General features: G+C 51.8%; 48 protein-coding genes and 3 pseudogenes. 21 read left to right on the top strand and 30 right to left on the bottom strand.

Annotation, left to right across the window (positions count from 1 at the left end; all coding sequences use genetic code 11):
- Window positions 1–59 precede the first annotated feature (59 nt).
- Window positions 60–1613 (top strand): annotated as a pseudogene (gene guaA, locus ACP5SG_RS00560) (glutamine-hydrolyzing GMP synthase).
- Between the two features lie 37 nt (window positions 1614–1650).
- Here the strand turns inward: guaA and ACP5SG_RS00555 are convergent.
- Window positions 1651–4014: a PAS domain-containing protein gene (locus ACP5SG_RS00555; RefSeq protein ID WP_428120984.1), complete on the bottom strand. Its 2364-nt coding sequence runs from the start codon at window positions 4012–4014 to the stop codon at window positions 1651–1653.
- A gap of 267 nt (window positions 4015–4281) precedes the next feature.
- On the opposite strand from ACP5SG_RS00555, the gene ACP5SG_RS00550 reads away from it, so the two are divergent.
- On the top strand, window positions 4282–4554 hold the full coding sequence (locus ACP5SG_RS00550; protein WP_237889108.1) for a PxxKW family cysteine-rich protein: 273 nt from the start codon (window positions 4282–4284) through the stop codon (window positions 4552–4554).
- 94 nt (window positions 4555–4648) lie between these two features.
- On the opposite strand, the gene ACP5SG_RS00545 is transcribed toward ACP5SG_RS00550, so the two are convergent.
- The 5 genes from ACP5SG_RS00545 to rplM form a co-directional block, all read right to left on the bottom strand.
- Window positions 4649–5857 carry a pyridoxal phosphate-dependent aminotransferase gene (locus ACP5SG_RS00545; RefSeq protein ID WP_237889109.1) on the bottom strand — a complete coding sequence of 403 codons (1209 nt, stop codon included), beginning with the start codon at window positions 5855–5857 and terminating at the stop codon, window positions 4649–4651.
- Window positions 5858–5919: 62 nt separating this feature from the next.
- Entirely contained in the window at window positions 5920–6678 is a 759-nt protein-coding gene (truA, locus tag ACP5SG_RS00540) for a tRNA pseudouridine(38-40) synthase TruA (RefSeq protein ID WP_424661774.1), read from the bottom strand.
- A gap of 27 nt (window positions 6679–6705) precedes the next feature.
- Complete coding sequence (gene argC, locus ACP5SG_RS00535) at window positions 6706–7746, bottom strand: N-acetyl-gamma-glutamyl-phosphate reductase (RefSeq protein WP_424661773.1); 1041 nt, start codon at window positions 7744–7746, stop codon at window positions 6706–6708.
- Window positions 7747–7836: 90 nt separating this feature from the next.
- The gene (rpsI, locus tag ACP5SG_RS00530; protein WP_237889112.1) at window positions 7837–8229 is read right to left on the bottom strand and encodes a 30S ribosomal protein S9; all 393 of its coding nucleotides are present in this window, start codon (window positions 8227–8229) and stop codon (window positions 7837–7839) included.
- Window positions 8230–8256: 27 nt separating this feature from the next.
- Entirely contained in the window at window positions 8257–8694 is a 438-nt protein-coding gene (gene rplM, locus ACP5SG_RS00525) for a 50S ribosomal protein L13 (RefSeq protein ID WP_237889113.1), read from the bottom strand.
- Between the two features lie 390 nt (window positions 8695–9084).
- Between rplM and ACP5SG_RS00520 the strand changes: the two genes are divergently transcribed.
- The 7 genes and pseudogenes from ACP5SG_RS00520 (at window position 9085) to glnA (ending at window position 15831) form a co-directional block, all read left to right on the top strand.
- Window positions 9085–9453, top strand: coding sequence for a hypothetical protein (locus ACP5SG_RS00520; RefSeq protein ID WP_428120976.1), 369 nt, complete (start codon window positions 9085–9087; stop codon window positions 9451–9453).
- Window positions 9454–9485: 32 nt separating this feature from the next.
- Window positions 9486–9932 (top strand): hypothetical protein, encoded by a 447-nt coding sequence (locus tag ACP5SG_RS00515; RefSeq protein ID WP_428120973.1) that lies wholly within the window; start codon window positions 9486–9488, stop codon window positions 9930–9932.
- Window positions 9933–9960: 28 nt separating this feature from the next.
- Window positions 9961–11618 (top strand): annotated as a pseudogene (locus tag ACP5SG_RS00510) (ammonium transporter).
- A 15-nt stretch (window positions 11619–11633) separates the two neighbouring features.
- The gene (locus ACP5SG_RS00505) at window positions 11634–11972 is read left to right on the top strand and encodes a P-II family nitrogen regulator (protein WP_428120970.1); all 339 of its coding nucleotides are present in this window, start codon (window positions 11634–11636) and stop codon (window positions 11970–11972) included.
- 61 nt (window positions 11973–12033) lie between these two features.
- Entirely contained in the window at window positions 12034–13083 is a 1050-nt protein-coding gene (locus ACP5SG_RS00500; protein WP_424661770.1) for a DUF1646 family protein, read from the top strand.
- 153 nt (window positions 13084–13236) lie between these two features.
- A pseudogene (locus ACP5SG_RS00495) lies at window positions 13237–14453 on the top strand (ammonium transporter).
- 49 nt (window positions 14454–14502) lie between these two features.
- Window positions 14503–15831 carry a type I glutamate--ammonia ligase gene (gene glnA / locus ACP5SG_RS00490; RefSeq protein ID WP_237889118.1) on the top strand — a complete coding sequence of 443 codons (1329 nt, stop codon included), beginning with the start codon at window positions 14503–14505 and terminating at the stop codon, window positions 15829–15831.
- A 199-nt stretch (window positions 15832–16030) separates the two neighbouring features.
- Here the strand turns inward: glnA and ACP5SG_RS00485 are convergent, their stop codons facing one another.
- From ACP5SG_RS00485 to ACP5SG_RS00465, 5 genes are all read right to left on the bottom strand, one after another.
- A complete protein-coding gene (locus ACP5SG_RS00485) occupies window positions 16031–18691 on the bottom strand; it encodes a CBS domain-containing protein (RefSeq protein ID WP_428120964.1) in 2661 nt (886 codons plus the stop codon).
- Entirely contained in the window at window positions 18688–18810 is a 123-nt protein-coding gene (locus tag ACP5SG_RS00480; protein ID WP_428120959.1) for a hypothetical protein, read from the bottom strand. Before ACP5SG_RS00480 ends, ACP5SG_RS00485 begins: the two co-directional genes overlap by 4 nt.
- A gap of 4 nt (window positions 18811–18814) precedes the next feature.
- Entirely contained in the window at window positions 18815–19270 is a 456-nt protein-coding gene (locus ACP5SG_RS00475; RefSeq protein ID WP_428120956.1) for a universal stress protein, read from the bottom strand.
- 177 nt (window positions 19271–19447) lie between these two features.
- Window positions 19448–20467 carry a putative Ig domain-containing protein gene (locus tag ACP5SG_RS00470; RefSeq protein ID WP_428120953.1) on the bottom strand — a complete coding sequence of 340 codons (1020 nt, stop codon included), beginning with the start codon at window positions 20465–20467 and terminating at the stop codon, window positions 19448–19450.
- A gap of 75 nt (window positions 20468–20542) precedes the next feature.
- A complete protein-coding gene (locus ACP5SG_RS00465) occupies window positions 20543–20896 on the bottom strand; it encodes a DUF488 domain-containing protein (RefSeq protein WP_237889122.1) in 354 nt (117 codons plus the stop codon).
- 120 nt (window positions 20897–21016) lie between these two features.
- On the opposite strand from ACP5SG_RS00465, the gene aroA reads away from it, so the two are divergent.
- From aroA to ACP5SG_RS00440, 5 genes are read left to right on the top strand one after another with little or no spacing between them, the layout of a single operon-like run.
- Window positions 21017–22291 (top strand): 3-phosphoshikimate 1-carboxyvinyltransferase, encoded by a 1275-nt coding sequence (aroA, locus tag ACP5SG_RS00460; RefSeq protein WP_237889123.1) that lies wholly within the window; start codon window positions 21017–21019, stop codon window positions 22289–22291.
- Window positions 22292–22294: 3 nt separating this feature from the next.
- A complete protein-coding gene (locus ACP5SG_RS00455) occupies window positions 22295–22825 on the top strand; it encodes a shikimate kinase (protein ID WP_237889124.1) in 531 nt (176 codons plus the stop codon).
- A 4-nt stretch (window positions 22826–22829) separates the two neighbouring features.
- Window positions 22830–23888: a chorismate synthase gene (gene aroC / locus ACP5SG_RS00450; RefSeq protein WP_237889125.1), complete on the top strand. Its 1059-nt coding sequence runs from the start codon at window positions 22830–22832 to the stop codon at window positions 23886–23888.
- Complete coding sequence (locus tag ACP5SG_RS00445) at window positions 23885–24706, top strand: prephenate dehydrogenase/arogenate dehydrogenase family protein (RefSeq protein WP_237889126.1); 822 nt, start codon at window positions 23885–23887, stop codon at window positions 24704–24706. Before aroC ends, ACP5SG_RS00445 begins: the two co-directional genes overlap by 4 nt.
- The gene (locus ACP5SG_RS00440; RefSeq protein WP_237889127.1) at window positions 24706–25005 is read left to right on the top strand and encodes a DUF167 domain-containing protein; all 300 of its coding nucleotides are present in this window, start codon (window positions 24706–24708) and stop codon (window positions 25003–25005) included. The genes ACP5SG_RS00445 and ACP5SG_RS00440 overlap by 1 nt, the downstream gene beginning before the upstream one ends.
- A 13-nt stretch (window positions 25006–25018) precedes the next feature.
- Here the strand turns inward: ACP5SG_RS00440 and ACP5SG_RS00435 are convergent, their stop codons facing one another.
- Complete coding sequence (locus tag ACP5SG_RS00435) at window positions 25019–25180, bottom strand: hypothetical protein (RefSeq protein WP_428120945.1); 162 nt, start codon at window positions 25178–25180, stop codon at window positions 25019–25021.
- A 7-nt stretch (window positions 25181–25187) separates the two neighbouring features.
- Window positions 25188–26210, bottom strand: a complete 1023-nt coding sequence (locus tag ACP5SG_RS00430) for a hypothetical protein (RefSeq protein ID WP_237889128.1) — start codon at window positions 26208–26210, stop codon at window positions 25188–25190.
- Between the two features lie 176 nt (window positions 26211–26386).
- On the opposite strand from ACP5SG_RS00430, the gene ACP5SG_RS00425 reads away from it, so the two are divergent.
- Window positions 26387–26884, top strand: a complete 498-nt coding sequence (locus ACP5SG_RS00425; RefSeq protein ID WP_424661229.1) for an HAD family hydrolase — start codon at window positions 26387–26389, stop codon at window positions 26882–26884.
- 16 nt (window positions 26885–26900) lie between these two features.
- Window positions 26901–27950: a selenide, water dikinase SelD gene (selD, locus tag ACP5SG_RS00420; protein ID WP_424661228.1), complete on the top strand. Its 1050-nt coding sequence runs from the start codon at window positions 26901–26903 to the stop codon at window positions 27948–27950.
- A gap of 67 nt (window positions 27951–28017) precedes the next feature.
- Here the strand turns inward: selD and ACP5SG_RS00415 are convergent, their stop codons facing one another.
- The 9 genes from ACP5SG_RS00415 to alr all read right to left on the bottom strand — a co-directional run bounded on the left by ACP5SG_RS00415 (window position 28018) and on the right by alr (window position 35983).
- On the bottom strand, window positions 28018–28524 hold the full coding sequence (locus tag ACP5SG_RS00415) for a TlpA disulfide reductase family protein (protein WP_424661227.1): 507 nt from the start codon (window positions 28522–28524) through the stop codon (window positions 28018–28020).
- Window positions 28505–29287: a creatininase family protein gene (locus tag ACP5SG_RS00410; RefSeq protein WP_330873319.1), complete on the bottom strand. Its 783-nt coding sequence runs from the start codon at window positions 29285–29287 to the stop codon at window positions 28505–28507. The genes ACP5SG_RS00415 and ACP5SG_RS00410 overlap by 20 nt, the downstream gene beginning before the upstream one ends.
- The gene (gene cysS, locus ACP5SG_RS00405; RefSeq protein WP_424661226.1) at window positions 29284–30771 is read right to left on the bottom strand and encodes a cysteine--tRNA ligase; all 1488 of its coding nucleotides are present in this window, start codon (window positions 30769–30771) and stop codon (window positions 29284–29286) included. Before cysS ends, ACP5SG_RS00410 begins: the two co-directional genes overlap by 4 nt.
- Window positions 30772–30840: 69 nt before the next feature.
- The gene (hemA, locus tag ACP5SG_RS00400; RefSeq protein WP_237889133.1) at window positions 30841–32148 is read right to left on the bottom strand and encodes a glutamyl-tRNA reductase; all 1308 of its coding nucleotides are present in this window, start codon (window positions 32146–32148) and stop codon (window positions 30841–30843) included.
- Window positions 32129–32959 carry a c-type cytochrome biogenesis protein CcsB gene (gene ccsB / locus ACP5SG_RS00395; protein WP_424661225.1) on the bottom strand — a complete coding sequence of 277 codons (831 nt, stop codon included), beginning with the start codon at window positions 32957–32959 and terminating at the stop codon, window positions 32129–32131. Before ccsB ends, hemA begins: the two co-directional genes overlap by 20 nt.
- Before the next feature lie 7 nt (window positions 32960–32966).
- Complete coding sequence (locus ACP5SG_RS00390; protein WP_237889135.1) at window positions 32967–33665, bottom strand: precorrin-2 dehydrogenase/sirohydrochlorin ferrochelatase family protein; 699 nt, start codon at window positions 33663–33665, stop codon at window positions 32967–32969.
- Between the two features lie 59 nt (window positions 33666–33724).
- Entirely contained in the window at window positions 33725–34444 is a 720-nt protein-coding gene (gene tatC, locus ACP5SG_RS00385; RefSeq protein ID WP_237889136.1) for a twin-arginine translocase subunit TatC, read from the bottom strand.
- A complete protein-coding gene (gene tatB, locus ACP5SG_RS00380) occupies window positions 34434–34853 on the bottom strand; it encodes a Sec-independent protein translocase protein TatB (protein ID WP_237889137.1) in 420 nt (139 codons plus the stop codon). The genes tatC and tatB overlap by 11 nt, the downstream gene beginning before the upstream one ends.
- A 2-nt stretch (window positions 34854–34855) precedes the next feature.
- Complete coding sequence (gene alr / locus ACP5SG_RS00375; RefSeq protein ID WP_237889138.1) at window positions 34856–35983, bottom strand: alanine racemase; 1128 nt, start codon at window positions 35981–35983, stop codon at window positions 34856–34858.
- Between the two features lie 120 nt (window positions 35984–36103).
- On the opposite strand from alr, the gene ACP5SG_RS00370 reads away from it, so the two are divergent.
- Both ACP5SG_RS00370 and ACP5SG_RS00365 read left to right on the top strand, forming a co-directional pair.
- Complete coding sequence (locus tag ACP5SG_RS00370; RefSeq protein ID WP_428120931.1) at window positions 36104–37543, top strand: ATP-binding protein; 1440 nt, start codon at window positions 36104–36106, stop codon at window positions 37541–37543.
- Window positions 37543–38367, top strand: a complete 825-nt coding sequence (locus tag ACP5SG_RS00365; RefSeq protein ID WP_237889140.1) for a TatD family hydrolase — start codon at window positions 37543–37545, stop codon at window positions 38365–38367. The genes ACP5SG_RS00370 and ACP5SG_RS00365 overlap by 1 nt, the downstream gene beginning before the upstream one ends.
- 36 nt (window positions 38368–38403) lie before the next feature.
- Here ACP5SG_RS00365 and ACP5SG_RS00360 read toward each other — a convergent pair whose 3' ends face one another.
- The 8 genes from ACP5SG_RS00360 to xerA are packed head-to-tail and all read right to left on the bottom strand — an operon-like array spanning window position 38404 to window position 47193.
- The gene (locus ACP5SG_RS00360) at window positions 38404–39966 is read right to left on the bottom strand and encodes an ASKHA domain-containing protein (protein ID WP_237889141.1); all 1563 of its coding nucleotides are present in this window, start codon (window positions 39964–39966) and stop codon (window positions 38404–38406) included.
- Window positions 39967–39969: 3 nt separating this feature from the next.
- Complete coding sequence (locus tag ACP5SG_RS00355; protein WP_237889142.1) at window positions 39970–41202, bottom strand: argininosuccinate synthase; 1233 nt, start codon at window positions 41200–41202, stop codon at window positions 39970–39972.
- 54 nt (window positions 41203–41256) lie between these two features.
- Window positions 41257–42222 carry an ornithine carbamoyltransferase gene (gene argF / locus ACP5SG_RS00350; protein WP_237889143.1) on the bottom strand — a complete coding sequence of 322 codons (966 nt, stop codon included), beginning with the start codon at window positions 42220–42222 and terminating at the stop codon, window positions 41257–41259.
- A 31-nt stretch (window positions 42223–42253) separates the two neighbouring features.
- Window positions 42254–43426 carry an aspartate aminotransferase family protein gene (locus ACP5SG_RS00345; protein WP_237889144.1) on the bottom strand — a complete coding sequence of 391 codons (1173 nt, stop codon included), beginning with the start codon at window positions 43424–43426 and terminating at the stop codon, window positions 42254–42256.
- The gene (gene argB / locus ACP5SG_RS00340) at window positions 43423–44328 is read right to left on the bottom strand and encodes an acetylglutamate kinase (protein WP_237889145.1); all 906 of its coding nucleotides are present in this window, start codon (window positions 44326–44328) and stop codon (window positions 43423–43425) included. The genes ACP5SG_RS00345 and argB overlap by 4 nt, the downstream gene beginning before the upstream one ends.
- Before the next feature lie 17 nt (window positions 44329–44345).
- On the bottom strand, window positions 44346–45671 hold the full coding sequence (gene hslU / locus ACP5SG_RS00335) for an ATP-dependent protease ATPase subunit HslU (RefSeq protein ID WP_237889827.1): 1326 nt from the start codon (window positions 45669–45671) through the stop codon (window positions 44346–44348).
- 30 nt (window positions 45672–45701) lie between these two features.
- On the bottom strand, window positions 45702–46262 hold the full coding sequence (gene hslV / locus ACP5SG_RS00330) for an ATP-dependent protease subunit HslV (protein WP_237889828.1): 561 nt from the start codon (window positions 46260–46262) through the stop codon (window positions 45702–45704).
- Window positions 46255–47193 (bottom strand): site-specific tyrosine recombinase/integron integrase, encoded by a 939-nt coding sequence (gene xerA, locus ACP5SG_RS00325; RefSeq protein ID WP_428120922.1) that lies wholly within the window; start codon window positions 47191–47193, stop codon window positions 46255–46257. Before xerA ends, hslV begins: the two co-directional genes overlap by 8 nt.
- 226 nt (window positions 47194–47419) lie before the next feature.
- On the opposite strand from xerA, the gene ACP5SG_RS00320 reads away from it, so the two are divergent.
- The 3 genes from ACP5SG_RS00320 to ACP5SG_RS00310 all read left to right on the top strand — a co-directional run.
- Window positions 47420–47680 (top strand): hypothetical protein, encoded by a 261-nt coding sequence (locus tag ACP5SG_RS00320; RefSeq protein ID WP_424661222.1) that lies wholly within the window; start codon window positions 47420–47422, stop codon window positions 47678–47680.
- Entirely contained in the window at window positions 47637–47912 is a 276-nt protein-coding gene (locus tag ACP5SG_RS00315; RefSeq protein ID WP_424661221.1) for a DUF2784 domain-containing protein, read from the top strand. The genes ACP5SG_RS00320 and ACP5SG_RS00315 overlap by 44 nt, the downstream gene beginning before the upstream one ends.
- A gap of 70 nt (window positions 47913–47982) precedes the next feature.
- Window positions 47983–48802, top strand: an 820-nt coding sequence (locus tag ACP5SG_RS00310) for a 2-oxoacid:acceptor oxidoreductase family protein (protein WP_428120918.1), incomplete at its 3' end; no start/stop codon positions are given.

The following is a 48802-nucleotide window of genomic DNA, read 5'->3' as shown; positions in this document are numbered from 1 at the left end:
AAAAAGAGGCGCTTATAAGGTGACCTCTAAAGTTCACAACCTACGGTCTGGAGGCCCAGATGAAAGATATACACAGCGAGCGGATACTCATACTTGATTTCGGTTCACAGACCACCCAGCTCATCGCAAGGCGCGTGCGCGAGGCCAAGGTCTATTGCGAGATGCACCCATTCAGCCTGGGTCTTGAAAAGATAAGGAAGATGGCGCCAAAGGGGATTATTCTCTCAGGCGGGCCGGCAAGCGTCTATGACTCTGGGTCGCCCAAGGTATCGCCAGGACTCTTTGAGCTTGGGATCCCTGTTCTTGGTATCTGTTACGGCATGCAGCTTATGGCGCACCTTCTGGGCGGGCGTGTCGAAAAGAACGATCACAGGGAATTCGGGCCCGCAAGGCTTACCATAGAAGAACATGGCGAGATATTCCAGGGACTGGCCCAGGCCCCTGCCACACACAAGGTCTAGATGAGCCACGGAGACAGGGTCGAGGCCATGCCAGATGGCTTTGTCAGCATCGCAGGGAGCGAGTCCTCCCCGGTCGCCGCGATGCGGCACGAAAAACTTCCTATATTCGGCGTCCAGTTTCACCCGGAGGTGGTCCACTCCGAGATAGGCGAGGACGTCATCCGCAACTTCCTCTTTCGGGTCTGCGGCTGCAAACCTATCTGGGATATGGGGTCCTTTGTGGCCGTCACGGTCGAGGAGATCAGGGCGAGGGTTGGCAGGGAAGAGGTTATCTGCGCACTCTCAGGCGGGGTGGATTCCACTGTCACGGCCCTCATCGTCAACAGGGCCATAGGAGAAAAACTGACCAGCATATTTGTAAACAACGGACTTTTAAGAAAGGGCGAGGCGGAAGCGGTTCTTGCCTTTCTAAAAGACCTGGGGCTTAAGGTCCATTATGTGGATGCGGAAAAGAGGTTTCTCGAAGGGCTTAAAGGTGTTACAGAGCCTGAAAAGAAACGGAAGATCATAGGTGAGGAGTTTATCCGCATATTTGAAGAAGAGGCGGGCCGCATCGGCCATGTGAGGTTCCTGGCCCAGGGGACCCTGTATCCTGACGTAATAGAGAGTGTGTCGTTTAAAGGGCCGTCCGCGGTAATCAAGAGCCATCACAACGTGGGCGGGCTACCTGAGGTGATGAGGCTAGAGTTGATTGAACCGCTGAGAGAACTCTTTAAGGATGAGGTGAGAAAGGTGGCTCATGAACTCAAGATGCCGGATGAGCTCATATATAGACACCCGTTTCCCGGCCCCGGCCTTGCGATAAGGATACTCGGGGATGTTACTGAAGAGCGGCTTTCGATCCTCCGTGAAGCGGACGCGATAGTCATGGAGGAGATAAAGACCTCAGGTTGGTACCGCAAGGTCTGGCAGGCATTCGCGGTACTTCTTCCTATCAGGACGGTAGGCGTGATGGGGGATGAGCGGACATATGAACACGTGGTCGCAATAAGGGCGGTTGACAGCCTAGACGCCATGACTGCGGATTGGACCCGGCTCCCCTATAATGTCCTTGCGCGTCTTTCAAACCGGATCATAAACGAGGTGCGCGGGGTGAACAGGGTCTGCTTCGATATAAGTTCCAAGCCCCCGGCGACCATAGAGTGGGAGTGATTAGCCTAAGGGCGTCTCTCACGATGCGATCCATAATTTAATCTATTCGGGATGCCCTATTCACTGCATCGAGAAGCTCTTTTATGCCGAATGGTTTTTGCAGGAAGACGGCCTCTTGGTCGGGGCCATCGGCAGTGTCTTGTGCATAGCCTGACATATAGATCGCCTTAAGGCAGGGATATAGCCCTTTAAGCCTCTTAAAGACCTCCTTTCCGTTCATGCCGGGCATCATTAGATCGGTGATCAGCAGCTCGAGCGCCGGTCTGTCCTGTTCCGCCGCCTTCAGGAGTTGTTCCGGCTTCGTGAAGGTCAAGACCTTGTGACCCTCTGTCTTCAGTACCGATGAAATGAGGTCGCAAATCATCTCATCATCGTCCACCACTGCTATATAAAGTTCTTTTTGCGGTTTGGTTGGCTGGTCAAGATCCCATCCTTGGAGCGATCCTGTTTCTTCGATCTCCGTCTTTGGTGCTGTGGGGAAGTAGATCTTAAAAGTTGAGCCCTTGTCTGGTTCGCTGAAGACCTCTATTCTACCCCCTAGGCGGCTGACGATGCCGTAGACCATAGACAGACCGAGACCAGTGCCTTTGTCCAGAGGTTTGGTGGTAAAAAATGGCTCGAATATCTTATGCTTGATCTCATCTGTCATGCCGCAGCCCGTATCGGCAACAGACAGCAATACATATTCGTCTATCTGTCCGTTAAAGCCCTTGTTGGCCTTGGCGGTCTCTATAGTGATGGTCCCACCATCCGGCATGGCGTCTCTAGCATTTATGACCAGATTCATTATCACCTGTTCTATGTGTGAGTCGTCGGCCATGATACGCGGCAGATCGACGCAGAGATTCAGTTTTACTTCTATGTTTTCACCCAGCGATTTAAAGAGCGAGCCCTTGAGATCGCTCAACAGGCTGTTGAGATCAATGGGCTTTTGGGTGAAGGGTTGTTTTTTCGCGAAGGCGAGTATCTGTCTGACTGTTTTAGCCGCCCGCTCGGCGCCCCTTTTGATCTCGGCTATGTATTGATGCATTACATCGCCAGGCCTTACAAGCCTTGCGGCCATCTCCGAATAGCCGAGTACGGGCATAAGGAAATTGTTGAGATCGTGCGCGATGCCGCCCGCCAGCCTCCCAATTGCCTCCAGCTTTTGGGACTGTCGAAGCTGTTTTTCCATCTCCTCCTTTTCCATCTCCAAGGCCTTTTCTCTGGTCACATTCCTGCCGGCGCCTACCGTCCCTATAATCTTTCCATTTTCATCGAAAAAAGGCGCCTTGTATACATCCAGGAACAGGAATTTGCCCCTTACGTTTCCATATTCGTCGAAGTGCTGTTTGCGTTTGTTTCGCATAACCACTTCATCGGAATTTTGGCATATCTCGCCGAATGTATGCCAGTCTGGCCGGTCAGGCCTCTGGGCGCGGGATCTCTCGGCGAAAAACACATCATCCTTCCCGATAGGTTCATCAGGGTCGTTTGCACCCAGGAAGTCGCAGGTCGCCTTGTTTGCAAAGATATAGCGTTTTTGCATGTCTTTTGCCCAGATCATATCAGGGATGTTGTCTATTGTGAGTCGAAAGAAACGGTATGCCTCGGTTATCTCCCGTTCCTTTTCCTCAAGTTTGTGTAGGAGTTCATAGTGCTGCGTCACATCCTCATGGATGCCCATGATCTTTAGGGCCCTTCCGTCACTGTCTCTTCCCATGGCCTTTCCGCGGGAGTGTATCCATATCCATCGGCCGTTTTTGGCCCTTATGCGATATACTGCGTCATATACCTCCGTCCGCCCTGTAATGTGACCTTCCAGGGTGTCAAGGGTCTTTTTCTTGTCTTCCGGATGGAGTAATTCCGTCCAAAAGTCGAGGGATGGCCTTACCTCTTCGGGCAGAAAGCCCTTCATCTTGGCCCACATGCTGTCAACCACATACCTTCGCGAAGACACGTCGAGTTCCCAAGTGCCCAGATTTGCCGCTTCAAGGACGAATTTGAGCCTTTGGTTGCCTCTCTCGATCTCGGCCTCTTTGTTTATCATATCAGTCACGTCTATGATGTAACCGATGTAGTTGATGATACGATCCGATTCGTCCCGAACAATGGTGGTGAAATCCAGTATATGGATGATCCCTCCTTCCCTTGTGATGAGCCTGTAGGGATTTTGTCTAAAGTGGTTGGCTCCAGAGGCTGAACAGCGTGCCGTCTCGATCTTGACCCTCTCCAGGTCTTCGGGATGGATGATCTGGGTATAGCGGATCAGGCCCTTTTCAAACTCTTCTATGGAATAACCAAGGACATCTTTGACGTTTCCTGTTGCAAATACTACGGGCCAGCCCTCTTCATTTTTTCTGTCTAGTATGACGACAGGCCCTTGCAAAAAGGCGGAGCAGTACTTTTGGGGGTTTTCCATATCGTTTACCTTATTACCCGAGGGTGTTTTTTGATCAGGTTTAAAATAAATTAAAAGATCTCGATGTCAAATGGACTTTATGAAAAATGTTTTCGCCATGTCTTATCAAGATCGCCCGGCAGGCCAGTGTCCATTTACCGATTTGATGCGTTTCGCCATGGGTTGTCTATGACCCGCTGGCCCATAACTTGACATATATAGGGGCATATATTAAAAATTATTCCTTAATTCTAACTTAAGGATGTAACCTCTTATAGGAGCGATGATATGGAACATGTAACTACCACGGGTGCTTCAACAGGGACGATGATGTTCAAGGGCATCCTTTGTGAGGAGATAATAGATAAATGCAAGGGATGCGCAAGGATAATGTCCTGGGAGGGCAAGGAATATTGCTCGGTTTATTCGCAGCCTGCCATGAAATGGCGGAAGGGCATCTGTAATTTTGCTACCCATGTAAAGGTGGAGGTGGCAAAGGACGAATCCGGCAAGAAGATAAACCCGCTGAAGGCTGCAAAACGTGCAGCAAGAGGCCGTTAATCTTTCTCAATCCATCCGGCGGTCTGGCGTAAGGCCGGGCTGCAGGAAATTGTTTGATGTTTAAACCCATTTTACATCAGGAGGGCGTTTCGTTTCAGGGCTTGAGTGCTGAAAGCGCCCTTTCCAGTCTGTCCATGCCCTCTTTCAGGGTTGCAATGTCGGCCGCGTAAGAAAATCGTACAAACCGGTCGTCCCCAAAGGCGATACCTGGAACGACTGCAAGTCTTGCCATATCTAGGAGGTAGTCGGCAAGGTCGAGCGATCCCTCTATAGTCTTTCCAGAGGTCCGTGTGCCATAGTAAGGCGATAGATCCGGGAAGACATAAAACGCACCGCTGGGCTCCACACAGCTTACCCCTGGTATGGCGTTCAATCTCTCCATGACGAGATCCCTGCGCTCTTTAAAGGCGGCACACATCTTTTTTACGCAGTCTTGAGGGCCTGTAAGGGCAGCCAGCGCTGCCTTTTGGGCAATTGAATTGGGGTTGGAGGTGCTCTGGCTTTGTATCTTGGTTGCGGCCTTTACAACGGCCTCCGGTCCCGCAAGATAACCTATACGCCAGCCCGTCATGGCATAGGTCTTGGAGACGCCGTTTACGATCAAGGTATTCGTCTTTGCCTCTGGTACAAGGGACGCCACATTTTCGGGTCCTTTGCCGTCGAAACGTATGGCATCATATATGTCATCGGTAATGATCATGAAGTTCCGTTCCATAGCGAGTTCGGCTATGGCCTTCAATTCGTCGCTTCCATACACAGCGCCGGTCGGATTTGAGGGGCTGTTTAAGATGATGGCCTTTGTGCGGTTCGTGATCATCGTCCCGATCGCGCCGATGTCAAGCGCAAAACCCCTTTGAGGGTCTGTGGGCAGGTATTTTACTACACCACCCGCCAGCTCCACTATGGCCGGATATGAGACCCAATAGGGTACTGGCAATATGACCTCATCCCCCGGGTCAAGAATGGCCTGGGCGATGTTGTATAAGACCTGCTTGCCGCCAGTTGAGACCATCACCTCTTCAGGGCGGTAAGCAAGTCCGTAATCCCTTTGAAATTTCTGTATGATGGCCTGTTTCAGCTCCATGATGCCGCCAACTGCCGTGTATCTGGTAAAGCCGTCTTTTATGGCCTTTATTGCCACCTCTTTTATATGTTCAGGCGTGTCGAAATCGGGTTCGCCGACCGAGAGATTTATGATGTCGGCCCCTTCGGCCTTTAACGCCTTTGCCTTTGCATCTATGGCAAGGGTAGGCGATGGCTTCAGGTTTCTGACGCGTTCGGCAAGGGGAGGGGTAAAAATCATTATCATCTCCTTTAAGTAGTCATTTCGGCCGCTGTCGTTTCAGTTTGCAATCCTCGGCGACCTCAATAAGTCACCTCTTCCAGATAAAGGCCCTGGGGCGGCGCGGTCGGTCCGGCCATGGACCTGTCTTTGGATGAGATGATCCTTTTCATTTCATCTGGCCTGATCTTGCCTGTCCCTATCATGACCAAGACGCCGACGATATTTCTTACCATATAACGGAGGAAGCCGCTTGCGGCAATAGTGAAGATATAATGAATGCCGCCGGCAGGCGGAAATTCAATGGATATCTGTTTGAAATCAACGGAGAATATCCTGCGGATCGATGTCTTCGCTGAGCAGCCGCTCGCCTTGAATGCAGAAAAATCGTGCTCACCGGTAAGGAAGGCCAAGGCCTGCCTGACAGCGTCTGCATCAATCGGCTGGTTTATCACCCACGCCCGACCTTCCCAAAGGGGAAGCCTGACTGGCGATGAGACAATGTGATATGAATAACGCTTGCAGACCGCATCTTTTAATGCATGGAAGTCATCGTCTATCTCTTCGGCCGCGATGACGGCAATATCATCGGGGAGCATGCTGTTTATGCCCTTTTGGATACCGCTTAGAGGGATATTGCTCATGGTGTGAAAATTCGCCGTCTGTGCCGCCGCATGCACCCCGGCATCCGTGCGGCCTGAGCCGATAAGCCTTATCATCTCGCCGGTCATCCTCTTGAGTACATCCTCGAGAAGCCCTTGGATGGTGGGGTTGTCTTTTTGTTTCTGCCAGCCGTGATAGCGTGATCCATCATATTGAATGGTAAGCTTGATGTTCCTCATGACAGGCAAGAAAGGTTTTTGGTGTCTTCAGGGAAATAGGGGGGCCGCATCAAGGCCTGCGGCTTCAGGGATCCCGTGCATGATATTCATGTTCTGGATTGCCTGGCCAGATGCCCCTTTTACAAGGTTGTCTATGGCGGATATGATGATAAGTCTGTTTGTCCGGCCCTCGATCTTGAGCCCTATGTCGCAGAAATTACTGCCTCTTACGGAAGAGACGTCCGGGAAGAGGCCTTGAGGCAGTATACGGACAAATGGTCTGTCTTGATAAAATACCCTCAGGGCCTCAATCAACTCCGATGTAGAGGCGGCCTTGGCTGGTTTTGCATATATCGTCGTCAGGATTCCCCTTGACATTGGTACAAGGTGCGGGGTGAAGTTTACGACGACATCCGTCCCGGCCGCCAGAGAGAGCTCTTGTTCGATTTCGGGGGTATGGCGATGCTCCCCGATCTTGTATGCCTTGAACGCCTCATTGACCTCGCAGAAAAGGGTACCGATCGATGGATTCCGTCCGGCCCCGCTGGCCCCTGACTTGGAGTCTATGACTATATCCTTGGGGTCTACAAGCCCGGCCCTTAGGAGCGGGATTAAGGGCAGAAGGGCGCTTGTGGGGTAGCAGCCAGGATTTGCGACGAGCCTAGCCGCAGTTATCTTCGCCCTGTAGATCTCCGTCAGTCCGTAGACCGCATGGGAAAGAAGATGCGGGGCGCTGTGCGGTTCATACCACGCCTCATATGTTTTTTGATCGCGGAGGCGGAAGTCAGCAGAAAGATCTATCACCCTTAGCCCAGCTTCAAGGAGTTCGGACACTATCGCCATAGCCGCTTTGTGCGGTACGGCGGTGAAGGCCACGTCTATATCTCCGGCCAGCGATCCGATATCTGGTTCTGAAAAGGCAAGGCCATCATAGAGGCCGTAGAGCGAAGGAAATACATCTGCCAGCAATTTGCCCGCAAATCTCCTGGAGGTGACGGCAACGACCCTGGCCTTAGGGTGGCCCCTTAGCAGGCGCAACAGCTCGATCCCAGTATATCCGGATCCGCCGATTATCGCAATTCGCAGCATCGTTCGTTAGGAATGGATTAAATTGAACAAAAAGGAAGGGGGCATTCCTTCCTTTTCAGGTTTGGGCATCCCTCTTATCAAAAAAGCGTCTTAACGCTTAGAGTACTGATAACGTTTTCTTGCCGCAGCCAAGCCGTATTTCTTGCGCTCTTTCAATCTTGAATCACGCGTCAGGAGCCCGGCCTTTTTGAGCGGCAACCTGTAGTCCGGGTTTATTTGTAGGAGGGCCTTGGCAATCCCGTGACGAATGGCCTCGACCTGGGCTGCGAGTCCGCCCCCGCCTACATTAACGGTTACATCAAATTTGTCATGAGTTTCAGTTATTGCAAACGGTTTTTCTGCTATCACTCTTGCCACATCAGACTTGAAATAATCATCAAATGTCTTGCCATTTACCGATATGTTTCCGCTCCCGATTTTTAACCATACCCTGGCGGTGGCGGTCTTTCTCTTTCCAGTGGCGTAATATTTATCTTGTGCCATCTTTAAAGTCTTCCTTTTTTTATTTCTCTATTTATTAAGGAGCTTGATCGCCTCAGGTGATTGGGCCTGATGAGGGTGTTCGTGGCCTTTGTATACCTTGAGCTTTTTAAGTTGGCTGTTTCCAAGTCTTGTCTTCGGCAGCATCCGCTTTACGGCGAGGCGTATGACCTCTTCTGGTTTTTTGTCGATCATCTGGCGAGCGGTGATCTCTTTGAGGCCGCCCATATATCCTGAGTGCCTGACATATATCTTTTTGTCCATTTTTTTGCCAGTGAGTTTGACCTTTGCGGCGTTTATAACAATGACAAAGTCGCCTGTGTCGAGATGTGGGGTAAATGTGGCTTTGTGTTTCCCCCTCAGCCGCATGGCTATCTGGGAGGCAAGACGTCCAAGGGGCTGGCCACCTGCATCGACTACATACCATTTTCGTTCAATCTCATCCACCTTTGGCAGGGGTGTTTTCATCTGCAATCTCCGGAAACTAGATCTTTAAGAATTCTTTAAGACTTAAAAACTAGAACAATACTACCTCTTCTTTAGTTTCAAAGAGTATCACGACTTCTAAAAGAAAAATGTGCAAATGTCAAGAGGTAGGGATGTAAGCTATACAAGCGCGGGCCTGAGGCATATTTGAACGTACATATCGAAATGTGGAGTACACCTCATTCCTCAGGATCTGCGTGCCTTACATTTGACGACAAATTTGTATTCAAAAAAATTCAAAATTGTAAATAAAATTTTAAATAGTTCATATCCGATTGTTTTTTAAGGCGATTTCTATATCAGGATCTCAGGCACATTTTTTGAATAATAAATAGTTTGAATAGACAAACATTATAAAAAGGAGGGGATGTTATGTGGAAATTCGAGTGGAAAAAGATGATGGCTGGTGTGTTCGGGCTATTTTTTCTCATGTGCGCGCTTGCCGCAGGCGCCGAAGAAGGCGGCCCTGCGGCCACGCAGGCCGGACAGTCAGGACAGGTTGAAGAGAGGCCCACGGTGAATTTAAGCGTGGCCCTTATGAGCCAGTATATATGGCGTGGACAGGAGCTGAGTCATGACTCCATGGTCATCGAGCCGTCCATGACGATAGGCTACAAGGGATTTACCTATAACATGTGGGGCAATATGGATACAGACCGGCACGCAGACAGCTCAAAACTAAATGGACAGAGACCGACACGACCATTTCGTATGGCGCCTCGGCTGGTCCGGTCAAGCTAAATGGCGGCTATATCTATTATGCCCTTGATTCCGTGGATGATTCCCAGGAGATATTCCTGAGCGCAGGGCTTGATACATTTCTTTCCCCGACTATTACAGTTTACAGGGAATTCGCCCACTATCCAAGCTGGTACATCACAGCGGCCATTTCCCATTCCATTCCTGTGTACCGCGAGATCACATTGAACCTTGGCGCCCAGGCAAGCTATCTCATATCTGAGGATGCTGGCGCCTACCCGAAGGTGGATTCACGATGCCGCCGGAACGGGATTTGCACTGATAAATACAATAACTTCCATGATGGCCTAGTTTCTGCGGCGCTTGATATACCTCTCGCCAAATATTTAACCGTTACCCCTAGCATTAATTGGTCCTTCCCACTCTCAGGCGATGCATCAAACGACATGAAGTGGAGGAGCCATAACCAAAAAGATGATAGCTTCGTCTATGGCGGCGTTTCGGCAAGCTTAAGTTTCTAAACAAATTCATTAAATCTGGAGAATATAAATGAAACGATTATCAGGTATATTAATTTTGGCGATTTTTTTGGTATGTGTGGCAGGTATATCCTCTGCCGATGAAGGCATTCAACAGCCCGGCCCTGCCCCATCCAGCCTGCCTGAACCATCGCAACTGGCTCAACCAGCAGCGGCATCTCCTGCCGCTCCCGTGGCCAAGGCCGATCCGTCTGGCGCCAGCATCGGCGGGGCATCGGATGTGATCGGTGCAAGTTCAGGCGCCCCGACTGCGGATGATCTCAAGACCCTTGGGCCGAAGGAGCCCCTTGCGGCAAAACTGGCGGACGTGACCGGGCACAACAGGATCGCGATAAATTTTGTCTGGACCCTGATCTGCGGCTTTCTGGTCATGTTCATGCAGGCAGGTTTTGCGATGGCCGAGACGGGCTTCACGCAGGCCAAAAATGCAGGGCACACCATGGCGATGAATTTCATGATTTACGTCATAGGGATGCTCGGCTACTGGTTATGCGGTTTTGCGCTCCAGATGGGTGGTGTGGGGGCGTTGCCACACTGGGCGGCGCAGGGACATTAAACGGCGAGTTTGTAGTCCATCTTTTTGGCAAAGACTTCGGACTATTCGGGACAAAGGGGTTTTTCCTCTCTGGAGATACCTATGACGCCGCTGTCTTTACTTTATTTCTTTTTCAGATGGTCTTTATGGATACGACAGCGACCATACCCACAGGCGCAATGGCCGAGCGGTGGACATTTAAATCGTTCGTTGTCTATGGTTTTTTTATCGCTATGTTTGTCTATCCGCTTTATGCCAACTGGGTGTGGGGCGGCGGCTGGCTGTCCCAACTTGGCAAAAATTTCGGCCTAGGCCATGGTACGCTCGACTTTGCCGGTTCATCGGTTGTCCATATGACAGGTGGTATGGCGGCGCTTGCAGGCGCAATCGTTCTGGGCCCCAGACTCGGCAAATTCAGGGCTGATGGAAGGCCGAACGCCATCCCTGGCCATCATATTCCGATGGCGATAGTCGGGTGTTTTATCCTCGCCTTCGGGTGGTTTGGATTCAATGCAGGCTCTTCGCTCGCAGGTGGAGACCTGAGAATCGGTGTAATAGCTGTAAATACCATGCTGGCGTCGGCGGCAGGGGCGTTTTCCTCAATGCTGTACATGTGGATATTCTATGGAAAGCCTGACATATCCATGTCGGCAAACGGGTTGCTTGCAGCACTGGTCGCGATTACAGCGCCCTGCGCCTTTGTAAATTCTGTTTCAGCGGTGATTATAGGGGCGATCGCAGGGGTGCTTCTCTGTATAAGCGTATTCTTTGTAGAACGTGTCATGAAGGTTGATGACCCGGTGGGGGCCATATCTGTACACGGGGTCAATGGCGCATGGGGACTTCTGTCCCTGGGTCTGTTCGCTGACGGCACCTATGGCGACGGGCTTAATGGCATAACCGGCGCTGTAAAAGGTCTTTTTTATGGGGATGCATTGCAGTTTGTCGCGCAGGTCGCGGGTGTTATCACAAATGCGGTGTTTGTATTCGTTATGATGTTTGTATTCTTTAAATTGCTTGACAAGATAATCCCCCTGAGGGTCTCTCGGGAGCTGGAGATTGAAGGTCTCGACCAGGCCGAGGTGGCTGTCAGGGCCTATCCTGACTTTGCGATCCGTGAAACCAACAGGTAATTGAGGAGACAGTCCATGAAAAAGGTAGAAGCGATAATAAAACCGTTCAAGCTTGATGAGGTCAAGGATGCCCTTAATGGCATAGGGATTCAGGGCATGACAGTGACCGAGGTCAAGGGTTTTGGCAGGCAAAAAGGCCACATGGAGCTTTACAGGGGGGCGGAATATGATATTTCCTTTTTCCCGAAGATAAAAATAGAGGTGGTTATTCCGGATAGTATGCTGGACAAGGTGCTCTCTGCGATTGAAAGGTCCGCAAAGACCGACCAGATCGGAGACGGCAAGATTTTTGTCTATTCACTTGATAATGTTATAAGGATACGTACAGGCGAGATCGGAGAGACGGCGATCTGACGGCTTAATCTCAATTTTTTGAGGGTGGGGGTGATCCCTGCCCTCAAAAATAAGGATACACATGATCAATTATATTCTTCTGGCCTGTTTTTCCATCATCCTTTTTTTGCCCCTCCTGGTCAAAAGGATCGAACACAATATCGAGCTTTTCCTCTTTGTCATGGCGGTCGCCGCTGTCACCTCTTCACATCTTGTTGGCCCTGAGCCTGCCTGGAGCCTTAAGCTCCTTGAGTTATCCCTTACGGAGCCCATAAAGATCTCTCTGGCGACGCTTGCCTTCGGTTTCCTTTTCAGGGTGTTTCAGGAGACCATTAAAAAAAGAATAGCATATCTCGAAGAGCGGATGGGCCCCAGGTTTTTTGCATTTATAACTATATTTTCTCTGGGGATGATATCGAGCGTCATCACCGCGATAATCGCCGCACTGATACTCTGTGAGATAGTAAGCGCACTGAACCTTGATAAAAAATACGAGACAATCTTTACAATCCTTGCCTGTTTCTCAATAGGCATGGGTGCGGTGCTTACCCCCATAGGAGAGCCGCTTTCCACAATAGCGATGGCAAAACTCCATGGCGGGGCGTATGACGTGGGGTTTTTGTTTCTTTTAAGACTTATCGGGGCATATATCATCCCAGGGATGCTTTTTATCGCCCTTCTCGGTGGGCTTCTTCGGGGTAAAGAGGTCGAACGGCCCGAGAGCCTGTCGGAGTTTTACGCAGAATCTTACAGGATTATCGCGTTAAGGGCGGCAAAGGTCTATCTCTTTGTCATGTCATTGATACTGCTGGGCGCTGGATTCAAACCCCTTATCGATGCCTATATCACCAAAATGCCGGGACGAGTGCTCTATTGGGTCAACATGTCTTCCGCCGTCCTTGATAACGCCACGCTTGCAGCCGCGGAACTAAGCCCTCATATGGACATCGGACAGATAAAAGGGGTCATGATGGGCCTGATAATATCAGGCGGTATGCTGATACCAGGCAATATCCCAAACATTATCTCCGCGTCAAAGCTTGGGATATCGAGCAGGGCATGGGCGGTTATAGGCGTCCCGATAGGCCTGTTCATGATGGGGGCCTATTATCTGGTCCTTTATTTTAGTTGATCAAGATTAAAAATTTACAATTTTGTATTTTATACAATACAAAATTGTAATTAATTTATATCTTTTGCTTTTTTATTTTTAAAAAACAGTTAATTAAACATCGGCATAGCGCTTGCATCATCATAACAACAACAAAAATAAGGAGGATTTTTTGTGAATTCAGGTGATACGGCGTTTATGTTGATTGCATCTGCCCTTGTCATGTTTATGACCCCGGGGCTTGCCATGTTTTATGGCGGGCTCGTACGTTCCAAAAACGTACTGGGGACCATCATGCAAAGTTTTATAAGCCTGGGGATAGTCTCTATTATATGGGTCCTTTACGGCTATTCGCTTGCGTTCGGCCCGGATGTATCCGGTCTTATAGGAAACTTTGACCTTGCGTTTCTAAACGGTGTGGGGCTTAAACCCGGGCCATATGCAGCAACCATCCCGGGTCTCCTCTACTGTGCATTCCAGCTCATGTTCGCGATCATCACCCCTGCGCTTATAACCGGGGCCTTTGCGGAGCGGATGAAGTTTTCAGCCTTTGTCGCCTTTACCATCCTTTGGACTACATTTGTATATCTGCCCGTGTGTCACTGGGTCTGGGGTTCGGGTGGATGGCTTAAGTCGATGGGCGTTTTGGATTTTGCAGGTGGGCTTGTGGTGCATTTGAGTTCAGGGGCCGCCGCCCTTGCCGCAACCATTGCAATAGGAAAACGCAGGGGCTATGGGACACAGGCGTTTATGCCCCACAACCTGCCCATGACGTTCATGGGAACCGGTCTTTTATGGTTTGGCTGGTTCGGTTTCAACGCAGGGAGCGCCTTTGCGGCAAACGGCGTGGCGGCATCCGCCTTTGTAGCGACACATCTTGCAGGGATGGCCGGTATGGCCATGTGGGTGGCGGTGGAATGGCGGCATCGCGGCAAGCCCACCACCCTGGGCGCGGCGTCAGGGGCCGTGGCGGGTCTTGCCACAGTGACGCCCGCAGCTGGTTTTGTCAGTCCTGGGTCCGCCGTGCTTATCGGCCTTGCCGCCGGTGTATGCTGTTATTTTGCCGTGGCGCTCAAGCCGAGGTTTGGTTTTATGATGACAGCCTTGATGTGGTCGGGATACACGGGCTTGGGGGCGTAATCGGCACCCTTTGCGTCGGGTTGTTTGCATCAAAGGCCGTAAATCCGGCCGGGGCGGACGGCCTGTTCGCCGGCAATGCCGGATTCCTTGCAATACAGATAGCCGCCATAGCCGTGGTTGCATTTTATGCCTTTACAGTGAGCCTGATATTGTTTAAGGCTATAGACGGTATTATGGGTCTAAGATTGGCCGATTCTGCCGAGATAGAGGGGCTCGACCTGAGCGAGCACAGTGAGACGGCCTATAGCTAAAGATTTTCTATTAAGTTTAGATAATACAAAAAACCTAAGGAGCAGGAAAATGACCAGAGACGAGATAATGAAATTGGTGGAAGAGGAAAACGTTCATTTCTTCAGGTTGCAGTTCTGTGACATCTTCGGTTTTATGAAAAATGTCGCCATTCCCAGGAGCCAGATCGGAAAGGCCCTGGATGGGGACATCATGTTTGACGGCTCATCCATTGATGGTTTTGTCAGGATCCAGGAATCAGACATGTATCTCAAACCTGATTACGATACGTTTCGTATCCTGCCCTGGCGTACAAAGGACGGGGTGGCCGCCGCAAGGATCATCTGCGATGTATATAAATCTGACGGGACCCCGTTTGAAGGCTGCCCCCGTGTAAACTTGAAGAGGGTCATGGAAGGCGCCAAGAAGGCGGGCTACACGCTTAATGTCGGGACGGAACTGGAGTTTTTCTTCTTTAATCTGGACGATTGTGGCAACCCGACCATAGAGACCCAGGATGTGGCGAACTACTTCAGCGTTGATCCCGAGGACTATGGCAGCGACTGCCGCAGGGAGATCATACATACCCTTGAAAGCATGGGTTTTGAGATAGAGGCCTCTCACCACGAGGTGGCTGAGGGTCAGCATGAGATAAACTTCAAATATGCGGACGCCCTGACCTGTGCGGACAATACCGTGACCTTCAAATGGGTCGTAAAGAACATCGCGAGAAGACATGGGCTTCATGCCACCTTCATGCCGAAGCCTGTATTCGGCATAAACGGATCTGGTATGCACACCAATCAGTCGTTGTTCAATCTGGATGGGACCAATGCCTTTTTTGACCCGAAGGCGCCGCTTCAATTGAGCGAGACGGCCAGGCATTACATCGCGGGCCTCATGAAGAACGCAAGGGGTTTTGCAGCCATCACAAATCCGCTTGTGAATTCATACAAGAGGCTTGTCCCTGGTTATGAGGCGCCGGTCTATGTGGCGTGGTCAGCGGCCAACAGGAGCGCCCTTATCCGGATTCCGGCTGCCCGCGGCCTTTCCACAAGGTGCGAGCTCAGGTGTCCTGATCCGACCTGCAACCCGTATCTCGCCTTTGCCATGATGCTCAATTCCGGACTTGACGGCGTTAAAAACAAGCTCACACCGCCTGATTCCGTCGATGTAAACATCTTCAAGATGACCGATCAAGAGAAAGAGGCCGCAAAGATCGTGAGCATGCCGAGCTCGCTCAAAGAGGCGTTGGAGGAGCTTAAGGCCAATCCCATCGCCAAGGCAACGTTAGGCGACCACATCTATGAAAAATACATAGAGGCCAAGGAAAAAGAGTGGGATAGCTTCAGGATAGCCGTCACGGATTGGGAGCATAAAAATTATCTGAGCATCTACTAAAAATCTTGCCGTTTGGCTGCCTCGTTGCCGTCATCATCGGACGCCTTCTCGGGATCCGGCATGGGAAACACATAAAGTCTTCGGAATGACAACCTCCGCGAGGCAGTCAAGAGATACGGTTGGGCCAACGTTAACAATAAATGGCGCGGATGACCGCGCCATTTATTGTTAATTTCATTGAGCCATCTATCTCCTGAAGTCATGGGGCATAGCCATCTATCTCGCCTTTTGTAGTTTTGCCCATCGGGCAGGCAAACTCCTTCGCTACAAATTCCATCTCATCTTCTTTAGTCTCCACCTTGCCATCCAGCCTTGCCATCAGCAACCTATTTAAGATCTCCTTGAACGCCGGGCCCGGGACAAGGCCCATTGCCTTGAGGTCGTCCCCCTTAAGTATCGGGGTTTTATCCATGAGCGAGGTTATAAAGTGCGAGATGTATTCTTTTATAGCATCATCTTTGGCCCTCGCCATCATGTAGATCAGGTGTTCAAGATCCAGCGGCTTTAAGATCGAATAGATAAGGCTCGGCCTCGGCTCGGATATCTCAGCGAGGCGCCATGCCGCGTTTCTCACAGCTGCAAATCCGTTGGTAAGGAGCGCCCTTTCCCGGCCGGCAAGCCCGAGCCTGTCTGCGACCTGTGCAACCTCCTCCAGTTTAAGACCTTCACACAAAGAAAGCATATAGACAATCCATTTCCTCGGTTTTTCGGGTTTAAACAAGAGGTCATACCATGCCAGGACCTCGTAAAGCCTAACAAGTAGGCCAAGGATGGGCCCCGTCAGTCTGAGGCCAGGGTGTATGACGCCTAGGAGCCCTAACTCCTGGGCCCTTTGCAGCGCCGGTCTAGGGTCAGCCTCATTTAGGATGAGCTTGAGCTCGTTTGAGATGCGCTTGCCGGACAGTTCTTTAAAGATATTCAGGCGGACGGCGTTTTCGATAAGTTTCAGCGTATGCCTTCCTATTTTGAATCCATACCGCTGTTCAAATCTTATGGCCCTAAAGACCCTTGTAGGGTCTTCTACGAGGCTCAGGCTGTGCAGGACCCTTATGGTCTTTTCTTTCAGGTCCCTCTGTCCCCCGAAGAAGTCTATGAGCATGCCGAATTCCTTTGGGTTCAACTTTATCGCCATGGCATTTATCGTAAAATCACGCCGATAGAGGTCGAGTTTTATTGAAGACAGCTCTACGGTCGGCAGGGCGGCCGGGTATTCGTAGTATTCCCAGCGGGCAGTCGCCACATCTACCTTGAAGCCGTCCGGGAATATGATCACTGCGGTCTGAAACTTTTCGTGGGCCCGTACCCTTGCCGAAAATCGTTCTGCAAGGCGTTTGGCGAATGCTATGCCGTTTCCTTCCACCACGAGATCTACATCCGTATTTGGGAGGCGCAGGAGCAGATCTCTTACAAAGCCGCCTGCAACATAGACCTGGAAGCCCTCCCTTTCAGCCGTCTCCCCGGCGGCCATGAGGATGTCCAGTATATTTTTGCTGCATTCGCCGTGTAGAAGCGATGAGACGTTTCTGTCCTGCCATCTCTCTTCGATGAGCGGTTCAGGCCTTCGAGAGGGATCACCGCTCAATATCTGCAGGAGATCCGTCCTGGTTATCACGCCCGTTATCTTTTTATCCTGAACCACGGGTAGAAATCTTTGGCGTTTTTCTACTATCAGCTCTTTGACACGGCCGAGGGTTTCATTGGGACCTATCGTCTCGAAGTCGGTGGTCATGTATTCCTTGGCTGGTTGGGCTGCAAGACCGTGATAAATGGCCTTTTCGACCGTCCTTCGCGAGATGAGGCCCAGCACTTTGTCCTCTTGAACTACAGGAACCACGCTTATGCCATAGCGTGTAAGGGTGTCGTGGATGTCATAGATAGGCGTCTCGGGCGTTACAGAAAGCGCCGGACAGGACATTATGTCCCTTACCAATGGCTCAGCGCCGAGCTGTCTGTATATCTCCGAGATAAGCCGTTCCTCTGTCTCTGTTAGTGTCGCGCCTTTGACTGAGGCGGATGCGGCCATCGGGTGCCCGCCGCCTCGGAGCGGCTTCAATATCTCGCCTACATTGACCTTTGGGTCGCGGCTCCTGCCGACGATAAGGGCATGATCCTCCATGAGCGCCATCAGGAAGAGGACATTGAGGCCCTTCATGTCCATAAGTTCATGCGCAAGGACAGATAGGTCTTCAATATATCGCGGCGCAGTCGCCTTTGCGATGGTTATCGGGATGCCGGCTATTGTGTAGTTGACGGCGGTGGTCAATAGTTCATCCATCAAGGCTATATGTTCCGGGGTGAGCTTGTGGGCCAAGGTCTCTCTGACCACGTTCAGATCGGCGCCCATTTCAAGGAGCCAGGAGGCGGCTTTCAGGTCGTCTTGTGTGGTGGATTGGAAGGTGAAAGACCCTGTGTCTTCATAGATACCAAGTGCCAGGAATGTGGCCTCGCAAGGTGTGATCCTGATCCTGTGCCTCCTGAGAAGCGTGGCCATTAAGGTGGTGTTCGCCCCAACAGGCTTAAAATACGTCTTATCCGCCGCTATGTCGTCCCTGGAGTGTGGATGATGGTCATAGGTGTGTATCGTTACATCGGATCTGTCCAAGAGGTTTGAAAATACGCCGATTCTGGCCCTCTGCCGTGTGTCCACCACGACAAGGAGCTCTATTTTATTGAGATCTATGTCTTTCAAGGCGGTTGTGTCAGGAAAGCATCCGCCTGATTTGAGCAAAACCTCCCTGAGTCCCCGTTCCTGTGAACCGGGGAACACGATTCTGGCCCCTGGATAGAGCTTGCTTGCGGCCAGACAGGATGCCGCGGCGTCAAAATCAGCGTTGATATGGGTGGTGATGACCGTGGTCACATGTCTATGGACCGATTCGCAACAGGGGGCATGTGGGTTTGGGCTGCAGCGGCCGGCTCGCGTGATGATGGAGACGGGTTGGCGTTTTCTTGCAAGCCCGTCTCCAGGCCAGCCGGCATCCGGTTAGGATTTGATCTTGAATGGATTTATTGTAAGGACAGGGCAGGCTGCATATTTGACCACGCCCTCGGCTACACTCCCAAATACAGCCTTTTCGAGGCCCTTTCTCCCATGGGTCCCCATGATAATCAGGTCCACCCCTTTTTCGACCGCAAATTTATTGATCTCTTCGATTATATCACCCATCAGTATCATGTAATCGATGTCTTTGTAATCTTGTAAGTTTTCGGTCATGAAGTGCTCCATAGCCGCCCGCGACCCCTCCATGACCTCCTTTTCAAAGGAACTCCACCATGCAGATCCGAGCTCGAAGCCGCTGAATTCATCAGGGCCCCTGACTACATGAATAAGGGTGATGTGTGCGGCGAATGCCCTTGCAAAGTGTTTTACATAAGGCAAGACCTTTTTTGAATTCTCCGTAAAGTCAACCGGGAAAAGTATCTTCTTGACCTCTACCATCGGACGCCTCCTTAGTATTTTCTATAGATTCAGATCCTCTTTATTGTTTTTACAGGTATACCGGCGGTCATGTCAAGCTTGTTATTCTCCAATGGGATGTTGAAGAGGACGGGCGAGATCCGCGGAAATAGCGTCTGTGGTCTTTTATGCGCGGATATTTCAACCGCAAAAATTTGCCTAAAAACTACATTGCCAGCACTTTATGCTTCCACAGGAGCTTTGGCGACAAAAAAGACAGTTTTTTTTACATTGCCCATAATTGTCATAATAGTTGGGGCCGCAATCGCTACAGCTAGTGGGCCCCCCACCACCACCGGAAGGATTGATTGTAATTGACAGTGTCGTTGTAGCATATCTATATTGGTTGGCTGTCGGCTGGACACATGGGATATGCTGTTGCCCATCGTCGCTGTCGCAGGCCTGGACCGTTACTGGATAGCTGCCTGGTTGTGTCGGCGTGCCTGAAATAACGCCGGTTTTCTGGTCCAGTCTCAAACCCGCCGGCAATACCGGACAAGTCCATGTAAATGGAGGTGTTCCATTCGCAGCCGTCAGTGTTACGTTTTGATATGGTTGGTTCACAGTCCCCATGGGGAGAGACCAGGTTGTAATAGTGAAGGGCTGGCATATCTGCCCCCTGATTGTGTCGATATCTGCATACATGACTATGTCGTCGTAGTCACCTCCGGCGGGGCACGCAGGCACGGACGGGAATCCTGGATATGAAACCGCCCCTGAATCGCCCTGTTGGTATATGTAAAACGGCGATGCTGCGCCCGTTTGGTTACACCTGTTTTCACCGTTGGCAATCAGGATGAAGGCCACCTTGTCTTTTGTGATCGCCGTGCCATTGGAGGCGTCGTTGACCGTGAGATATGTGCCGGTGGACGTGCAGAGGTCTGTACCTGTCCATATATAGTAATTCAAGGGGTTGCCGTAACTGTCGGAGGTCTTGACCCCGAGCTGGGTGAATTGTGTTGTAGTGGGCAGCCTCTTGTTCTGCGCCGCATAGCCCATGACGGCCTCGTAGGCGGTCTTGACCGTCTCCCTGGTCTCCATGAGCTTCGCCCTCTTGGTGAGCGGTCCTATCATGCTTGACCCTATACCTATGAGCAGCCCTATGATCACAAGGACGACGGCCATCTCGATAAGTGTAAAGCCCCTGCAAAGACTGCCGCGATTAATGGTCAATGACATCGCAACCCCCGAGCCTTTAGGCCTTTTTGTTTTTTATCGGCATTCCGCTTGGTTAACTTTAGTTAACATCCCTTCTTATGCCTGCATCTGCCCGATGAGTTCCATGAGCACAGCAGCGTTGTTGTGTTTCGTGTCTTTTGCTGCAAATATAAGGGTTATTCCCTCTTTATTCGCATCCATCCTAAGCCTTTTGAGCACATCCCGTTTCTGCTTGAGTTCCTCGATATATCTCTCTTTAAATTCAGCCCATCTGGAGGGGTCATGGGAAAACCATTTTCTCAGTTCATTGCTGGGAGCGATGTCTTTCAGCCACTCGTCAATCGCTGCACTGTATTTTTTTATGCCGCGCGGCCATAGCCTGTCTACAAGGATCCTCTTGCCGTCATCCGCTGAGACAGGGTCGTACACCCTCTTAATCTTTATCTTCATTTAAGCCTCCTTGTTTTCCCCGGTCGGCCGCGTGTGTCAGGCGGAGAAATTGAAACTTGCGCCTTGCAAGCACCAACAATTATAGTTTAATCTTAAAAAAAATAAAAATAAAGGCAAGCAATGGCAGGACATATCGAAATTACGCCTGTTTCATCGTCTTTTTCGTCAGAGGTCAGGGTGCCGGGCTCGAAGAGCATCACGCAGCGGGCCCTCATAGCCGCCGCCTTGGCCAAGGGCCGCAGCAGGCTTGCTGATCCGCTTGACAGCGAAGACACGCGGCTTTTGAGAGAGGCCTTGAGGGCGCTCGGGGTAAGGATAAAAGAGGTTGGAGAGGTCTGGGTTGTAGACGGGACCGGCGGAGAGGTTGTGCCTTGCGCCAATGAACTCTATCTCGGCAACAATGGAACTGGCATACGTTTTTTGGCCTCGTTCGCGGCGCTTGGTAAGGGCGTCTACAGGCTTACTGGCTCAAGGCGCATGGAAGAACGCCCGATAGGACCCCTGCTCGACGCCCTGAACGTCTGGGGCGCTGAGGCGCGGAGCATAAACGGCACAGGTTGTCCGCCGGTGGAGATAAGGGCGAAAGGCCTAGAAGGCGGTGCAGTCAGGCTCTCTGCCGCCAAGAGCAGTCAGTTTCTCTCATCCCTGCTGCTGATCGGACCGTATGCTCGGACGCCGGCCGTAATCGAGCTTGCAGGCCCTTTGGTCTCAAGGCCGTATGTGGACATGACCATTGCCGTGATGTCCTCATTCGGCGTGGATGTCTTGGAGACGGATGGGCGTTTTTTAATCCCGCAAGGGGGTTATCGCGCAGCTGATTATCAGGTCGAAGGGGACGCGTCGAGTGCATCCTATTTTTGGGCTGCAGCGGCCGTTACGGGCGGGCGGGTAAGGGTCTTGAATATCCATGAGCATTCATTGCAGGGGGACGCCTGGTTTGCAGACGTCCTTGGCAGGATGGGCTGCAGGGTGGAGAAGGGCTCTAATGGTGTGACTGTCGAGGGTCCGGCTGACGGCGCGCTGCTGCCGGTTGAGATAGACATGGTGAAGATGCCCGACGTGGTGCCGACCCTTGCTGTCACCGCGGCGTTTGCAAAGGGTGTGACGCACATAAAAAATGTGGCCCACCTGCGCATCAAGGAGACGGATAGGATAAGGGCCGTTGCAGCAGGGCTCGCCAGGCTCGGCGTCAGGGTTGAAGAGCTCCCGGACGGGCTCATCATACACGGAGGTGGATCCATGCACGGCGCAGGCATTGAGACCTATGACGACCATCGCATCGCCATGGCCTTTGCCGTCGCCGGGTTAAAGGTCAAGGGCGTTGTCATCGAGGACCCTGATTGTGTGGCCAAGTCGTTTCCATCCTTCTGGGAGCTTTGGAAGGACCTCTATTGAAAAATGGTGCAAAAGGTCTTTCTCATAGGTTATCGCGGGGTCGGCAAGAGCAGCGTCGGACATGCACTCTCTCGGGTCCTCGGCTGGGATTTTTGGGACCTTGATGAGCGGATCGTTGCTGAACAAGGGGTTTCGATCAAGGAGATAGTCAAGGGCCGTGGATGGAGATATTTCAGAGAGAGAGAACGGGATGCCCTTGCGGAGGCCGCGGATCAAGCCAGGAATCTTGTCGTGGCATGTGGCGGCGGTGCGGTGATGCATGATGCTGTATGGCCTTTGATCAAGGAAAATGCCGTAGTGGTTTGGCTCAAGGCCGGGATCGAGACGATCCTCAGGAGGCTTGAGGCCGACCCCGCGACAGAGGCATCAAGGCCGGCGCTGGCGGCAGGATGGTCGCTTGAGGACGAGATAAAAGAGACACTCTGCACAAGGACACCCCTTTATAGAAGGTGGGCAGACATCTCTATAGATACGGATGGCAGGTCTCCAGATGAGATAGCTAGAGAAATAATGAATAAAATTATAAGGGTTTAAGGCTATGGCTGGGAATACGTTTGGTGAGGTCTTCAGGATAATGACCTGGGGAGAGTCCCACGGCCCTGCGATCGGTGTGGTAGTGGACGGGTGTCCGCCTAGACTCCCCTTGACTGAGGCTGCGATACAGGAGGCGTTGGATAAGCGGCGGCCAGGAAAGGGTGGTGTAATTGAGAGCCCAAGGAAGGAAATGGACCGGGTAGAGATACTTTCCGGTGTCTTTGAAGGTCTTACCACAGGGACGCCTATCTCGCTTTTCATAAGAAATGAAGACGCAAGAAGTGCGGCTTATGATAAACTCAAAGACGTCTTCAGACCCGGTCATGGTGACTACACCTATTTCAAAAAATACGGCATAAGGGATCATCGTGGCGGCGGCAGGGCCTCAGGGAGGGAGACCGCGGCAAGGGTGGCTGCAGGGGCCGTTGCCCAGGCGGTATTGGATACAGCGGGAATAGAGGTGACGGCGTATACGGTATGTCTCGGTGGCGTGTGGGCCGAAAGGCGTGATCTCCGGGCGGCCGAGCAGAACCGGCTCTTCTGTCCTGACCATGAGGCCTCTGTCAGGATGGAAGAGCGAGTGGCGGATGCGCGTTCAAGAGGCGACTCGGTAGGCGGGATTGTGGAGGTGAGTGTGCGCAACTGCCCGTCTGGTTTGGGGGAACCGGTGTTTGATAAGCTCGATGCGGATCTTGCCAAGGCGCTTATGTCCATAGGGGCGGTAAAGGGTGTAGAGATAGGGTCTGGTTTTAGGGCTGCCTTAATGCTCGGTTCGGAGAACAACGATCAGATAGGCCCTGATGGGTTCTTGTCAAACAATTCCGGCGGTATACTTGCAGGCATCTCAAATGGAGACGAGATCGTATGTCGTGCGGCGGTAAAGCCGATACCTTCCATTTCAATGACCCAAAAGACCATAGACACAGGCGCAAGGCCAGTCGATATAATCATCGGCGGACGCCATGATGCATCGGCTATCCCAAGGATAGTGCCTGTATGCCAGGCCATGGTCAGGATCGTGCTTGCGGATCATCTCCTGCGGCTGAGGGCGATACGGGCATGAGCGGCGGTTGCGGGTCCAAGGTCTCTCCTTTGGTCGGTATCATAGGGGGCCATGGCCGTATGGGCAGGTGGTTTGAAAGGTTTTTCAAGGGGGCTGGCCTGACCGTTCTCCTCTCTGACCTGGACGGCGGTCTTGACCCTGAGGAGATTGCGAGACGCTGCGATGTTGTCGTGCTATCAGTGCCCATGACGACCTTTGACGATGTCGTAAGGCGGGTGGGGCCCATCCTGGGACCAGATGCCTTTTTGACCGACCTGTGTTCGCTCAAGGAGCGGCAAGTGGCCCTGATGCTTGAATATACTCAAGCGGAGACGGTTGGAACGCATCCGCTCTTTGGTCCATCCGAGGAGTCGATAGCCGGTAGAAGGGTCGCGCTCTGCCCAGGCAGGGGCAGGAGGTGGTTGGGTTGGTGGGAGGGGCTCTTGAGGGCCCATGGGGCATTGGTCCGCGTGGTCGACGCGGCGTTGCATGACAGGGCCATGGCCTGGGTCCAGGCCCTTAATCACCTTCTTGTCATGAGTCTTGGAATGGCGCTTATGGAAGATGGGATAGATCCTGGAGATATCCTGGACCTCTCAACTCCGAGTTTCGAGCAGCAGCTTAAGGTGCTGGCGAGACTTTCGCAGCAGGACCCCAGGCTTTACGCCCATATCCAGATGGCCAACCCATATTCGGCTGATGCGCTTGAGAGGTTTTTCAGAAAGGCGGAAGGGCTTCGCAGGATCATCGACAACAAGGACTGGGATGCCTTTACAAAGACCTTTGAAGAGTTGCAGGGATTGGGCTCAATCCTTTGCGGACGTATCCAAATTCAATAGTGAAGACATCTGGTTACATTAGGGAGGTCCAAGGAGAAGGCGTAATCATTAGCCTTCATGTACAACCAAGGGCATCGGTTACGTCTTTTGCCGGGGTATTCGGTGAAGCGCTAAAGCTCAAGGTCAAATCTCCGCCGGTTGACGGTGCGGCCAACGAGGAATGCCGGAGGTTTCTTGCCAGCCTGTTCAAAGTCGGAAGGAGCGATGTAAAGCTTAAGGCTGGCGCCGGGTCAAGGGACAAGATCTTTTTGATAAAAGGGATCAGTTTAGACGACGCCTTGACCCGCCTTGCCGGATAATCCTGTTTCTCAATTAAGCGTTAACTTTTGTCGGTTGCGGTGTAAGGTCGTCCAGCATGCCACATGCCCCCGGCACAGGTGGCTGGGCTGGCGTTCCTGCAAGGCGGACGGTCCTCGCCCCGGTCTTGTAGGGGCCATGCGGGCAAGGGATGCTGTCTGGCAGGCGGTTGTGCATGTAGCGTTCAATAGAGATAAAAAGACCATCCAGTCTGGCCGTTATGTCCCGGGGTCGGCGGACATCCGCCGGACGCTTTTAGGAGCAATTCGTCGAAGGAGACCCTGGGATACAGGCTCAGACCAATGATAGGCCCGCATTCCATGCCGTTAATAAGGCCGTCCCAGAGTCCGGAAAGCCTTAAGGCATCCTGTTTGAGCCGGTCGGCAACCCCTTCGGCCCCATCTCGCAGTCCTTCCGTCGTCTCTTTTGTCAGTAAAGAAACGGCCGCGGCCAGGTCTTCGAGTCCTTTTTTAATCTCGGGCCGTGCACTGACATCGATTGATGGATCAATTGGAAGCTTCAGGGCCAAGAGGTCTATGGCTGGTGTTCCGGTCAATGACTCATATGCCTTGTCCATGAGGTCCTTTACGTCTATGCCGATGCCTACAGGCGATACCCCTTCGAGGTTGGCCCTTGTCCAGAGCTCAGACCATGCTGCAAGGCGCTTTGAGGGTATTGAAACCGTCACCGTGGTTGCAAGGGGTCTTTGGGCCATCTTGTCAGGTCCGGTCCCTCGGCCGATGGCTGGTTCGCCGAGGAGTATGTCCTTGAGCACCATCTCCTTTGTCTTGAGCCTTACAAGTGACTCTTCCGCCTCATCTTCATTGCGGTCGTGGTTGTGGGCAAGCCTTAAAAGGATTTGGGCCTTAAGGAGCGGGTCCTTCCTGCTTTTTTTTAAGGAGGTTATGATCTCAGGTATGGATTCGCTGTCAAGGAGACCTCCAAGGTTTATGGCCTCAAGGTCTACATCTCTTGCCCAGCTTGTAATCGACCTTATGAACCCATTAAACCATTGGAGCCTGTCACCTAGCGGGCATGGCGAGATATAAGACAATTTCATGCTGCTCGGGTCCGACGAAGCGGAAAATGGCATACAGTCCTCGGCCGGGATGATTGCCGTGAGCCTGCTGAACATGCGTGAGAGATGTCCCTTTAGATTGAAGCCGAGATATGTCACCGGATATACGACACCATGCATTTGATTCATAGATGACCACCTTTTGAGGGTTCGATTTTATATAATGAAATAATAAAGTAGAGTTGAACAAAAGAACAGTCTTTTGAATACATCGGCTGACATCGGTATAGAAACCCTTTACTTTTTAATATTTTTCGGGTTATCCTTATAAGGAAACTAAGTTGGATTAGGGGGGCGCCAGAGCAATGGTTCATACAAAATCAATCGAAGTGGACCTTCCGTGTGGGGTGTTTTATAATCTGCAAAATATCCTGCTGGACATGAACGGTACCATAACCGTCGACGGTAAATGGATAGATGGCGTTGAAGGGAGATTGAAAGACATCTCCAAGCTCCTTAATGTCTATATCCTGTCCGCCGACACCAATCAGACCATGGAGGAGCTCACAAAAGACTTGGTCAATGATGGTATTGTAAAGGCGTACCGTCTTGAACCCGGCCGAGGGGATATCCAGAAACTCGAATTTTTAAGGGACCTCGGGCGGGAAAATACAGTGGCCATAGGAAACGGCTGTAACGACGTCCTAATGTTGAGGGATGCGGCGCTGGGGATCTGCGTAATAGGCCAGGAAGGGGCATCCGTAAGCGCAATCATGTCGAGCAAGATGGTGGTGTTGAATATCTGCGACGCCTTCGACTTGTTTTTAAAACCGAGCCGTCTTATAGCGACCCTTAGAAAATAGACCTCATCATGATACAATGACGCAACAGGAAAGTGCCTTGCTAACAAGCAGGGTTGCGGCCTCTGGGTGAGCATCCAAGATAGGTCCGGGTGACCTTCAAGACATCCTGGGGGTGCTGCCCTTGTCTATCCATCCCGATCTCCTCCTTGGCCGTGAGATGGCCTCCGATGCCGGCGTATTCAGGATCAGTGATGAGATTGCAATAGTCCAATCTGTGGATTTTTTTACGCCGATAGTCGACGATCCTTACGAATTCGGTCAGATCGCCGCCGCGAATTCGTTCAGCGATCTGTATGCCATGGGGGCTCGGCCCCTTACGGCCATGAATATAGTCTGCTTTCCGAGCAAGGAGGTTCCGAAGGAAGTCCTTAAAAAGATACTCCTCGGTGGTATCGACAAGATACATGAGGCAGGTGCGGTACTCCTGGGTGGGCACAGCGTGGAGGATCCTGAACCGAAATACGGGCTTGCCGTGACCGGGATCGTCCAGCCTGGGCATTTTATAACCAAGGCAGGGGCTAGGGCTGGAGACAGGCTGATTCTTACAAAGCCCCTTGGGACCGGCATCCTGGCGACTGTGCTTAAGGCCGGGCTGCTGCCGAACGATCTGTACAAAAAGTTGGTCGATATAATGAAGACCCTGAATCGTGAGGCCAGTGAGGCCATGATGGAGATAGGGGTCTCTGCGGCCACGGACATAACAGGCTTCGGTCTCGTCGGCCATGCCCTTGAGATGGCCGAGGCGAGCGGCGCCAGGCTTGTGATAGACGTCCACAAGGTACCCCATATACCGGAGGCAATCACATATCTCATGCAGGGCTTTGTCCCCGAAGGTGATTATGCCAACAGGAATTTCTGCGAGAAAAAGATAAAAATAGATGCAGGGGTGGAAGAAGGGCTTATTGAGCTCCTTTTTGACGCGCAGACATCAGGCGGTCTTTTGATAGCCGTGCCGGAGGAGAAGACGGAGGAGCTGATCGTCCGTCTCTCCGGCAAAAGGCTTGAGTGGTGCAGGGATATAGGCCGTGTTGAAGAAGGTCCGCCTGCTGTAGTCATCAGACCATAGATGGTTTTTGGTTGGCGACTTCTTGCGACGCTATCAATTTTTATTTTTCACGGCGTTATCAAGAATATCATTTCTGGTTGAGGGCCTTTAAGATGACCGGCTCGATTTCATCTTGTGTAACCATGCCGGTGTAGCTCTTCACGATCTTTTGCTCCCTATCGATTATAAACGTGGCAGGCAGGGCGTAGATGTCGCCGTAGTCCTTTAAGACCTTCGTATTTGCGATCAAAATAGGATAATTGACCTTCATGGCCTTGACAAAGGATGGCAGGACCTCTTGCCAGTCTTCATCAACAGAGATCCCTATGACATTGAATCCTTTTGACGCGTATTTGTTTTGAAGCGCTATAAAATCGGGCATCTCGGCCCTGCACGGCGGGCAGTATGTAGCCCAAAAGTTTAAGAGCACCACTTTTCCCTTGAAATCCGACAGGCTCACCTTTTTGTTTTCGAGGTTTAACAGGGTGAAATCAGGGGCCTTTACAGGGTTTGCCATACCCCGGCAGGCTGAAATATGCACAATTGCGACCAAGAAAAAAAATACTGTAAGTAACTTAATAGAGATCTTTTTCATCTTTTTCCTCTTCATTAAAAGATTCTAGTTTATCTACAAGCTCCACAAGGAGCTCGGTTTCTTTTTTTAGTATGGTTTCCCCTTTTTCCCTAGAGGCCTTGGCTGGATTGCCCCAGATCCCCCCTGGCCAGAAGGCCCTCTTGTTTCTAACCAGGATTGAATGTGGGAATATTGGATATTCTTCAGGGCTTGTCCCTTTTATCTGCCATGGGCGCAGGAACTCCATTAGCGAGGTCTCGACCTCGCCTGCATGAGAGTCATTTTTTGTCTCGACCAGGCCGTCTGCAATCATGGCGACCAGGTCAAGCACAGTGAGCACTGCCACCTTAGCCTCTTTGAGGCGCCCGAGTATCTCCTCGCCTGCATCGAGCAGCGCGGCCATATGGGTTTTGCCAGCATGGCCTGATATAAGGACGAAATTCCTGAGCCCGTGTTGGTAAAGCGATGTCACGATCTCTATGGTTAAGATTTTAACCGTTGCACCCGAAATAGTGACGGTTCCAGGGTGTCTACCAGTGCTTTTACATAGGCCATACCAGATCGGCGGGGCTACAAAAATAGGCCGCACCTTACATGCCTCTTTTGCAAGTTCATAGACATGGGCAGTATCGGTGCCAAGGGGCAGATGGGCCCCGTGTTCCTCAACAGAGCCAAAGGGCACGATGACCGTCCTGGTCTTTGAGAGCCCTTGGACAAAGGCTGGCATGGTGATCTCCTCAAGAAGCATGGCGTCAAGTGTAATTCCGTATAAAAGACTTGTCAATCAAAGGATTTTATGGCCCAGCGGGTCCCTTCCGGCGTATCTTTGAGCATAATGCCCTTTGCCTCAAGCCCCTTTCTGATCCTGTCCGCAGCAGCCCAGTCTTTTTTAGCCCTGGCAGCAGTCCTTTCTTCTATTGCGCTCAATATCTCCTCTTCTGTAAGGCCGAATCTTTTAAGACCTTCCAGATTCCTGGCATTTATATAGGCATCTGGCTCTTCCTCTAGGACCCCAAGGATATGTGAGGCATTCAGGATCACCCCTATCCCGGCCTCCAATTCCTTTGTGCACAATATCGACGGTGTCCTTTCACACTCCTTTGCCAGGCGGTTTAGCGCCCTAACCGCCTCAAACAAATAGCCCATGGCCTGCGCTGTGTTGAAGTCATCGTCCATGGCCTGATCAAATCTTTCCGGCAGGGCCCTTAGGCTCTTTACGGCATCTTCTGCGACGTCGCTTAAAGGGCGCATTTTTTTTGTAGCCTTTGTAGCTCTTGATGCCTTGTTTTTTGCCTCGCAGATGGTGTTATAGCACCTATCCAACGCGGCCTCCATCTCGTTCAAGGCCTCTTCACTGTAATCAAGAGGACTCCTGTAGTGTTTGGACAGGAGAAAGAGGCGCAGGGCCTCAGGACTGTGTGTCTTTAAGATCTCGTGGATGGTAATAAAATTGCCGAGCGATTTTGACATTTTTTCGCCGTTTATGGTGACAAATCCATTGTGAATCCAATAGCGCACAAAGGTCTTGCCGGTTGCGGCCTCCGACTGGGCTATCTCATTTTCGTGGTGCGGAAATATGAGATCAAGCCCGCCGCCGTGGATATCAAGGGTGGGTCCAAGGTATTTCATGCCCATGGCAGAACACTCGATGTGCCAGCCTGGGCGTCCAGCCCCCCATGGAGACTGCCACGAAGGTTCCCCTGGTTTCGCTGCCTTCCAGAGGGCGAAGTCGAGTGGGTCTTTTTTGCGTTCACCTATAGCCACCCTTGCCCCTGAAACCAGTTCTTCTATATTCCTTCCGGAAAGCGCGCCGTAGGCCGGGAAATGGCGCACAGAAAAATAGACGTCTCCGTCAGCTTCATAGGCGTATTCCTTTGAGATGAGGGTCTCGATAAGCCTTACAATCTCTTTGATGTGTTCGGTGGCCCTTGGCTCAAAGCTGGCCGGCATTACCTTGAGCCTTGCCATGTCTTCATAAAAATGTCTGATCTCACGCTCTGAGAGTTCGGAGGATGAGATCCCTTCTTCATTCGCCCTCTTTATGATCTTGTCGTCTATGTCTGTGAAATTTCGTACAAAATGGACTTTATAGCCCTTATGTTGAAGATAGCGCACAAAGGCGTCGAAGACCACGGCAGATCTTGCATGTCCAATGTGGCAACGGTCATATGTGGTGACACCGCAGACATACATCTTTACATGCCCTGGTTCCATCGGCTCAAACGGCTCCTTTTTGCGGGTCAACGTATTATAGATTTTAAGGTCCATCGAGGATCTCCCTGTAATTTTTCAACTAAGGATCGCCTTGGGGCGTCTGGCCTGCCATATTTCCCGGGCTCAATGCCTTTCCTTGCATTCTTCGGTCCCATTCAGGCCGAAAAGACGGCCGGCCGCCTCAACAAGTTCGCTTTTCCCCTCTTTGCACCCCTCCTTTTTGAGACAAATTATAGGATTGAGGAGGATTTTCTGCACGATTGAGGAGGTCAGGACGTCAATCGCCTTTTGCTGTTCAGGTGTTAGTGCGCTTAATACGGAGTGGCTGCGGGCCATCTCGCGGCGGCGTACCTCCTCCGCCTTCTGTTGGATAGCTTGGATCACGGGTACGGCGTCAGTTGACTCAAGCCAAGACATGAACTTGATGACCTCGGCCTCCACCATACGTTCAGCCTTTTTGGCCTCTTTCCCCCGCTCCGCTTTGTTGAATTCAACGATCCCTTTGAGGTCGTCTATGCCGTAAAGATAGACATTTTCAAGTTCATTGACCCCCGGCTCTATATCCCTTGGAACTGCAATATCTATGAGGAACAAGAGGCGGTGCCGCCTGGGACGCATTGCCCTGCGCACTATATCTTTGGTTAAGATAAACCCCGGTGCGCCTGTGGAGCTTATTACTATATCAGTCTCAAGCAGGGCGTCTTCTATCTCCTCAAGGGCAATGGCCAGGCCTTTCAGCCGCTCCGCAAGCTCAACTGCCCTTGAGAGGGTGCGGTTGGCTACGATGAGCCTGGATATCCCATTTGTCATAAGGTGTCTGGCCGCAAGTTCAGCCATCTCGCCTGCGCCTACCAAGAGGGCCTTTTTGCCTTTCAAATCGCCGAATATCTTCTTTGCAAGCTCAACAGCTGCATAACTTATGGAGACCGCACTGTTCGCTATGCCGGTCTCTGTACGGATGAGTTTTGCTACAGAGAATGCCTTGTGGAGTAAACGGTTGAGGATGGCGCCCGATGTCTTTGCATCCACTGCCATGCGATAGGCGTCTTTCATCTGCCCGAGTATCTGTGGTTCGCCGACGACCATTGAATCAAGGCTTGAAGCCACCTTGAACACATGGCGAATCGCCTCTTCCCCCTTGTATATATAGAGCACGGAGTCAAGGAGGGTCTTGTCTATTCCGGTGTTTTTAAGCCAGAGCGCCTTAATTGCGGCCTCTGCATCCTTGGGGGTCTGTGTTGCGGAGATGACCTCCACCCTGTTGCATGTAGACAGAAATACCAGTTCATCAAGCTGAGGGAGCCCTGATAGGAGTTTCAAGGCCGGTGTTTCGCAATTACGAAGCGCCAGACGTTCGCGCACCTCGACACCCGCAGTTTTATGGTTTACACCCATAAGCAATATCTGAGGTCTATTTGAAGCTTGCGGCATAGCTGTGTTCGCTTGGGATAAGGAGATTCACGCCAAGAAAGGTGAAAACAAGGATCGCAAATGCAAGGATCGTCATGATTGCGGCCTTTCTCCCGCGCCAGCCTACTGTAAGTCTTTGATGCAGGAGTGCGGCGTAGAAAAGCCATGTTATCAAAGACCATGTCTCCTTAGGATCCCAGCTCCAATAAGATCCCCAGGCATTTTCAGCCCAAATGGAGCCCGTAATGATGCCAATAGTTAGGAGCAGGAAGCCGACGGCAAGGCAACGGCCTATCATGATGTCAAGGTTTTCGAGGGACGGGAGCCTCCGGAATATCGCACCGAGGCGCCTGTCTTTTATCTGCCTTTCCTGTATGAGATACATGATGGCAAGACAGAATGCCAAGGCGAAGATTGCATAGGCTGCAAGACATATGGCGGCATGAATGGGGAGCCATGCGCTCTGGAGCGCAGGGGGGAGGGACGGAATCTGCCTTTTCTGTATAGAAGATGCAATCATGATCACAAGGGCGAGTGGCGTTACAAACGCCCCGAGCGACTTCACTCTGTTAAGGGACTGCAAGATCAAATACCCGCCGACCATACACCAAGCTACAAAAGAGAGGGACTCGTGCATACTCACAAGCGGGGTATGACCTGCCTCAAACATACGTAACAAGATCGCAAGCCCATGGGCCACAAAGGCCCCGTACAAAAAGAGATTCGCCACCTTCCTGGCGTCTTTGCGGAGGGTTATGATGTTTGCCAGGAAACCTGCTGTAGCCAAAAAATATAAAAACAGCGAGATATTAAAGATAAAATCGTGCATCATTTTCAATCTAAAGGGATTTTGTTGATGGCCTATATCTCCTTACCACCTCTCCGGCCCCTTCTCCATAGTTAGTCACGGCCCAATCTTCTATTTTGTCCCACTCGCCGTTTTTCATCCAAGTTAAGATCTTATTCTCTGCCAGGGATTGACACAAGATTTTTCTCTCCACTGGGTCCTGGCGCGTGGAGAGCAGCCAATCCCTTATCTCGCCGAGCATGGCTGTGTATGTACCGAATATCTGACCTATAGACGCCTCCAGTTCTTCTTTGATGCGTTTTGCAAGGGCCGGGCTGTTCCCTGATGTCGAAACGGCCAGACAAAGGCCGCCGCGCCTTGTCACTGCAGGGACTATGAAACTACAGAGATCGGGTTGATCGACCGTATTACAGAAGATGCCCCTTGTCTCAGCCCCATCGTAGACGGCCTTTTGCGCAGCTGGATCGTCTGTTGCAGCGATGGCCAGCCATGCCCCGTCTAGGTCTTCGGCCAGAAATCCCCGCATTCGCCACTCGATCAAGCCATCTCGTGCCAGGTTTTCAAGTCTTTGCGTTGTCTCAGGGCATACTAGCCTTATGGCGGCATGCGCATCAAGGAGACCCAGCACCTTGCGTTCGGCCACCTTTCCGCCCCCCACTACCACTGCGAGCCGGCCTTTAAGGTTCAAAAAGGCCGGGTAATAGTCGCGGCCGCCAGTTTTTTTATCCATTTTAATAAAATATCAGCGCCGTGCATCAAGGGCAATAGCCGTACATCAGACAAGGCCGTTTATTGCGGCCCATTCTTTTTAGCGGCCGCCAGGATGCCTATCTCAAAGACTCCTATAAGCGGCGCAAGGAGCATGATTTGTGAAAATATGTCCGTAGGTGCGAGCGCCACCGCCAATATATAGAGCGTCAGATAGAATATTTTTCTATGTTTCTTGAAATACCCTCCAGGTACAAGGCCGAGACGGACTGTGAACGCCATCAGAAACGGCATCTCAAAGGTGATTCCGAAGCAGAGCATGGTCTTTAGGACAAAGACCAGATAGTCTTGCAATCTGGGCATGGCCTCAAGACCCTTACTTGCAAAACCCATGGTTATGGACAATACCACAGGCATTATGACCCAGTAGCCGAAGGCGGCTCCAGTTGTAAAAAGTGTCGCAGCCCATCCTGCAAAGACCGTTATGCGGCGTTTCTCGTTCTCGTAAAGCCCTGGGGCCAGAAATGCCCACGCCTGATATGCAAACATCGGGGTAGAGACGATAACTGCTGCCCAGAAGGAGACCTTGAGATAGGTCATGAAACCCTCGGTCAGCGAGGTGAAGACCATGGTGCTACCGGGTGGCAGGGCTTGCCTAATGGGATAGAACAGGGCGGAGACCAGGTAGTCGGATGCCCAATAGCATATAAAGAAGGCCGCTGCAAGCGTGAGGACGCAATAGATTAGTCTGCGCCTCAACTCGGCAAGGTGCGCTCCGAAAGGGATGCGGTCAATCGACATCTGACCTGCTGTCAACCGGCTTGTCGATGCGCCCGTCGGCTGGATCTCTCTGGTGCCCTTCAGCCGATCCTTCATAGTTGTTGTTTTGTATAGGCGCAGGCGTGGACTGGGGATGGTCTCCGGCGCCGCCATTCGGCCCAGAGGGATGAGCCGGTTTCCACTCCGGTCCAGGGCTGGTGGCCGTATTGTCCGATTTTGGTGCCAACACATCCTTCAACATCTCTTTCGGACTCTTTATTTCGTTTAATGCCTCAAGATCCATCTGTGCCTTGAAGTCTTCGGCGGCCTTTTTGAATTCTGCTATAAGGCGGGCGAGTTGCCTTGCAAGCTGCGGCAGCTTTTCGGGGCCTAGGACTATCAACGCAATGATAAATATTATTACGAGTTCCGGGATCCCTATGCCAAACATATTCAGTTCCTCTTGATAAAATGACGCCTGTTCCTCGTGCCGAGCAGGCATAAAAGTTCATAACTGATCGTACCGGCCCATTCAGCCAGTTCTTCAATGGTTATTGCCTCATTCTCTTGCCTCCCCAGCACCACCACCTCCTCGCCTGTCGAGATCCCGTCCATATCTGTCACATCGACCATCATGGATTTCATGCAGATACGTCCCACCACCGGCATGCGCCTACCACGGATAAGGACCTCCGCCTTCCCGGACAGGGCCCTTGGATATCCATCATCATAACCAACAGGTATTACGGCTATCTTGGACGCCCGCTTTGTGACAAAGGCATGACCGTAGCTTATGCCGGAGCCTGCGGGCAGGCGCCTGACCGATATTACCCTGCTTTTGAGATGCATAACAGGCCTTAATATGATGCGCCCCTTGCTTTTTTCGCCGGGATACGCCCCATATAGTGCGAGCCCTGGGCGCACCGCGTTAAATCTGGCCTCTTTAAAATGAATAAGTCCAGCCGAGTTGGCAAGATGTATAATCTCAGGGCGCCAGCCAGCCTGCCTTGCCCCTTTGATCATGTGACAAAAGGCCGCTATCTGATCTTTGTTCATAGGATCGTCCGGTTCATCTGCCGATGAGAAATGGGAATATATCCCTTTCATTTTTATGTGAGGCCAACGTGCGCAGTCCTTTATGGCGCAGAAGAATTCGTTGCGATCAAATCCCATCCTCCCCATGCCGGTATCGACCTTGATGTGAACGGTAGCCTTCTTGCCATGTCTTTTTGCCTCCTGTTCAAGGGAATCTAACATTTGAAAGGAAGTCGCTCCGCAGGTGAGCCCAAGTTCAAGACATCCCGCTTCATCGCCTGGTGCGATCCCAGAGAGCAGAAGTATGGGTGCGGTTATGCCGGCGCTACGGAGTGCGACGGCCTCATTGAGGTCAAAGACCGCAAAACCTGAGACCCCGTCTATCGCAAGCTGTCTGGCCACTTCGACCAGGCCGTGGCCGTAGGCGTCTGACTTTACTACCGCCAAGACCCATGTTTCATGGCCGGCGATCGTCTTCAAGGCGTTAAAATTGTGCGAAAGGGCGCCAAGGTCTATTTCTATGCGGTTAAAGTCTTGATAGGGCATATCATCGAAGCTTGCCTCATAGTAATGGATATTGCAAGCGCAACACTTGCTAAAAAGCTGCAAAAATGTAAATTGGTTGTTTGGAATCTAAATTATACTTAAACGGTCCTATTTGTAATCATGGAAGACATCGGGCGTCAGGGTGCCGCATGGCCTATGGATCATGTCCAGGACGAGGTTGTTGTCTTGTGTAGAAGCCGTATAAAGCTCCTGCTCGATCTTGCACTTAAACTCAATTCCACCTTCCTGAAGGCCAGGAATCTGGACGAGATATTCCAGGCTGTGCTCGTAGGGATCACTGCAGGGGATGGGCTTGGGTTCAATAGGGCCTTTCTCATCCTCTTGAATGAAGACAAGAAACGGCTGGAGGGCAGATTCGCCATCGGACCCGCTGACGCAACCGACGCCAATAGAATATGGTCCGAGTTGTCCCAGAGGCATCTTTCCCTTTTTGAGATACTGGAAGCGGTCAAGGAAGACTTTAGAAACGGTTCGCGCCCCATCAATCAGCTTGTAAAAGAGATACGCGTGCCCCTTTCCGATGCGCAGAACGTCCTAATGATGGCCATGACCGGGCAAAAGGCCGTCAGGATAGGTGAGGATTCAGAAGGGCATGGTGTCTCTGAGATCAGAAAGATTATCAACTCAAGGCAATTCGCTATAGTACCCATAGTTACAGATGAAAAGATGTACGGGGTGATAATTGCAGACAACTTTGTCACCGGGGCGGTGATAACCGACGAAGATATGGACGCCTTACACCTCTTCGCGACACTTGCTTCTATAGCCGTGTGTAAGACAAACATGTGCGAGAGGCTGGAAGGTTGGATCAATCAGCTCAAGAGGCTAAACGACGACGTCGAGCGCAACAAAGACCTCCTGGTCGAGGCGGAGCGGTTAAATGTAATCAGTCGCATGACGGATCAGCTCTATCATGGGATCAAAAATCCGCTTATGACCCTGGGTGGTATGGCGAGGATGCTCAAAAAGAGGCTGAATGATCCTGACCTTGTCGTATACGCGGAGACGATAGTCAGAAACGCCGAGCGGCTGGAGAGGATACTGAGGGACGTCTTTGATCTGTCCCGACCATCAGATGCAGCGGGCCTGAAACTTGAGAAGGTCAAGCTGGGGCAGCTGATCGAGTCGACTTTTTCGCTCTTTAACAGAGATGTTGAAAGGCTTGGCATCAAGGTCAAGCATTACAACGCCGCCCCGGAACTTGAATTGAAACTAGACAAGGAAGGCATGGGGCAGGCCTTTTTGAATATATTTAAAAACTCGATAGACGCCATGCCCGACGGCGGCCTTCTGGCTGTGTCCGTTGCAAGCCGAGACGGGATGGTTGAGATACGTGTCACTGATACGGGTCTCGGAGTGGCAAGGGGACACCTGAGGCAGGTCGGGGAGCCTTTTTTTACAACCAAACCGCAAGGCGCAGGGCTGGGCCTCAGCCTTGCAAAACGCACGATATCGGCCCATGGCGGTACGTTCTCCATAGAAGGTAACAGGTTCAGGGGCGCCACTGTTATTGTAAGGCTCCCTGTGATACAGGATTGATGGATCAAACAAACACCTCTGGTCTCTTGGATCTTATAGACACACATGTTCATCTGGACATACCGCCGCTTTCCAGTGATCCTCAGGGTGTGGTCTTGAGGGCCAGGGAGCATGGGGTTGTCCAGATGATAACCATAGGGGTTGATCTTGACAGTTCCAAGAGGGCTATATCGTTGGCTGGGCGGTTTAGGGGTGTCTTCGCCGCAGTCGGCATTCATCCACATGATGCGGATTCGATGTCCCGTGAGGCGGTCAAGGAACTGGAACGCCTTGCCTCTTTTCAAAAAGTGGTGGCCATTGGGGAGATAGGGCTTGATTTCGCCAAGGGATACTCGCCGCGGGCTAGACAAAGAGACGCCTTTGTAAGACAGATTGACCTTGCGTTGAGGCTTTCCATGCCGGTAATTATCCACGACAGAGACGCACATGACGAAGTCCTTGGCATTCTTGATGGATATAGGGGTCAGGGGCTGAGTGGTGTCATCCACTGTTTTTCCGGGGATGCGGCGGTGGCTGGACATGCTGTCGGGCTCGGGTTTTTTATTTCGGTGACGGGTGTTATCACCTTTCCAAAGACCGACGCCCTCAAGGAGGCGGTAAAATCTATTCCTTTTGAAAGACTTATGGTAGAAACGGACTGCCCATATCTGAGTCCTGCGCCTTTCAGGGGGAAACCGAATGAGCCTGCAAGGGTCGTCTATGTAGTCAAAGAGGTCGCAAGATTAAAGGAGGTCATACTTGAAGAGGCGGCCAGCCGCACAAGCGCCAATGCAAGGGCACTTTTCAATCTGCCGCATCCTCGACAGGAGCGGGATGTGCTGTAGGCTGTGCCTGCCGAATATTTGCAGAAGTGGTTTTGGTCAAATACGTTTCTGTAAAAGGGCCTTGACCGACGGAAATCGTTCCATGTCGGTGTGCGGTAGAAAGAGGGCTGCGGTGAGTTGGTTCATGAAGTCCTCGCGTACATTCATCTCGAGATAGGTGATCTTTTCTCTGATCTTTTCTACCTCCTGTCTGACGGTTCTGCGTCTCAGGACCTCAACCGCACCTTGTCCAGCTGAATTCCCGATGCCCTTATAACGTTCTATCGGGACATCCGGCAACATGCCGATGGCAACGGCATTTTTGGGATCTATGTAATTTCCGAAGGCCCCTGCCACATAGAAGGTGCTGATGTCTTCAAACCCTATGCCTATACTGCTGGCGACTACATTCAAGATGGTGTACATGGCGGCCTTTGAGCGGATCAGGTTCTTTATGTCGCTCTGACTGATGTAAATCGGCCTTCCATGGCCTGTCTCTTTCTCATCTGCAAGTATATAGGCCCATTCCCCGCTTATCTCTTTCATCCTTTCCTCGGCCTTTGTCAAAACCAGTTTACCCGTTCGATCGACAAGGCCGGCCAGGAAGAGGGCGGAGAGCAGGTCTATTATGCCTGAGCCACAGATCCCGATGGGCGGTTTGCCTGCTATGGTCTTATACGACGGTCTAAGGGTCTCCCTGTCGATAAAGACACGCTCTATGGCCCCAGGTCCTGCCATCATGCCGCATGAGAGGACGCCGCCTTCCAGGGCCGGGCCTGCTGCGCCTGAGCAGGCTATAAGCCAGTCCTTGTTTCCCAGCACCACCTCCGCATTGGTGCCGACATCTATGAGCATGGATATCTCATCATGTGTATGCATCCCGGCCGCAGCGATTCCGGCCAGCAGGTCCCCACCGAAATAGCTTCCGATATTTGGAAAGACATAGACCTTCGCACGGTCATGGACCTTTATGCCCAGCTCATCTGCTGAAAATATATCAAAGCCATTTGCCAAGGGCAGATAAGGCGCCTTGCAGATATGACCTGGCTCCAGCCCAAGGAGGAGGTGACACATGGTTGTGTTGCCGGCTATTGCAATGAAGTAGATATGTGCGGCGCAGCCCATTTCGCTGATCGTTGAGTTGAAAAGGCCGATGATTTCTTTTCTGAGGACGGCGAGTCCGTCACCCATGCCTGCAAATATGATGCGGTCAAGGATGTCTTCGCCGTGGCTGCGCTGGGGGTTGGCCATAGACAGTGTCTGGAGCACAATCCCTGAGATCATGTTTACGAGATAGAAGACTACTGTGGTGCTTCCAAGGTCTATAGCCAGGCCCAAAGGAGGACCGACGCCTTCGCCCTTGGGCAGGGTCCGACAGATCTCCCAGCCGCATGGTCCATCTACAGCCACCGCCTCGACATGATACCGGCGCTCCATGAGTAGTCGTCCCAGTCTTTGGAGGGTGAGGAGCGGGATGTGCGGCCTTGCCCCCAAGGTCTGTTCTGCAGCAGACCTGAGTCTGGCTTCATATGATCTGTTATCGCCAGGTGCCGGTTCAGGAAGGTAGAGATCTAGCAACCGCACAGGCGGGTCAAGACCTTTAACCGAGGTTTTTGCCATTTTCTATGTCGATCTGGTCTTTTCCACAAGGGCCCTGATTTTGAGCCTCAGACCTTGGAGTCTTATAAAGCCCTCAGCATCAGCCTGTTTGTAGACATCATCTGCCTCAAATGTGGCGAATTCAGGTAGGTAGAGGCCTTTTTCAGCCTTTCTGCCCGCTACTATACAATTTCCTTTGTAAATCTTAAGCCGCACCGTCCCGGTGACATTCGCTTGAGATTCATCCATTAATTTTTGCATGAGCTCGCGTTCCGGTGAAAACCAGAAACCGTAATATATCAGTTCAGAGTAGCGAGGCACGAGGCTGTCTCGAAGGTGCATGACCTCTCTGTCCATCGTGATCGATTCAATGGCCATATGGGCCGTTCTTAAGATGGCCCCGCCCGGGGTTTCATACACACCCCTTGATTTCATGCCGACGAAGCGGTTTTCGACCAGATCCACCCTGCCGACCCCATTTTGCGCCCCTATTTGATTCAATTTGGAAAATATGGCAAATGGCCCCAATCTCTCCCCATCTATTGCAACGGGTATACCTTTTTCAAAATCGATCTCGATGTATTGCGGTCTATCAGGCGCGTCTTCAGGGGCCTTCGTCCAGACGAACATGTCCTTCGGCGGCTCGGCCCAGGGGTCCTCTAGTATTCCGCCTTCATAGCTTATGTGCAAGAGATTCGCATCCATGCTGTAAGGTCTGGACCTTGTGGCCTGTACCGGGATGCCGTGTCTTTTTGCAAAGTCCATGAGTTTTTGCCTGGAATTGAGGTCCCAGATACGCCATGGGGCGATAATCTTGAGGGCTGGATTCAGCGCCATATAGGTGAGTTCAAAACGCACCTGGTCGTTTCCCTTGCCTGTAGCGCCATGGCTTACCGCGTCTGCCCCGAATTCTTCTGCCACCTTCACCTGCTCCTTGGCTATAAGAGGCCTTGCGATGGATGTGCCAAGCAAATAGCCGCCTTCATAAATGGCGTTCGCTCTGAACATCGGGAACAAGAAGTCCCGGACGAATTCCTCTCTGAGGTCCTTTATGACTACGTCGGAGGCGCCGGTATCGGTCGCCTTTTGGCGCACTAGACCCCAATCTTCTTTCTGGCCGATGTCCGCCGAATAGGCGACCACCGGGCATTCATAGGTTTCCTGGAGCCATTTCAGTATAACCGAGGTGTCAAGGCCGCCTGAGTATGCGAGCACGATCTTTTCCGTCTTTCGATTTTTTTTAGTATCTCTAGCCATTTCATATTCCTTTTCAATCGCCTCTTATCCATTTCAAGCCGGCGATCCCTGTTTTCAATGAGAGGGGATGGGATGCAGCCCTATCGCCCATTCAAGTATAGCCATATGTATATGCATTTTGTTTTCGGCCTGATCCCACACGACAGACTGTGGCCCTTCCAGTACATCTTCTGTTATCTCCTCCCCTCTGTGGGCGGGGAGGCAGTGAAGTACTATTGCATCTTTTTTTGCCAGACCTAGAAGCCCTGCATTGATCTGATAAGGGGCGAAGGCGCCTCTCCTCCTCTCCGCCTCTCCTTCTTGCCCCATACTGGCCCAGACGTCCGTGTTTATCACATCGGCGTCTTTTACCGCCTCTTCCGGGTCGTGTGTCAGCTTGATGGTTGATTTGGCGTCTTTCAACGCCTCATTAAGTATGCCTTGATCAGGCCAGTAATCGGTTGGACAGGCCAGGATGAGCTCAAAGCCAAGGCGGGATGCGGCTTCGATCCAGGAGTTGGCCATGTTGTTGCCGTCTCCGACCCAGGCGATCTTGAGTCCTTTGAGGCCTACACCCTTTTTCTCTATTATTGTCATTAAGTCGGACAGTATTTGGCATGGGTGATGCTGGTCGGTTAGGCCGTTTATTACTGGTATGCCAGACCACTCGGCCAGCTCGTTTACTATCTCCTGTCCGAAGGTCCGCACCACAAGGCAGTCGAGGTATCTGGAGAGGACCCTTGCGGTATCTTTAAGCGGTTCGCCTCGCCTCAGCTGGAGGTCGCGCGCCGGCATGAAGCTCACGTTACCACCCAGGTTGAACATGGCGACCTCAAAGGATATCCTGGTTCTTGTGGAAGGTTTTTCAAACAGGAGCCCCAAGGTCTTGCCTATGGCTGGCCTATGGTCAGATGCAAGCCCTGCCTTTTTGCGCCGTTTCAATTCCGTAGCACGGTTTATGATGCCCAAGAGTTCATCTGACCCTAAGTCAAATACCCTGAGATAGTGTCTGGCCTTTTTGAATTCGTTTGTTTTTTTCATGATATCAATCCTGATTGTTTATTCTGATCGTTTATAATGCGGCGATCCGTCCCTTGAGGCAATCCAAGAGGGCGTCCACCTCGGTTGTTTCAACTATAAGGGGGGGCACAAGCCTGAGGGTATCGCCGTGGCTGAGGATGGTCAGGAATCCATCTTCAAGGAGTTTAAGGCTTAAATCCGGGGCAGGTGCTGCGAATTCAACGGCCTGTATGAGGCCCCTTCCCCTTGTCTCCCTGATTTTATCCGGATAGGCCACCTTGAGCCTGTTCAGTCCATCCGCCATGTACGCTCCGGTCTTTCGTACCTTTTCAAGGAATCCAGTTTCGGTCATTACATCGAGCACGGCGGCGGCAGCCGCACACGAAACTGGATTTCCGCCAAAGGTCGATGCATGGCTGCCCGGCGGCAGATGAGTCATCACCTCTTTTTTGGCAAGCATAGCCCCGATCGGGAGCCCACCTCCAAGCGCCTTTGCGAGACACAGCACATCTGGCGTGACATCTGTCTGTTCATAGGCGAAGAGGGTTCCGGTGCGCCCGAGTCCGACTTGTACCTCATCGAATATCAAAAGTGCCTGGTGTTCGTCGCAGAGTCTCCTGGCCTCTTTCAAAAATTCATCACTGATCGGTCTTACACCAGCCTCGCCCTGAATGGGCTCGATAAGGATGGCGGCGGTCCTCGTGCCTGCCGCAAGCCTCAGCGCCTTGATATTGTCAGGCGGAACGTGCAGGAAACCGTTCGGTAATGGCTCGAAGCCCCTCTGATAAACGGGCTGGCCCGTGGCTGCAACGGCGGCAAGGGTGCGGCCGTGAAAGGCCCCTTCGAGACAGATGATCTCATAACAATCCGACCCTTTGATGTCATGACCCCTGTGGCGGGCAAGCTTTATCGCGGCCTCGATCGCCTCCGCTCCAGAATTGCAGAAAAACACCTGTTCAGCAAACGAGCGGCTGGTTAAGCGTTTGGCAAGTTCTATCTGAGGTCTGGTCCAGTAGAGGTTTGAGACATGCATCAACGCCTCAAGTTGGGCCTTTGCGGCCTCTACCACCCTTGGATGGCAGTGGCCAAGGCTTGATACCGCGATGCCTGCGGCAAAGTCCAGATATTCGCGCCCGGCATCGTCCCAGACCCTGCACCCAAGGCCCTTTACCAGTGTCACCGGGAAGCGGTTGTATGTGTTGGCGATAGCTGTCTCGCAGGTCATTTTGGTATTATCTCCGTTCCCACGCCATGGTCTGTAAAGAGTTCTAAAAGTGTTGTATGGGCGATCCGTCCGTCGACGATATGGGCCTTTTCCACACCCCTCTCAAGCGCCTTGAGGCATGCCTTGAGTTTTGGGATCATCCCGCCTGTTGCAGTACCGTTGAGGATGGCATTTTCGACATCGGCCGCTGTCATGGAGGTAACGAGCTCCTTTGTTTCAATCCCGTTTCCGCCTTTTTTGGTCTCCATAAAACCGGGTACGTCCGTAAGGAGGATAAGCCTTTTTGCACCAAGTTCACCTGCTATGGCCCCGGCTACGAGATCTGCATTTATGTTGTATGCCTCGCCGTCAGGTCCTACACCCACAGGGGCGACGACCGGGATAAAGCCGGCGTCCTCGAGGGTCTTCAAGACCGTTGCGTCCACCCTGGCGACCTTGCCGACCCGTCCGATGTCAATGATTTCAGGGGGTCTTTCATCGCCGGTGTATTTGTATATCTTCATTTGTTCGGCCTGGATAAGGTCACCGTCCCTGCCTGATAGTCCGACGGCCCTGCCGCCGTGACGGTTTATTAGGCCCACGATTTCCTTGTTGACTGTGCCCACGAGCACCATCTCCACTACGCTCATGGTCTCCGCATCCGTTACCCGCTGTCCTTCTACGAATGCTGGCCTAATCCCCATGCGTTCCATGGTGCGGCTTATCTGGGGACCGCCGCCATGCACTATTACTGGCCTTATACCAACATATTTCATGAGGATTACATCAAGAACGAATTTCTCTTTTAGGGTCTTGTCCGCCATCGCATGGCCGCCGTATTTTATGACCACACTCTTTCCTGCGAACCGTCTGATATATGGCAGGGCCTCTGTAAGGACCTCGGCCTTCAGTTGGGCATCCAATTGTCATCCACCCCCTTTTACAGGATGAATCTGCTCAGATCTTCATCTTTTACTATGTCTTTGAGCCTTTCCTGTACATATGAAGCAGTGATCCTGATCTCTTGTGGTGCGACATCAGGGGCCTCAAAAGAGATCTCCTCCACCAGCTTCTCCATCACTGTATGCAACCTTCTGGCACCGATGTTTTCCGTGCGTTCATTTACAACAAATGCTATGTGCGCTATCTCCTCTATAGCATCCGGCTCAAATACAAGCTTTACGCCCTCTGTGGCGAGCAAGGCCTCGTACTGCGTTACAAGGGCGTTTTCAGGCTCTGTGAGTATGCGCCTGAAGTCTTCCTGGGTAAGCGGGTTCAGTTCGACCCGAATCGGGAATCTGCCCTGGAGCTCGGGCAACAGGTCAGATGGTTTTGCTAGATGAAATGCCCCGCTTGCTATAAAAAGGATATGGTCAGTGCGGACTATGCCGTATTTGGTGTGGACGGACGTACCTTCTACTATCGGCAGGAGATCGCGTTGCACCCCTTCCCTCGAGACGTCAGGGCCGCTTCCCCCACCCTTTGATGCGACCTTGTCTATCTCGTCCAAAAATATTATGCCTGCACTTTCGACCCTAGCTATAGCCATCTCCGTTACCTTGTCCATGTCTATCAGTTTTGCCGCTGACTCCTGTGCCAGTATCTTCTTGGCCTCTGAAACCTTCACCTGTCGGCGTTTCCGTTTACCTGGAAAGATGTTGGAGAGCATATCCTGGAGGCCACCCTGGAGCTCTTCCATGCCAGTTGCGGCCAAGACCTCGATCATGGGTGGTTGGGGGTGTGCAGTTATTTCGAGCTCCACGAACCTGTCATCCAGTTTGCCTTCACGGAGCATTTGCCTGAAACGTTCCCTGGTGGCGTTTTGGGAGGCCTCATCTTCCACTTGGTGTCTTGTAGGGAGTAGTAGATCCAAAAGCCTTTCTTCTGCCAGGCCCTGGGCCTTTTCTTCCACCTTTTCACGTTCTTCAGACTTGACCATGTCAACCGCAAGATGCGTCAGGTCCCTGATCATGGACTCGACATCGCGTCCCACATAGCCCACTTCCGTAAACTTAGTGGCCTCCACCTTCAAGAAAGGGGAATTGGCAAGACGTGCAAGCCTTCTGGCTATCTCGGTCTTTCCGACGCCAGTTGGACCTATCATGATGATATTCTTAGGTGCGATCTCATCCCTCAATTCTGGTGCGACCTGTTGTCTCCTCCAGCGGTTCCTGAGCGCTATAGCCACAGAACGCTTGGCCTGGTCCTGCCCTACTATGTATTTGTCAAGTTCAGCCACTATCTCTTTGGGCGTCAATGGTCTTATATCTTTAAACGGCACAGCTATTCTCCATGTCTATAGATTTTCGACCGTTATTTGGTCGTTTGTGTAGATACAAATAGACGAGGCTATTTTAAGCGCCTGCTCAGCGATTTCCCTTGAAGCAAGGCCGCTGTGCAGGACAAGTGCCCGTGCGGCTGCAAGGGCGTAAGGTCCGCCGGAGCCTATGGCTATTATGCCATCGTCAGGTTCTATCACGTCGCCCGATCCGGAGATGAGAAACGAGTGTCCACTGTCCGCGGCGATAAGCATGGCCTCAAGGCGCCTGAGCAGTTTGTCTGTGCGCCAATCCTTTGCGAGCTCGACCGCCGAACGTACCAGATTTCCTTTATATTGTTCAAGTTTTTGTTCAAGCCTTGAAAAAAGCGTGAATGCATCGGCGGTCGCCCCTGCAAAACCTGTTATCACACTGTCATGATAGAGCCTCCTTATCTTTTTTGCACTGTGTTTTATGACGGTCGCACCGAGCGTAACCTGCCCATCTCCGGCCATTACGACCTCGCCTTTATGTCTGACACAGATCACAGTGGTGCCCCTGATAAGTCGATCCTTCAAATCCGGCTTCATGTCATGCATCTTCATTATTTCTCCCTTGGCTTTCAGGCTTATGGAGCATCTTAAGGACGGCCCTGGGGTGGGCTTTTTGATAGAGCTCAGTAAGTCTTGCTATGTCAAGATGTGTATAGCGTTCGGTTGTGGCAAGGCTTGCATGGCCCAGCATCTCCTGTATGGCGCGGAGGTCCGCTCCTTGTTCCAGGAGATGGGTGGCCATGGAGTGGCGGAAAGTGTGTGGTGTAGCCTTGGTGTCGATCCCTGACTCGAGACGCCTTTGTTCAACAAGCCTTTCGATGCTCCTTGGTGTAAGGCGGGTGCCTCTTTGGCTTATGAAAAGGGCCTCGTTGTCCAGCTTGAGCCTTTGAAGGACGGAAAGCCGTGCAGGGAGGTACGCCCTCAAGGCCTCGGCCGCCTTTTCTCCGAACGGCACGATGCGTTCTTTGTTCCCTTTGCCCCTGACGCGGACCATTTCCGGAGAAAGAGATATATGTCCCATATCAAGGCTACACAACTCGCCCACCCTCAAACCAGCACTGTAGAGGAGTTCAAGGATGGCCTGATCCCTTAAGGCCTTGAATCCGTCCCCCTTTCCTGTTTCAATCAATCTGAAGGCCTCTTCTATGGAAAGATACGCTGGAAGCGCTCCGTCCGGTTTTATAGAGCGAAGGGCGCTCATCGGATTCCTTGCAACAAGCCCTTCACGCACAAGGAATCTGAAGAGGCTCCTCAGGGCCGCAAGTTTCCTTGCAACGGTGGACCTGCCGGCCCCTTTTTTGATGAGTGCACCGAGCCATGCCCTTGCCTCTCGGCTTGTCGCCGTACGGATGTCTCTGTCCTGGCCGAGCATGCCGACAAATTCAGAAAGGTCTCTTGAATAGGCCTTTATGGTGTTTGCGGATGCATTCCGCTCCGCGCTCAAAAAGTCAAGAAATGCCTGGATACAAGGCTGCATAGGTCGATTCCAAGTTTGGACGGTTATACAAAGTGAAGTATCTTGTATAACACAACATGTCCGGAATTCAAGAAGAAACAGGGTGCCCTAATTGGCCGACGGCGGTTGCCAATAATCACCTTCTCCCTTGATGTAAGATGGCCGAAGGAGGACATTATGACAAAATACAACTTTTTTAGGCTGTTTCGGTATGTATGGGCGGCATAGGGTTGCGTCTGCGTCGGTGATGCCAGGTGGTCCTGCGGTTGACACCGATTCCCTTTCTGATATCTTGATGCCAGAGATCTGGGCAGGGTTAAGGTCTTTGAAGCAACGTCTTGCAGCAAAAAAGGGGGTGTTTCTGGGCTATCTTATTTGTGCGGACGTGCTGGTGTTTTTTCACCTGGCGTTTGTCGCCTTTGTGGTGGCTGGCGGTTTTTTTGGCCCTAAGGTGGCGCTGGATCATGTGCCTGCATATACCTGCTGCTGTATGGGGCGCACTGGTTGAGTTTAACGGGTGGCTATGTCCACTTACCCCTTTGGAACAAAAGCTCAGATTGGCCGGTGGACAGGTTGGATACACCGGCGATTTTGTCGGGCACTACATCCTGCCATTACTATATCCGGCAGGTCTTACGCGCAGGACCCAGACAGACCTCGGCTTGCTGGTTGTAGCGATAAACATCCTGATATATGGTTGGATGGCAGTCCGATCTGTATCTGGGAGACGGAGGTCATGAGAGACCCTTTTTGGTGTTTCAGGGTCGGTCTGAAGTGAGATACTTCCAAAGACTAAATAAGAGGGGCGTTATGTCGTTTGATGAATTCAATATCCTCATTGGGGGAGAGGCTGGGCAGGGGCTCGTAACTATCGGTGAGCTCTTAAGCAGGGCGATGGTAAGGAGCGGCTGCTATATCCTTGTAACCCAGGGCTATCAATCGAGGATCAGGGGTGGACATAATACGTTTTCCATCAGGGTGGGGGCTGATTTGCCGCTTGCTCCGCAAGATGAACTTGATGTACTCGTTGCCCTAGACCCCGAGACCTTGGATCTCCACAGGAAGGATTTAAAGAAAGACGGGCTGATCATCGCGAGCGGATCCGTCGGCGTTGATGCAGATGGTGCGGTCTTGGTCCCACGCGATATGGTGCTGTCGGGATTTGAAAATACAGCAGTCCTAGGGGTCTTAGCTTTCTTGATCGGCATTGAAAGTGCCCTGTTCGAGGGGCTTATCCGCGATACCCTGGGCAAGAAACATCCAGAGGCCCTGGATGAAAACCTTGCGGCATTCAAAAAGGCATATGAATGGGCCAAGACCAACACCTCTAGGCGGATGGATGTTTCAAAGACGTGCAAAACGGACCGCTCAGGCCGCAGCGTCATGCTGAACGGCAATCAGGCCATAGCCCTAGGGGCTATGAGCGCTGGGGCGAAGTTCTGCGCCTTCTATCCCATGACACCGTCCACATCCGTCCCTCTTACACTCATAGCCAATGCAGATGCTATGGACCTTGTTGTGGAGCAGGCCGAAGACGAGATAGCTGCAATCAACATGGCCATAGGGGCCTCCTTTTGTGGCGCGCCCAGCATGGTTGCGACCTCGGGAGGGGGTTTTGCCCTGATGACAG

Origin of the sequence: Dissulfurimicrobium sp., from assembly GCF_049968175.1 — a bacterium.
GTDB classification, from domain to species: Bacteria; Desulfobacterota; Dissulfuribacteria; order Dissulfuribacterales; family Sh68; genus Dissulfurimicrobium; species Dissulfurimicrobium hydrothermale.
Note: the sequence above shows the minus strand (reverse complement) of the source record. Positions and strands in the feature narration are given on the sequence as shown.

Bases quoted from the DNA above. Each gene is read 5' to 3' on its own strand.
- ACP5SG_RS00555 (WP_428120984.1), bottom strand. From the start codon at position 4,014: ATGGAAAACCCCCAAAAGTACTGCTCCGCCTTTTTGCAAGGGCCTGTC.
- ACP5SG_RS00550 (WP_237889108.1), top strand. From the start codon at position 4,282: ATGGAACATGTAACTACCACGGGTGCTTCAACAGGGACGATGATGTTC.
- ACP5SG_RS00545 (WP_237889109.1), bottom strand. From the start codon at position 5,857: ATGATTTTTACCCCTCCCCTTGCCGAACGCGTCAGAAACCTGAAGCCA.
- truA (WP_424661774.1), bottom strand. From the start codon at position 6,678: ATGAGGAACATCAAGCTTACCATTCAATATGATGGATCACGCTATCAC.
- argC (WP_424661773.1), bottom strand. From the start codon at position 7,746: ATGCTGCGAATTGCGATAATCGGCGGATCCGGATATACTGGGATCGAG.
- rpsI (WP_237889112.1), bottom strand. From the start codon at position 8,229: ATGGCACAAGATAAATATTACGCCACTGGAAAGAGAAAGACCGCCACC.
- rplM (WP_237889113.1), bottom strand. From the start codon at position 8,694: ATGAAAACACCCCTGCCAAAGGTGGATGAGATTGAACGAAAATGGTAT.
- ACP5SG_RS00520 (WP_428120976.1), top strand. From the start codon at position 9,085: ATGTGGAAATTCGAGTGGAAAAAGATGATGGCTGGTGTGTTCGGGCTA.
- ACP5SG_RS00505 (WP_428120970.1), top strand. From the start codon at position 11,634: ATGAAAAAGGTAGAAGCGATAATAAAACCGTTCAAGCTTGATGAGGTC.
- ACP5SG_RS00500 (WP_424661770.1), top strand. From the start codon at position 12,034: ATGATCAATTATATTCTTCTGGCCTGTTTTTCCATCATCCTTTTTTTG.
- glnA (WP_237889118.1), top strand. From the start codon at position 14,503: ATGACCAGAGACGAGATAATGAAATTGGTGGAAGAGGAAAACGTTCAT.
- ACP5SG_RS00480 (WP_428120959.1), bottom strand. From the start codon at position 18,810: ATGCCGGCTGGCCTGGAGACGGGCTTGCAAGAAAACGCCAACCCGTCT.
- ACP5SG_RS00475 (WP_428120956.1), bottom strand. From the start codon at position 19,270: ATGGTAGAGGTCAAGAAGATACTTTTCCCGGTTGACTTTACGGAGAAT.
- ACP5SG_RS00470 (WP_428120953.1), bottom strand. From the start codon at position 20,467: ATGTCATTGACCATTAATCGCGGCAGTCTTTGCAGGGGCTTTACACTT.
- ACP5SG_RS00465 (WP_237889122.1), bottom strand. From the start codon at position 20,896: ATGAAGATAAAGATTAAGAGGGTGTACGACCCTGTCTCAGCGGATGAC.
- aroA (WP_237889123.1), top strand. From the start codon at position 21,017: ATGGCAGGACATATCGAAATTACGCCTGTTTCATCGTCTTTTTCGTCA.
- ACP5SG_RS00455 (WP_237889124.1), top strand. From the start codon at position 22,295: ATGGTGCAAAAGGTCTTTCTCATAGGTTATCGCGGGGTCGGCAAGAGC.
- aroC (WP_237889125.1), top strand. From the start codon at position 22,830: ATGGCTGGGAATACGTTTGGTGAGGTCTTCAGGATAATGACCTGGGGA.
- ACP5SG_RS00445 (WP_237889126.1), top strand. From the start codon at position 23,885: ATGAGCGGCGGTTGCGGGTCCAAGGTCTCTCCTTTGGTCGGTATCATA.
- ACP5SG_RS00435 (WP_428120945.1), bottom strand. From the start codon at position 25,180: ATGCACAACCGCCTGCCAGACAGCATCCCTTGCCCGCATGGCCCCTAC.
- ACP5SG_RS00430 (WP_237889128.1), bottom strand. From the start codon at position 26,210: ATGAATCAAATGCATGGTGTCGTATATCCGGTGACATATCTCGGCTTC.
- ACP5SG_RS00425 (WP_424661229.1), top strand. From the start codon at position 26,387: ATGGTTCATACAAAATCAATCGAAGTGGACCTTCCGTGTGGGGTGTTT.
- ACP5SG_RS00415 (WP_424661227.1), bottom strand. From the start codon at position 28,524: ATGAAAAAGATCTCTATTAAGTTACTTACAGTATTTTTTTTCTTGGTC.
- cysS (WP_424661226.1), bottom strand. From the start codon at position 30,771: ATGGACCTTAAAATCTATAATACGTTGACCCGCAAAAAGGAGCCGTTT.
- hemA (WP_237889133.1), bottom strand. From the start codon at position 32,148: ATGCCGCAAGCTTCAAATAGACCTCAGATATTGCTTATGGGTGTAAAC.
- ccsB (WP_424661225.1), bottom strand. From the start codon at position 32,959: ATGATGCACGATTTTATCTTTAATATCTCGCTGTTTTTATATTTTTTG.
- ACP5SG_RS00390 (WP_237889135.1), bottom strand. From the start codon at position 33,665: ATGGATAAAAAAACTGGCGGCCGCGACTATTACCCGGCCTTTTTGAAC.
- tatC (WP_237889136.1), bottom strand. From the start codon at position 34,444: ATGTCGATTGACCGCATCCCTTTCGGAGCGCACCTTGCCGAGTTGAGG.
- tatB (WP_237889137.1), bottom strand. From the start codon at position 34,853: ATGTTTGGCATAGGGATCCCGGAACTCGTAATAATATTTATCATTGCG.
- alr (WP_237889138.1), bottom strand. From the start codon at position 35,983: ATGCCCTATCAAGACTTTAACCGCATAGAAATAGACCTTGGCGCCCTT.
- ACP5SG_RS00370 (WP_428120931.1), top strand. From the start codon at position 36,104: ATGGAAGACATCGGGCGTCAGGGTGCCGCATGGCCTATGGATCATGTC.
- ACP5SG_RS00365 (WP_237889140.1), top strand. From the start codon at position 37,543: ATGGATCAAACAAACACCTCTGGTCTCTTGGATCTTATAGACACACAT.
- ACP5SG_RS00360 (WP_237889141.1), bottom strand. From the start codon at position 39,966: ATGGCAAAAACCTCGGTTAAAGGTCTTGACCCGCCTGTGCGGTTGCTA.
- ACP5SG_RS00355 (WP_237889142.1), bottom strand. From the start codon at position 41,202: ATGGCTAGAGATACTAAAAAAAATCGAAAGACGGAAAAGATCGTGCTC.
- argF (WP_237889143.1), bottom strand. From the start codon at position 42,222: ATGAAAAAAACAAACGAATTCAAAAAGGCCAGACACTATCTCAGGGTA.
- ACP5SG_RS00345 (WP_237889144.1), bottom strand. From the start codon at position 43,426: ATGACCTGCGAGACAGCTATCGCCAACACATACAACCGCTTCCCGGTG.
- hslV (WP_237889828.1), bottom strand. From the start codon at position 46,262: ATGCATGACATGAAGCCGGATTTGAAGGATCGACTTATCAGGGGCACC.
- xerA (WP_428120922.1), bottom strand. From the start codon at position 47,193: ATGCAGCCTTGTATCCAGGCATTTCTTGACTTTTTGAGCGCGGAGCGG.
- ACP5SG_RS00320 (WP_424661222.1), top strand. From the start codon at position 47,420: ATGCCAGGTGGTCCTGCGGTTGACACCGATTCCCTTTCTGATATCTTG.
- ACP5SG_RS00315 (WP_424661221.1), top strand. From the start codon at position 47,637: ATGTGCCTGCATATACCTGCTGCTGTATGGGGCGCACTGGTTGAGTTT.